Annotated in this window: 47 protein-coding genes, 2 tRNA genes, 1 pseudogene and 1 riboswitch; of the genes and pseudogenes, 26 read left to right on the top strand and 24 right to left on the bottom strand. The window is 38.3% G+C overall.

Going from position 1 to position 49,732, the window contains the following annotated elements; genetic code table 11:
* Positions 1–1,039 precede the first annotated feature (1,039 nt).
* The gene (locus H5090_RS17260; RefSeq protein WP_182696306.1) at positions 1,040–2,233 is read left to right on the top strand and encodes an outer membrane beta-barrel protein; all 1,194 of its coding nucleotides are present in this window, start codon (positions 1,040–1,042) and stop codon (positions 2,231–2,233) included.
* The gene (locus tag H5090_RS17255) at positions 2,233–2,694 is read left to right on the top strand and encodes a hypothetical protein (RefSeq protein ID WP_024597417.1); all 462 of its coding nucleotides are present in this window, start codon (positions 2,233–2,235) and stop codon (positions 2,692–2,694) included. The genes H5090_RS17260 and H5090_RS17255 overlap by 1 nt, the downstream gene beginning before the upstream one ends.
* 40 nt (positions 2,695–2,734) lie before the next feature.
* Here the strand turns inward: H5090_RS17255 and H5090_RS17250 are convergent, their stop codons facing one another.
* Positions 2,735–4,828, bottom strand: a complete 2,094-nt coding sequence (locus H5090_RS17250) for a bifunctional diguanylate cyclase/phosphodiesterase (protein ID WP_182696305.1) — start codon at positions 4,826–4,828, stop codon at positions 2,735–2,737.
* A 259-nt stretch (positions 4,829–5,087) separates the two neighbouring features.
* Between H5090_RS17250 and H5090_RS17245 the strand changes: the two genes are divergently transcribed.
* The 8 genes from H5090_RS17245 to H5090_RS17210 all read left to right on the top strand — a co-directional run bounded on the left by H5090_RS17245 (position 5,088) and on the right by H5090_RS17210 (position 11,112).
* Positions 5,088–6,020, top strand: coding sequence for a CHAD domain-containing protein (locus tag H5090_RS17245; protein WP_182696304.1), 933 nt, complete (start codon positions 5,088–5,090; stop codon positions 6,018–6,020).
* 26 nt (positions 6,021–6,046) lie between these two features.
* Positions 6,047–6,946 carry a DUF350 domain-containing protein gene (locus H5090_RS17240; RefSeq protein WP_182696303.1) on the top strand — a complete coding sequence of 300 codons (900 nt, stop codon included), beginning with the start codon at positions 6,047–6,049 and terminating at the stop codon, positions 6,944–6,946.
* A gap of 3 nt (positions 6,947–6,949) precedes the next feature.
* The gene (locus H5090_RS17235; protein ID WP_024597421.1) at positions 6,950–8,671 is read left to right on the top strand and encodes a polyamine aminopropyltransferase; all 1,722 of its coding nucleotides are present in this window, start codon (positions 6,950–6,952) and stop codon (positions 8,669–8,671) included.
* Between the two features lie 79 nt (positions 8,672–8,750).
* Positions 8,751–9,164, top strand: a complete 414-nt coding sequence (locus H5090_RS17230; RefSeq protein ID WP_004335098.1) for a YjfI family protein — start codon at positions 8,751–8,753, stop codon at positions 9,162–9,164.
* Between the two features lie 24 nt (positions 9,165–9,188).
* Positions 9,189–9,881, top strand: coding sequence for a PspA/IM30 family protein (locus tag H5090_RS17225; protein WP_004335088.1), 693 nt, complete (start codon positions 9,189–9,191; stop codon positions 9,879–9,881).
* A 74-nt stretch (positions 9,882–9,955) separates the two neighbouring features.
* On the top strand, positions 9,956–10,594 hold the full coding sequence (locus H5090_RS17220) for a DUF4178 domain-containing protein (protein ID WP_024597422.1): 639 nt from the start codon (positions 9,956–9,958) through the stop codon (positions 10,592–10,594).
* Entirely contained in the window at positions 10,591–10,911 is a 321-nt protein-coding gene (locus H5090_RS17215; RefSeq protein ID WP_024597423.1) for a hypothetical protein, read from the top strand. The genes H5090_RS17220 and H5090_RS17215 overlap by 4 nt, the downstream gene beginning before the upstream one ends.
* Before the next feature lie 15 nt (positions 10,912–10,926).
* Positions 10,927–11,112 carry a hypothetical protein gene (locus tag H5090_RS17210; RefSeq protein WP_024597424.1) on the top strand — a complete coding sequence of 62 codons (186 nt, stop codon included), beginning with the start codon at positions 10,927–10,929 and terminating at the stop codon, positions 11,110–11,112.
* 29 nt (positions 11,113–11,141) lie between these two features.
* Here H5090_RS17210 and H5090_RS17205 read toward each other — a convergent pair whose 3' ends face one another.
* The 5 genes from H5090_RS17205 to H5090_RS17185 all read right to left on the bottom strand — a co-directional run bounded on the left by H5090_RS17205 (position 11,142) and on the right by H5090_RS17185 (position 14,238).
* On the bottom strand, positions 11,142–11,543 hold the full coding sequence (locus tag H5090_RS17205; RefSeq protein WP_024597425.1) for a hypothetical protein: 402 nt from the start codon (positions 11,541–11,543) through the stop codon (positions 11,142–11,144).
* 10 nt (positions 11,544–11,553) lie between these two features.
* Positions 11,554–12,087 carry a hypothetical protein gene (locus H5090_RS17200; RefSeq protein WP_182696302.1) on the bottom strand — a complete coding sequence of 178 codons (534 nt, stop codon included), beginning with the start codon at positions 12,085–12,087 and terminating at the stop codon, positions 11,554–11,556.
* 109 nt (positions 12,088–12,196) lie between these two features.
* A complete protein-coding gene (locus tag H5090_RS17195; RefSeq protein WP_182696301.1) occupies positions 12,197–13,573 on the bottom strand; it encodes an aspartate ammonia-lyase in 1,377 nt (458 codons plus the stop codon).
* Positions 13,574–13,584: 11 nt separating this feature from the next.
* Positions 13,585–13,950: a hypothetical protein gene (locus H5090_RS17190; RefSeq protein ID WP_223231703.1), complete on the bottom strand. Its 366-nt coding sequence runs from the start codon at positions 13,948–13,950 to the stop codon at positions 13,585–13,587.
* A gap of 102 nt (positions 13,951–14,052) precedes the next feature.
* Positions 14,053–14,238: a hypothetical protein gene (locus tag H5090_RS17185; RefSeq protein ID WP_010554833.1), complete on the bottom strand. Its 186-nt coding sequence runs from the start codon at positions 14,236–14,238 to the stop codon at positions 14,053–14,055.
* A gap of 200 nt (positions 14,239–14,438) precedes the next feature.
* On the opposite strand from H5090_RS17185, the gene H5090_RS17180 reads away from it, so the two are divergent.
* Positions 14,439–15,029: a DUF938 domain-containing protein gene (locus H5090_RS17180; RefSeq protein ID WP_039488722.1), complete on the top strand. Its 591-nt coding sequence runs from the start codon at positions 14,439–14,441 to the stop codon at positions 15,027–15,029.
* Here the strand turns inward: H5090_RS17180 and H5090_RS17175 are convergent.
* The 4 genes from H5090_RS17175 to H5090_RS17160 form a co-directional block, all read right to left on the bottom strand.
* Positions 15,006–16,145: a GNAT family N-acetyltransferase gene (locus H5090_RS17175; protein ID WP_182696300.1), complete on the bottom strand. Its 1,140-nt coding sequence runs from the start codon at positions 16,143–16,145 to the stop codon at positions 15,006–15,008. The two genes, H5090_RS17180 and H5090_RS17175, sit on opposite strands and share 24 nt — an antisense overlap.
* A gap of 6 nt (positions 16,146–16,151) precedes the next feature.
* A complete protein-coding gene (locus tag H5090_RS17170) occupies positions 16,152–17,540 on the bottom strand; it encodes a carboxylesterase (RefSeq protein ID WP_182696299.1) in 1,389 nt (462 codons plus the stop codon).
* Entirely contained in the window at positions 17,530–20,250 is a 2,721-nt protein-coding gene (locus H5090_RS17165; RefSeq protein ID WP_182696298.1) for an ATP-binding protein, read from the bottom strand. The genes H5090_RS17170 and H5090_RS17165 overlap by 11 nt, the downstream gene beginning before the upstream one ends.
* Positions 20,251–20,322: 72 nt before the next feature.
* Positions 20,323–20,778 (bottom strand): Lrp/AsnC family transcriptional regulator, encoded by a 456-nt coding sequence (locus H5090_RS17160; protein ID WP_039488718.1) that lies wholly within the window; start codon positions 20,776–20,778, stop codon positions 20,323–20,325.
* 136 nt (positions 20,779–20,914) lie between these two features.
* Between H5090_RS17160 and H5090_RS17155 the strand changes: the two genes are divergently transcribed.
* On the top strand, positions 20,915–22,084 hold the full coding sequence (locus H5090_RS17155) for a monodechloroaminopyrrolnitrin synthase PrnB family protein (RefSeq protein WP_182696297.1): 1,170 nt from the start codon (positions 20,915–20,917) through the stop codon (positions 22,082–22,084).
* 1 nt (position 22,085) lies between these two features.
* On the top strand, positions 22,086–23,210 hold the full coding sequence (locus H5090_RS17150) for an aminotransferase class V-fold PLP-dependent enzyme (RefSeq protein WP_182696296.1): 1,125 nt from the start codon (positions 22,086–22,088) through the stop codon (positions 23,208–23,210).
* Here the strand turns inward: H5090_RS17150 and H5090_RS17145 are convergent.
* From H5090_RS17145 to H5090_RS17130, 4 genes are all read right to left on the bottom strand, one after another.
* Entirely contained in the window at positions 23,194–23,682 is a 489-nt protein-coding gene (locus H5090_RS17145) for an RNA-binding protein (protein WP_024597153.1), read from the bottom strand. The two genes, H5090_RS17150 and H5090_RS17145, sit on opposite strands and share 17 nt — an antisense overlap.
* 307 nt (positions 23,683–23,989) lie before the next feature.
* A tRNA-Ser gene (locus H5090_RS17140) sits at positions 23,990–24,082 on the bottom strand.
* Positions 24,083–24,133: 51 nt separating this feature from the next.
* Positions 24,134–24,224: transfer RNA gene (locus tag H5090_RS17135), tRNA-Ser, on the bottom strand.
* Between the two features lie 218 nt (positions 24,225–24,442).
* On the bottom strand, positions 24,443–24,583 hold the full coding sequence (locus H5090_RS17130) for a hypothetical protein (protein WP_164487637.1): 141 nt from the start codon (positions 24,581–24,583) through the stop codon (positions 24,443–24,445).
* A gap of 325 nt (positions 24,584–24,908) precedes the next feature.
* Here H5090_RS17130 and H5090_RS17125 point away from each other — a divergent pair, with 325 nt between their 5' ends.
* Positions 24,909–25,778: a diacylglycerol kinase family protein gene (locus H5090_RS17125; protein WP_182696295.1), complete on the top strand. Its 870-nt coding sequence runs from the start codon at positions 24,909–24,911 to the stop codon at positions 25,776–25,778.
* A gap of 37 nt (positions 25,779–25,815) precedes the next feature.
* Here H5090_RS17125 and H5090_RS17120 read toward each other — a convergent pair whose 3' ends face one another.
* Entirely contained in the window at positions 25,816–26,745 is a 930-nt protein-coding gene (locus tag H5090_RS17120) for a DMT family transporter (protein ID WP_182696294.1), read from the bottom strand.
* A gap of 103 nt (positions 26,746–26,848) precedes the next feature.
* Between H5090_RS17120 and H5090_RS17115 the strand changes: the two genes are divergently transcribed.
* Positions 26,849–28,291: a PLP-dependent aminotransferase family protein gene (locus H5090_RS17115; RefSeq protein WP_182196311.1), complete on the top strand. Its 1,443-nt coding sequence runs from the start codon at positions 26,849–26,851 to the stop codon at positions 28,289–28,291.
* Between the two features lie 76 nt (positions 28,292–28,367).
* Here the strand turns inward: H5090_RS17115 and H5090_RS17110 are convergent, their stop codons facing one another.
* Positions 28,368–29,162, bottom strand: a complete 795-nt coding sequence (locus H5090_RS17110; protein WP_182696293.1) for a YggN family protein — start codon at positions 29,160–29,162, stop codon at positions 28,368–28,370.
* A gap of 386 nt (positions 29,163–29,548) precedes the next feature.
* On the opposite strand from H5090_RS17110, the gene H5090_RS17105 reads away from it, so the two are divergent.
* Positions 29,549–29,734 (top strand): PA3496 family putative envelope integrity protein, encoded by a 186-nt coding sequence (locus H5090_RS17105; protein ID WP_007579801.1) that lies wholly within the window; start codon positions 29,549–29,551, stop codon positions 29,732–29,734.
* Between the two features lie 118 nt (positions 29,735–29,852).
* On the opposite strand, the gene H5090_RS17100 is transcribed toward H5090_RS17105, so the two are convergent.
* The 3 genes from H5090_RS17100 to H5090_RS17090 form a co-directional block, all read right to left on the bottom strand.
* Positions 29,853–30,350, bottom strand: coding sequence for a glutathione peroxidase (locus tag H5090_RS17100; RefSeq protein ID WP_182696292.1), 498 nt, complete (start codon positions 30,348–30,350; stop codon positions 29,853–29,855).
* Between the two features lie 73 nt (positions 30,351–30,423).
* Complete coding sequence (locus H5090_RS17095; protein WP_004335020.1) at positions 30,424–30,723, bottom strand: AzlD domain-containing protein; 300 nt, start codon at positions 30,721–30,723, stop codon at positions 30,424–30,426.
* Positions 30,720–31,424, bottom strand: a complete 705-nt coding sequence (locus tag H5090_RS17090) for an AzlC family ABC transporter permease (RefSeq protein WP_182196307.1) — start codon at positions 31,422–31,424, stop codon at positions 30,720–30,722. The genes H5090_RS17095 and H5090_RS17090 overlap by 4 nt, the downstream gene beginning before the upstream one ends.
* 107 nt (positions 31,425–31,531) lie before the next feature.
* On the opposite strand from H5090_RS17090, the gene H5090_RS17085 reads away from it, so the two are divergent.
* From H5090_RS17085 to H5090_RS17070, 4 genes are all read left to right on the top strand, one after another.
* Positions 31,532–32,188 carry a cytochrome b/b6 domain-containing protein gene (locus tag H5090_RS17085; RefSeq protein ID WP_182696291.1) on the top strand — a complete coding sequence of 219 codons (657 nt, stop codon included), beginning with the start codon at positions 31,532–31,534 and terminating at the stop codon, positions 32,186–32,188.
* Between the two features lie 88 nt (positions 32,189–32,276).
* Positions 32,277–32,364, top strand: a riboswitch (cyclic di-GMP riboswitch).
* A gap of 96 nt (positions 32,365–32,460) precedes the next feature.
* Entirely contained in the window at positions 32,461–33,024 is a 564-nt protein-coding gene (locus tag H5090_RS17080) for a chitin-binding protein (RefSeq protein WP_182696290.1), read from the top strand.
* A gap of 137 nt (positions 33,025–33,161) precedes the next feature.
* Complete coding sequence (locus H5090_RS17075) at positions 33,162–35,237, top strand: S9 family peptidase (RefSeq protein ID WP_154903817.1); 2,076 nt, start codon at positions 33,162–33,164, stop codon at positions 35,235–35,237.
* Between the two features lie 60 nt (positions 35,238–35,297).
* Positions 35,298–35,696 (top strand): hypothetical protein, encoded by a 399-nt coding sequence (locus H5090_RS17070; RefSeq protein ID WP_182696289.1) that lies wholly within the window; start codon positions 35,298–35,300, stop codon positions 35,694–35,696.
* Positions 35,697–35,718: 22 nt separating this feature from the next.
* On the opposite strand, the gene H5090_RS17065 is transcribed toward H5090_RS17070, so the two are convergent.
* The gene (locus tag H5090_RS17065; RefSeq protein WP_182696288.1) at positions 35,719–36,471 is read right to left on the bottom strand and encodes a LytTR family DNA-binding domain-containing protein; all 753 of its coding nucleotides are present in this window, start codon (positions 36,469–36,471) and stop codon (positions 35,719–35,721) included.
* A 238-nt stretch (positions 36,472–36,709) separates the two neighbouring features.
* Here H5090_RS17065 and H5090_RS17060 point away from each other — a divergent pair, with 238 nt between their 5' ends.
* Complete coding sequence (locus H5090_RS17060) at positions 36,710–39,652, top strand: TonB-dependent receptor domain-containing protein (protein WP_182696287.1); 2,943 nt, start codon at positions 36,710–36,712, stop codon at positions 39,650–39,652.
* Positions 39,653–39,934: 282 nt separating this feature from the next.
* Here H5090_RS17060 and H5090_RS17055 read toward each other — a convergent pair whose 3' ends face one another.
* Positions 39,935–40,408, bottom strand: a complete 474-nt coding sequence (locus H5090_RS17055) for a Dps family protein (protein ID WP_004334993.1) — start codon at positions 40,406–40,408, stop codon at positions 39,935–39,937.
* Positions 40,409–40,742: 334 nt separating this feature from the next.
* Between H5090_RS17055 and H5090_RS17050 the strand changes: the two genes are divergently transcribed.
* Positions 40,743–40,952, top strand: coding sequence for a hypothetical protein (locus H5090_RS17050; RefSeq protein WP_024597139.1), 210 nt, complete (start codon positions 40,743–40,745; stop codon positions 40,950–40,952).
* On the opposite strand, the gene H5090_RS17045 is transcribed toward H5090_RS17050, so the two are convergent.
* The gene (locus tag H5090_RS17045; protein WP_182696286.1) at positions 40,949–41,554 is read right to left on the bottom strand and encodes an alpha/beta fold hydrolase; all 606 of its coding nucleotides are present in this window, start codon (positions 41,552–41,554) and stop codon (positions 40,949–40,951) included. The genes H5090_RS17050 and H5090_RS17045 overlap by 4 nt on opposite strands.
* Positions 41,555–41,737: 183 nt before the next feature.
* Positions 41,738–42,274 carry a YaeQ family protein gene (locus H5090_RS17040; RefSeq protein WP_165744885.1) on the bottom strand — a complete coding sequence of 179 codons (537 nt, stop codon included), beginning with the start codon at positions 42,272–42,274 and terminating at the stop codon, positions 41,738–41,740.
* Positions 42,275–42,365: 91 nt separating this feature from the next.
* On the opposite strand from H5090_RS17040, the gene ylqF reads away from it, so the two are divergent.
* On the top strand, positions 42,366–43,310 hold the full coding sequence (ylqF, locus tag H5090_RS17035) for a ribosome biogenesis GTPase YlqF (RefSeq protein ID WP_004334981.1): 945 nt from the start codon (positions 42,366–42,368) through the stop codon (positions 43,308–43,310).
* 172 nt (positions 43,311–43,482) lie between these two features.
* Positions 43,483–43,671 carry a sporulation protein Cse60 gene (locus H5090_RS21095; RefSeq protein WP_404936134.1) on the top strand — a complete coding sequence of 63 codons (189 nt, stop codon included), beginning with the start codon at positions 43,483–43,485 and terminating at the stop codon, positions 43,669–43,671.
* A 272-nt stretch (positions 43,672–43,943) separates the two neighbouring features.
* Here the strand turns inward: H5090_RS21095 and H5090_RS17030 are convergent, their stop codons facing one another.
* Positions 43,944–46,922 (bottom strand): DUF3857 domain-containing transglutaminase family protein, encoded by a 2,979-nt coding sequence (locus tag H5090_RS17030; RefSeq protein WP_182696285.1) that lies wholly within the window; start codon positions 46,920–46,922, stop codon positions 43,944–43,946.
* 239 nt (positions 46,923–47,161) lie between these two features.
* On the opposite strand from H5090_RS17030, the pseudogene H5090_RS17025 reads away from it, so the two are divergent.
* Together H5090_RS17025 and fusA are read left to right on the top strand one after the other, a co-directional pair.
* Positions 47,162–47,365, top strand: a pseudogene (locus tag H5090_RS17025) (DUF977 family protein); the annotation flags it as partial.
* 206 nt (positions 47,366–47,571) lie between these two features.
* A complete protein-coding gene (gene fusA / locus H5090_RS17020; protein WP_004334977.1) occupies positions 47,572–49,656 on the top strand; it encodes an elongation factor G in 2,085 nt (694 codons plus the stop codon).
* Positions 49,657–49,732 lie beyond the last annotated feature (76 nt).

Here is a 49,732-nt window from a genome sequence, read left to right as displayed (position 1 = left end):
CGAACTCAGTAGTGAAACGAAACAGCGCCGATGATAGTGTAGCATTTGCTATGTGAAAGTAGGACATTACCAGGCTTCAAATTGTAGAAAGCCCGAATCTAACGATTCGGGCTTTTTTACGTCTGAAGAAAAGTGAAATGTGCGCAATTAATACACACTCACATCAACACCTAGCACGTAGATCGGGCGTAGCGACTCTCGACGTTAAAATCACAACAAAACCCCTCAATAACTCAGTCGGCCAATAGAGTAGCATTTGCTACGTGACTCTCCACCGCTGTGGGCACCACGACATTTCCAAGCTTCAAATTCTAGAAAGCCCGAATCTAACGATTCGGGCTTTTTTACGTCTGCAGAAAAGTGAAATGCGCACAATTAACACACTTTCACATCAACACCTATCACGTAGGTCGGGCGAGCATAGCGACTCCCGCCGTTAAAATCACAACAAAACCCCTCAATATCTCAGTCGGCCAATACAGTAGCATTTGCTACGTGACTCTCCACCGCTGTAGGTATCGTGACATTACGGAGGCTTCACATTGTAGAAAGCCGGGATTTAACGATTCGGGCTTTTTTACGTCTGCAAAAAAGTAAAGTTTGGGTGGGTTTTTCATATATCGGATTATAATTAAATCAATTACGCTTTATCAAACACCTACATTAAACACTCAATCCTAGTGAACGGCATGAATTAAGAATCTGTTTTATCTCCTACTTAGTTGATAAGTATCTATATAAGTATAATTAAGCTCTATCTTAGTAATATTCAAGAGGGGTGAGGTGCTTTTCCATGTAAATAGTATTACCTAGATGCTTAATGTTTTTATAGAACACATATATTGTTCCAACATGTAATTCATTGACTATAATGATTAATCCTAGTTATGACTTTGCTAGCTAAGCTTAGATAGCGGTAAAATGCGCTACTTAAAATAATTAAATAATTGATTATCCGAACTGGTGAATTATTTCCTTGTTAGCATAATTAATCTTCATTGTACTTTGCATAATTCAACAAAGGATTTAATTTTCTCTGATGCGATATAAAATATCTTGGTGCTTACTTTTTACCACTATGCTTACTCATTTTTCAGCTTTTTCTAATGAGTTAGAATTTTCTGGTTATGCTCGAGTTATTGGTGGTTACTTAGACGAAAAAAATGTCGAGTTTAAGGGATATGAAGACAGTATTAAATTTTCTCCATCTAGTTTAATTGGATTCCAAGGCGAGTATCAATTTGATGATAAGTGGTCTGCAACAGCCCAAGTTTTGCTAAGAAGCAATAACACAACAGCTTCTGATAACTCTGGGTTAGAGTGGTTATATTTAACATATAGGCCAACTGACAATATTCAGATAAAACTCGGAAAATTACGCACACCTTTTTTTACTATGAGTGACTTTTCGGATGTTGGTTTTGCGTACCCATGGATCAATCCACCTCAACAAGTCTACGATACTTATTTATTTAAAACATTTAATGGCATAGATGCTGTTTATAAATTTGGTGCAGAAAACTTTGATTTGAGCTTTGAAGGTTACTATGGTGAAGAGTCGGGTGATATAGGGATTGGCGCCTTAAGAACGGGCTTTGAAGTTGATAACCTTTTAGGATTTATTGGTAAGATTAATATTGAAAACTTAGAATTTAGAGTTTCCCGTTATAATGGGAATATCAAGCTTGATATTGATGAGATAAGACAGCTAGAAAATGTGCTTAATAGCCTTAATTTTACAAAAAGCGCCAGCTCGGTAAAAACAAAAGGTAGAGCACATGCAAATCAATTTGGCGTAATTTACGACAATTTAGATTATTTTTTTAGAGGTGAATGGGTCCGCATTAAAACTGATTTAGGGATAGTGCCTATAATTCAAAGCTATTATTTAACTGCCGGTGTTAATCATGCTCCTTTTACTTACCACTTAACATTTGCAGATAGCGACGTAGAAACTCGTTCTGCTGAAAATGAAATTCCGTTAGGTATTAATAGCGACTTAGATCAACTTGCATATGGGTACAATCGTATTTTTGATGAATCTACGCCTGATTCAATTAAGAGTTGGACGGTTGGTGTACGCTGGGATGTGCTGCCAAACCTTGCCTTAAAAGCTGAGTTTTCAACCCTAGAAGGTGACGATGTAAAAGACTCGTTTTTCGTTACTCCTGATGACTCTGATTTTGATAAAAAAACTAATCTTTATCTTATTGGTTTGGATTGGGTGTTTTAATGATATTTTTTAAACCTATTAATAACATTAAAAAAATAATGATGCTCTTTGTAGTCGCTAGTAGCCTATTTGGTTTTAGCATTTCAGTTTATGCAGAAAATACAAACCCCTCGAACGTCATTATTGTAGTAAATACCACAGATAAAAACTTATCTTTTAGTAAGCAACAAATTCGCCATATTTATATGGGCGGAGCTATGAGCAGACAATTTAAAGCAGTTAACCTATTTGTCGGCAATCCGCTTAGAATAAATTTTAACACTAGGATGGTAGGTCTTACTGAATCTAGAATACAAGCTTATTGGGCCCAAATGCGATTCACGGGGCGCAGCAAGCCCCCTGTCGAATTTGAGTCTACAGAAGAGGTTATAGAGTACTTACTAACCGTTGAAGACTCAGTAGCTTACCTTCCAGCAGGAATTACTATACCTAAAGAGCTCACCATAATTGCACTAAATTAAAAGTAAGCCGTTTGCTTAGTAAAAAATCAATTGCACTGAGTTATTTTGAAGTTATTGTTAGTTCTTTAAATAATATTTTCGCTCGTTCAATTGCGTGTGGTAGTTGTGCAATGCACACTGGTTTTGCAAAGTAATAGCCCTGCATTTCATCACTACCATTTGATACTAGGTAGTTAGCTTGGTCGGTTGTTTCAATTCCTTCGCTACATATTTTTAAACCAAGGCGTTGACCTAAATCGAGTATTGCTTGTAATACTGCAGTGTCTTTTGCTGAGCTTGCATATTGATTTACAAACATTCGATCTATTTTTAATGTATCAATTTCAATTTTAGTAAGGTAACTCAATGAAGAGTAACCTGTGCCAAAGTCATCTAATGCAATTGAGCCTCCCATAACTTTTACTTGATTAAAAAATTGATTCGCGTTTTCAAAATTTTCTAAATAGCTTGATTCTGTTATTTCAAACTGAATATTTGAAATATCGACGCTATGTTCAAGTAGTTTACTTTTTACAGTATGAATGAAGTTATGATCTTTTAAGTCATGGCTTGAAAGATTCATGGAGACGAGTACATTATTCCCCATAAGTTGTTTTAGCATTTGCATATCTTTAAATACTTGTGTGATCACCCATTGGGTAATCGCTTTTATTTTACCTGCTTGTTCCGCTATAGGTATAAACTCACTAGGAGAAACAAAACCTAGCTCTTTGCTTTGCCATCTTATTAAGGCTTCTAAGCCCTGAGTTTCGCCTGTATTCGACATTTTAAGTTGATAAAATAACTCAAATTCATTTTGCGCTATTGCGTGAGATATTAAGTTAGCGACTTGCGCTTTTCGTTTGTTATCTTCAAGCATTTTATGGTGGAATATTGTATATGCGCCTTTGCCTTTTTCTTTTGATGTGTACATTGCAATATCGGCATTACTGATAAATGTATTTATATCAAATTCAGCTTCTTTGGCACTTGCAATACCAATACTAATACCCGCTGGTACGTCCCACTCATTTATAGTGAATGGCTCTTTCATACTCTCAATGATATTTTCGGCAATATCTATAACAATAGATTGCTCAGTGATATTAGGTAGCATAATTAAAAACTCATCACCGCCTAAGCGTGCAATTATGTCGTTACTACGCAGATAACTTTTCACTTTTTTAGCCACAGCTTGTAAAAGCATATCTCCGGTTTCATGGCCTAGGGTGTCGTTAACGCCTTTAAAACTATCTACATCAAAGAACATAATCGCAACGTCTTGGTCGTTACTTTTACTACTAGCCAACTCGAGTTTGAGTAGGTCCATAAAAAACATGCGATTAGGTAATCCTGTTAATATATCGTAGTTGGCGAGGCGCTCCATTGAATGCGTTTGTACTAAAAGTTGTGCGGTGTGTTTATGATTGGTTTGAACTTGGGAGTCAATTGTTTGTAGTAATGCATTAATGTCGTTACCAAGTTGAGATACTTCATCATGACCAGTGACTTGGTATTGAAGCTTATAATTTGTTGATTTTTCAACTTTCTGTGTGAACTTCGAGAGCGCTAAAAGTGGGCTTAATAAACGCTGATATATCCAAAATGAAATAATAATGGTGAGTGCAATAATTAAAACAACAAATGGAGCTGCACTATAAAAAAGGCTAATTTTACTTTCATTCAATGGCTTTTTAAAGTCTTGCACAATGAGCAAATATCCAATAGGAAATTGCTCCTCCCCAATTGCCTTTAAGGCCACTAGTCCTTCATTGGTTATTGTAACCGCATAAGGTAAATTTTTTGGTTGAATACTTATAAGTTCAGGCTTAAAGCTCTCAAGCTCTAAATAGTTAGGGTGGACATACGATTGGATTAATTGCCAGTCAGCGTCAAATACATTAACAAACTTGATGTGTTCGTATCGATCAAAACCGAGTAATTCGGTGGTTATAGAGAACAAATCAACTTGCTCAGACATAACACGTAATAAGCTATCGGAAATATTTGAAGACATTGCATCTAAGTTTTGTTTAACAGATTGGCGATATAAATCTTCGTGTTCATTAATTGCGAGGAAAAAAACTAAATTTGCGCTAAATATAATTAAAACCGTTGTTATTATAATAAATTTATATCGAATACTATGAAGCATCAAATCTAACCCTTAACCATCATTTAATTATGTTTTAGTTATTATTGTGTAATCAGGCAATCCATAATTACAAAAAAGTTACTTACTACGCCCTTTGTAGCACTAAAAGCTTAACATTGAGAATGCTTTTAAATTCATATACTAAATATAGCTGTTTATTTAATTTTGTACTGACTTACTTTGTTGCAATTTCATTCTTGGTTTAATAAGTGACCTGTGTAAAACTACCTAAGTTAATTTAGTAAATCAGGTGACATGAATGTCGAATATTAAAGCTTGGAAACTTATAAGCCTGTTTTGTTTGTTCGCAGTGCTTATGGGTTGTCAATCTAAAGAAGAGCAGCTGCAACAAACAATTCAAGAGTCTATTAAAAAAGCAGATACAGAGCTGTCACAGCTTGGTACTGCGCTTGATAATGGGAATGTGCGCAATGCTGTATTACTTAAAGGATATGGCGAGCTCCTTAAAAAACAACAACCAGAGCTTACAAAAGTTGTTGATGTAATTACCCTTGATGCAACGCGTCAAGGTGCACTTTATAGTGGTTTAACACAGCGACTTAAAGATATTAAAGGAACTTACTTAATTCCTCCTTACGAAGATACGTTGCATAGTATTGATTTGTTGCGTGATGCGTCTAAACCTACGCTATTTTCTGATGCGTTAACCGATCCTATTAATATGCTAGCTGATATGTCCAAAGGCACTTTAGCGCGTGTAGGCGCAATTAGTAAGCAAGCTGAAGGTGAGGGTGTTGGTAACCAAATGGTAGGTAACCCTAACTATGGTAACTGGCAAACAAATAGTAATGGTATTAGCTTTTGGCAATGGTACGGCATGTACCGTATTTTAGGCGATGTATTTGACCGTGTTGAATATGGTAGTTGGAGCAAGCGCCGAAAGTATAGTTATTACAATGACTATGGCCGTTCGCGTTATTCAAGCCCTAAACAAATTAAAACCCAAAGCGCGCTAGAAACACGCACGCGCCAAACATATCAACGCCAAGGTAAGCAGTTTACAAGCCCTTATGCGAGTAAAAAAACAGGTGCATCCGGTTTAAGCCGTAGTAGTTATACGCCACCAAAAAGCCGCAGTAGTTATTCTCGTTCTAGCAGTTATAGCAATAGCTCAGGATCGGTGCGTGATAGCGGTAGCAGAACCTCTCGTGGCGTGAGCCGTGGTAAGTAAAAGAATAAAGTTGGAGTTAGAATAATATGTATGAATTTAATGGAATAACTATGTGGTCGCTACAAGCATTGGCGATTGATTTTGCAATTATTGTTTTATTATTTGTAAGCCTTAAATATATAAAAGGCTGGGTTTCAAACTTACACGCAAATGATGAAATAACAGAGCGTGATAACTTTGCTTTTGGTATTAGCTTTGCCGCTGGTTTAGTGGCACTGGCGATTGTATTAACAGGTGTAAGTAGTGGTGCTTTTGCTGCAACACTGCAACAAGAAGCACTGCAAATGTTAGCTTACGGCGCATTAGCAATTGTACTTATTAAGTTGGGTCACTTTTTTCAAGATAAAGTAGCGCTTCGTAAAGTAAGCCTGCACGACGAAATAGTTAAAGGTAACGTTACAGCTTCAATAATTGATTTTGGTCATGTTGTTAGCGTTGCAATAGTTATTCGCTCAGCACTTTTATGGGTGGCTACTGATGGCTGGCATGGCCTTCCAATTGTAATTGCTGCCTTTATTATAGGTAGTGTTGTATTACTACTTGTTAGCCAGTACCGAGTGCAGTTATTTAAGCGTACAAACAAAAGTGGCGACTGCCTACAACAAGCAATTGTTAATGGTAACTTAGCTGTGGGTATTCGTTACGCTGGATTTTTAATAGGTAGTGCATTAGCTATTACAGCTGCAACGGGTGTTGCGCCATACGCTGCTGATAACATTAATGCGAGTTTACTATACTGGGCTATTAGCGCTGTAGTGAGCCTTGTCGCATTTATTATTTTGCACTTAGTGACAATTAAAATAATTTTATCTGGTTGCGATATTTCAGATGAAGTTAATCGTCAAAAAAATGTAGGTGTAGCAGCTATTTCTGCAGCAGTATCATTTGCTGTAGGTATCACTATGGCAACCTTACTAGGCGCATAATCAGTGTCATCAACCAACACTCCCCCAAGTAAGTCTCGCTTACTTGGGCACGATATATTACTAATTACTGTTATGGCCGTGCTTGCTGGGTGCGGCCTTATTTATGAATACTTACTGTCTCATTATGCGGGCCGTGTACTTGGCTCAGTAGAAAGCGCTATTTACGCCATGATCGGTACTATGATTGTAGCAATGGGCTTAGGCGCTTTTTTAGCGCGCTGGTTTAAAGATGCATTTACCGCTTTTGCTTGGCTAGAAAGCATTATTGCTTTGGTTGGCATGGGCTGCATTTTAGCGATAGCGGGTGTAATAGCTGTAAGTTATTCTCTTCCTCATTTATTTTCGAGCATTTTTAACTTACCCCCAGACGTTGTACTTAATGGTTACGTATTTCAAAAGCTACAAGAGTGGTCACGTTTTCTACCTTATGTTTTTGGTTTAATACTGGGTTTATTTATTGGTATGGAAATACCGCTTATAGCGCGCATTCGTCAGCACGTTTATGGCCGTTTTTTAGAAAACAACGCAGGGACTATTTATGGTGCCGATTATATCGGTGCTGGTATTGGTGCAGCCATTTGGGTAAGTATCATGCTCTCAATGCCTATAATGCAAGCTGCAGCGTGGACGGCGTTATTTAATATCATCGCAGGACTCGCTTTTTTATGGCGTTACCATGCCCATGTGCGCTTTGCTAAGGCACTTTTAGTTTGCCATATAGTACTGTTGGCATTGTTTGGCTTTATTTTAGTATTTGGCAGTAGCTGGATGAACAATCTAAGTAATGTTTTATACAAAGATAAAGTAATTTATTCGCAAGCAACTAAATACCAACACGTAGTTTTAACCGAAAGGTTAAGCAAAAACCAACCTCAGCCAATTACCGATTTATATTTAAATGGGCGTTTACAGTTCTCAAGTATTGATGAGCAAATATATCATTCAATGCTGGTTTATCCTGCAATGCTTGCCTCTAACAGACACGACCGTGTATTAATAATTGGTGGTGGTGACGGGCTTGCACTTAGAGATGTTTTAAAATGGCCTGTGAGTGAAGTAACGTTAATAGATTTAGACGCGCAGCTTCTCAATTTATTTGGTCATAAAGACGGTGACTTTACCCCGCCAGAGCACATCAATAAGCGATTACTACAGCTAAACAATAAATCGATGCAAGACTCGCGAGCCAACATAATTGTGGGTGATGCATTTTTAGAAGTAGAAAAGCTACTTGATCAATCTAAGCAGTTCGACACTATCTTAATTGATTTACCGGACCCAAATCACCCTGATCTAAATAAAATGTACAGTGATTACTTTTATAATCATGTACGTCAGTTATTAGCACCCGATGGCGCAATGGCGGTTCAATCAACTTCACCTTACCACGCTAAAAAAGCGTTTTTAAGCATTGCTAAAACAGTTAAAGCCGCAGGGTTTGAGTATGTTGAGCAGTATCAGCAAAACATACCTTCGTTTGGGCAGTGGGGCTGGACTATAGCCACTAAAATGGGTCAGTCGGCTAGTGGCCGTATTAATGATGAGACGGCTATGCCTGTGCCATCAAGATGGATTAGTAAAGAATATTTATTGGCAAGTTTTGTATTTCCTAACCACTACTTTGAACAAGTTAAAAGTATTGAGGTCAATAGGTTAGGATCTGGTCAGCTTTATGATTACTACCGAACTGCATGGCAAATAGAAAGCGAATTGTATAAAAACTAACAAAACATGGTTGACATAATATGTCGACCATGAGAATCTTAACTCAGACATAATATGTCAAACGACAAAAGGCAGAGACATGGAATTAAATGAACTTTCAATAAAATTAGCTTCTTTTGAAACTGAAGGCGCTAACTTTGAGTCTTTCTTGATTGCCAACCCAGGCGAGCAAGATGTTTTACAAGTCATTGTTGATGGAAATGATGAACTTCCAATTTTTGTTACACAAACGCAAGAGCAGTTGTTATGTATTAGCTACTTGTTTGACGAAGATGAAGTTAAGAGTGAATTACGCAACGAGTTAAACGAAACATTACTACGTTTAAACGTGCCAATTCCACTGAGTGCATTTGCTAAAATCGATAACAAATACGCGATTTTTGGTGCACTGTCGGTAAATTCATCATTAGATGACGTTACCCACGAACTAGTGACTTTAGCCGATAACGCTATCGATGCACTAGAAGCCGTGACCTTGTATTTAAACGATTAATAGCCAGTTAGTGGAGTTAAGATTATGAGTATTTTAAAAAAATTATTTACAGCAGTACGTGGCGGCGCTCGTGAAGCAGGCGAAGCAATTGTAGATAAAAATGGCATCCGTATTTTTGAGCAAGAAATTGCAGACGCGCAAAATGCACTTCACCGCGCAAAAAAAAGCCTTACAGAAGTAATGGCTAAAGAAATGCAGACTAAGCGTAAAATTAGCGCTGTAGATGCATCAATCGCTGAACATGAAGCGTATGCAGGCCAAGCTCTTGAAAAGGGCAACGAAGCGTTAGCATTAGAAATTGCAGAAAAAATTGGTGACTTTGAAGCAGAAAAAGCCGAAAACGAGCAAGTATTATCTGGTTTTAGTAACCATATTGTTGCGCTTAAGCAGCAAGTTAAAGATGCTGAAAAATCAATTAAAGAGAATCAGCGCCAGCTTACAATGGTTAAAACCACTGAAAGCGTACAGCAAGCAACAATGGCTGTTAACAGCACGCTTAATACAAACAGCTCGTCTATGACATCGGCTCGTCAATCGCTTGAACGCATTAAACAGCGTCAACAAGATCGTAGCGACCAGCTAGGTGCTGCAAAGCAACTTGAGTCAGACGTAAATGGCGATGACTTAAAAGCAAAAATGGCTGAAGCAGGCATTGGCGACACAAGTCCAAAAAGTGCTGATATTTTAGCTCGCATCAAAGCGAAGCAAAATAGCTAACCATTACGTTTATACTTTAAAAAGGTAACCGAGTTTTGCTCAGTTACCTTTTTTGCTTAGAAGGCAGCCTTCCTATGTTTAATTTTTTCAAATCTAAAAAAGAGCCAGAGCGTCAGCTTAATCATCCGAGCGAGCTAAAAAAAGGCGACATGTTTAGCGTTATCGACTCATTTGCTTATCCGGCATGGTTAAAAGGTGAAACGCTACGTGTTACTGATATTCAGACTTACCAATATCAGCACAGCAGCGATACTGAATTTGTACTTGAGACAAATAGCGGCCAAGTTGTATTTTTACAAATTGAGCAAGATGACGGCGAAGAGTGGGCTAACTTTTCTATTAAAATTCAGCGCAACGAAGTTGAAGAGATATTTGGCCTTGATGAGTTTGCGCGTATTTTTGATGAAGAGTCGTTAACCCACATTACAGTGCAAAATACACCAGAGCGCTTTATGCAGTTTTTAGCTAAAAGTTATCAACAAAGCGAGTCGCCTTATGTGTGTTATTTCCATAATAAAGATTACCGCAACCAAACATTGCCTCGCTATGAGCAAGAAGGTGGTGAACCATGCGAAATGATTTGTTTAGCATCAGATAATGAAGGCTTTGGTTTAAATATCGAAATTTGGGATGGCGGCGAAACCGAAGTATCGCTAACGCTCATGCGTCCAATGTCTGATATTGTAGACTTGTTTCCCGGAGATGCTAAGTGAGTGATGCTAAAGACAAGTGGTTGCGTCAGGAACAAGCTGTACGTGCCACACAAATGGCATTTGATCTAAGCAGTGAAGTTCAAAAGCTGATAAAAAAGCAAGCTATTGACCAAGAGTTAACGCCGTCAGATATGATCCGTAAAATACTTGGCTTAGATGTAAAGTCTAAAAAAACGCGTCAACGTTTATCGTTTAATTTAAATGATGATGAGATTGCGCAACTAGCCAGTCGCTTTGATGTCCCAAGTGATGATAAGCGAGCCGTAAAACAACAAGTAGCTGACTTACTAATTGCTCACACTAAAAAAACTAAGTAGTTGCACTAGATTATTATGAATATTACTCTAATTGCTTATCTACTTATTTTTGCGTTGTTTGGTACTGCGGCGAGTTATTTTGTACGCTTTATTTATGCATATTGGGTGCTTAAAACAATGCCCATGAAGTACATTATAAAAGCGGGTATTTGCGTAGTGCTGGTTGTTGTAATTTCAGCGTTAATTCCGTATTTAGGTTAACGCTGAAATTAGCTTATACGCGACCGTTTTTATTTTATATCAAACGACTGGCATTGGTGATTAATACACAGCGATTGCACTTCAAGTACTGGTGAACAATCGGTTAAGCCTTGTGCTTTATTTTGTATTTTTTCTTGTTTTGTTATTTGTTGAGCAAGCTGTTCTGCTTCTTCTTGAGATGTGTTCAGCGTTGAATAAACAGCATACTTACTCGGTCCGCCGCATGCGCGGGCGCCCACTTCAAGTACTTTGCACTGAAAGCTTGCAGTGCAGCTGTTATTACTCACCATGTTATTCAGATCATAGTTTAAGTCAGATAAGTTTTTACTTTGCTCATTTGACGTCACAGTACTAGCACAACCACTTAGTAGTAAAATGCTGCTAGCAATGCTTAAAATTGATAGTTTAATTGCCGATGGTAAACAACTCATAACGTTATCCTTAAAATGCACTTACCGCTGAACCTTCAAGTTTAACACATTTATTTTCAACACACTGCGTGCTTGGCGTTGTTAAATGCTGACAAATGCTCATCATCCCTTTTTGTGAATTATAACTACTTTCAAGCTTAGTAATTTTGTCGCTAAGGGCTGCTACTTGTTTTTCAGACGCTGATTTTGTTGAATACACAACAAAGCTACTTGGCCCGCCACACGCGCGACTGCCTACTGCACTTATTCTGCATTGAGTGCTGGTATCACATTGCTTATCTGTAATTAGCGTATTTAATTCGGCTTTAGCTGTTTTTATATCGTCTATTGAAACGTTTTTTAAATCAGCTTTTGGTATTTTTTCAGCAACTACGTTCTTTTTAGTATTTTCTTGTAATTGAGTGTTTTCTTTTAGCTTTTGTAGCTCTTGCTTTGGTGCTTCAGCTTCTGAGGTTATTGTTACTTGCTGCGTTTCAGTTGGCGTTTTATCTAAGCATGCAGTTAAACAAAGTGGTAAAAGTATGGCTAACAATGGGGTACGCATAACAAACCTTGATAGTGATGAAATATTCATCACTATCATACACGGTGCATTTTTTACGGCAATAAAAACTATATTATCAAGTAATTAAAGCCGTGAAAAATATCGTTTATTAAAGTCCACCCTGCGTTAGTTTGGTGGGATTAAGTAGCTTTTCGAGTTCACTGCGTGGTAAATCGGTTTCTTGTTCGGCTACATCAATAATAGGGCGGGCTTCCTTATAAGCCTGCTTTGCTATTTTTGCTGCTTTTTCATAACCGATCACCGGATTGAGCGCAGTCACTAAAATTGGATTTTTAGCGAGTGCTTTATCTATATTAGGCTTATTTACTTTAAAGCTGGCAATGGCTTTATCGCCCAATGCTTGTGCGCTATTGGCAAGTAATTCTATGCTTTGCAAAATATTATACGCAATGACTGGCAGCATAACGTTTAGCTCAAAATTACCCGCTTGGCCTGCTACTGTAATGGTCGCGTCGTTACCGATTACTTGTGCGCTTACCATGGCTGCGGCTTCTGGTATTACCGGATTTACCTTGCCAGGCATAATAGACGAGCCCGGTTGAAGTGCTTCTAGCTCTATTTCGCCTAAGCCCGCAAGTGGTCCTGAGTTCATCCAGCGTAGGTCGTTCGCTATTTTCATTTGTGCTACAGCGAGTACTTTTAATTGCCCCGAAAGCGCTACTATGGCGTCTTGTGAGCCGATGTTATAAAAAAAGTTACTACTAGGCGTAAATCTAATGCCTACATTGGCACTCAGGTTTTCTGCAAATTTGGCTGCAAACTTAGGGTCTGCATTTATTCCTGTTCCAACAGCTGTACCGCCTTGTGCCAGTTCGCATACACGCTCTAAGCTATGTCTAATTCCTGCTGCGGCATGGTTAACTTGTGACTGCCATGCACTTAGTGTTTGATCAAATGTAACAGGCATTGCATCCATTAAATGCGTACGGCCCGTTTTAACTATATGGCCTATCTCAGCTTTTTTCTTTTCTAGGCTTTGCGATAAGTTTTCAAGCGAAGGAAGTAATTCATACACTACATTTATTGCGCTACTGAGTGCGATAGCAGTAGGGACTACATCGTTAGAGCTTTGCCCCATGTTTACATCATCATTAGGGTGAATGCTTTCACTGCCTAATCGGCTAGCAAGCGTTGCAATAACTTCGTTGGCATTCATATTTGAGCTTGTGCCCGAACCTGTTTGAAAAATATCAACGGGGAAATGCTCAACATGCTCGCCATCAATAATACTTTGACAAGCTTGCTCAATAGCATTTGCTTTGTCTTTACTTAAATGGCCAAGCTCGCAGTTACTTTGCGCAGCAGCTTGTTTTATATAAGCCAGTGCAGTGATAAATTGCTTTGGCATAGATAAGCCACTAATGGCAAAGTTATTAACTGCTCGTTGTGTTTGCGCCTGATAGAGCGCATCAGTAGGTACTTGTAGCTCGCCCATGCTGTCTGATTCTGTTCTAAAGTTGCTCATAAGTGTGCTCCTTAAAAAGGGTTAAATTCGTGACTAAGAATACGAGCTTCACGCTCAAGTATTAAAAATTGTGCAGTATTGTTATGCACCTTATAAAATCGTTTTAATGCTAATAATGGCTTGTATAGCTGCTCTAAACATTGTTTACGAATAGCATTATGTATAAGAGGGTCGCACATTTTGTTCATAATTTCATGGTGTGTGCGCCTAAGATAAAACTCTTGAAGCAAAGGATTATGTTGTTGCTCAAATTTTTTGGCGACGTTAAGGGCGGTTTCTATGTAATCGGCAACGAGCATGGGGGCATGCAGGCCAGGTCTTAAGCAATGACAAGAGAGTTCTTGATGGTAGCGATGCTGGGCATAATTTGAAGACATAAAAAAAACCGACTCAAGTTAACGATAATAGTTATCATTACATTTAATCGGTTTCAGTGTAAACAGTTATTATAAAAATTATTTGCGATACTAATTTGAGTATTAATTGTAGCCAAGAATAAATATCTGATCTGTTTCATGTTTGGTCATCGCCTGTTGATTATGTTTAGGGTGCGAAAGTAAATCGATTACTGTAGCTCTCATATCAACGGCGTAACTATGATCGTCGGTGGTTTTTTCGGTTATAGCAATGGCTGCGTCTACAGCGGTATAAGGGGGTATATGCATAATTTTATCCTTTGAAATTTAATATAAGTTAAACCCTTTAGTGGGTTAACAATATAAAAGCATATTACGTACCAACCATAATGAGCCAGCTCAACCATATGATAGTTATAGTATTTAAAAATTACCTTTTTTTCATCACGACAAAATAAGCTAAATTTGCTTTACTGTTGTGCATTAATCTACAATTTTGGTGCACAGTAATGACAAAGCCATTTTCACAAGCCTGTGAAAACAATAAAACCCCTATTTTAGAGCAATTAAAGGACGTATTAAAAAATACTAAAACAGTCCTCGAAGTCGGATCAGGAACCGGCCAGCATAGTGTGTTTTTTGCAGAGCAATTACCGCATTTACAATGGCATACAAGTGATCGCGCTATAAACCACGAAGGGATTAATTTATGGCACCGCGAAGCTAATTTAACTAATTTACATGCACCACTTGAGCTTGATTTAAATAATGAATGGCCTGTAGATAAGGTTGACGCTATTTATACTGCAAACACATTTCATATTGTAAGTTGGCAATTAGTTGAACGTTTTTTTGACGGTGTTAAACGTCACTTAAATAGCGACGGTATGTTGTGTATTTATGGGCCATTCAAATACCAAGGTGAATTTACCAGCCCAAGTAATGATGACTTTAGTGCCTTTTTAACAGAGCGCGATCCGTTAAGTGGAATAAGAGATTTTGAAGCAGTTGAACAACTAGCTAAGCAAGCAGGGCTTACGCTTATTAGCGATACTGCCATGCCTGCAAATAATCAGTTACTCGTTTTTAAACGGCAGTAATGAGCTACATTGCTCTTTATATATATCAATATGGCCGCGTTCACGCTTTAAGTAGTCGCTTATTGCATTACTGAAATCGCTATCAACAATATGGTGAGCAGAGTAGGTAAGTACGGGTTCAAATCCGCGTGCTATTTTGTGCTCACCTTGTGCTCCCGAATGAAAGCAGCTGAGTTTATGCTTTATTGCAAACTCAATACCTTGGTAATAGCACAGCTCAAAGTGAAGCGAATCTACTTCTTCACTTGCTCCCCAGTAGCGCCCATAAAGTGTATTCTCACCTACTAAACTAAGTGTTGCAGCAATCACGTTGTCGTCTTTTTTGGCCAGCATAATAACGAGGTTATTAGCCATTAATGCATGTAAAAGCGTAAAAAACTCCATATTTAAATAGCCCAAATGACCAGATCGCTTTAAGTAGGTACGCTGATAAAACTCACAAAACAATTGCATTATCTCGGGCGTAATTTGCGTTCCTTGCAGCCATTCAATATCAATATTTTGTTGCGCTATTTTAGCTCGCTCTTTTTTAAGTGACTTACGTTTTCGTGAGTTAAGTATTTGCAAAAAATCGTCAAAGGTTTCAAAACCTTTATTAAACCACTGAAATTGCACACCCACTCTTAGCATGGCATGTTGCTCAGTTAATGATGTTGCTTGGGCTTGGTCGCAAAAATTAACATGCCACCCCGACCACCTTTGCTCAGCACTGTGTATATTAAGTTGCTCTGTAATGTACTGATACACCGCATTTGGGTTAGCGTGCTCGATAGCAATACGCTTGCCTTCAATAGGGCTAAAGGGAATGCCAGATAGCCACTTGGGATAATATTCTAAACCGTGTTTTTCGTATGCCTCAGCCCATGCCCAGTCAAATACGTACTCGCCGTATGAATGACTTTTTAAATACCCAGGTGCAAGCGCAATGAGCGTATCATCTTCAAAAATAGCGAGGTGATGGGGCTGCCAACCGCTTTTTTGTGTTACGCATTGGCTTTGCTCAAGGGCATATAAAAAAGCATGTTGAGTAAATGGTTCATCACCAAATAAACGTTGCCACTGCGCCTGATCAATCTCATTAATACTGCTAAACCATTGGTGCGAAAACGTTCCCATGACTACTTACCTTGTAGTTGTTCTAAGCTGTTCTACGTTTTTAATAAACGTACTAATTTGCTTTTTAAGCTCGGTAAAATGAGGATTATAAGTTAAGCGTTGTAAAGCCGGATAGTGTTTTAAGTTGGCGCTTGTACGCTCTCCTAGTTGTGGATTTTTTGTTGTTTTACATGTTTTATACAGGGACTCGTCGTTAATAAAGCTGCCACAACTACGATAGGTTGCTTTAATCCCATAATGTGGATTTTGCGGTGAGTTAACAATAGCAATATGCGACATACCATGAATTTTTTTACACTGAGGCGATGTGCATTGCGGGTTATTTACTGTGTAGTCACTAGCAAAGTCTAGCGGTAAAATATCAGTGCTTCCATAAAGTACTAAAGTATCGAGCGGCTTATATTTTACTGAATTATCTTTATGTAATGCACTTAATAATTTTAGCGTGGCACGCGTATCTATCGTGGTATCAATATCGCTAAGTACACTAAAAATAGGTAATTTAAGTGCAGAGCGTTTGTTTAAGCTACTTACGCTTGCAAGTGACATAGCATAGTACGACGCGGCAGCTGCATTTAAAGGAAATGATTCATACTTAGCAAAGTCTACATCGGCGTCTTTATCTATCCAATTAACAAAGGGTATGGCATCAATCCACTTTGCTATCCAGCCGTACTTATTATGTGGCTCGGAGCCTGGCGAATAAAGCATAAGCGCTTTAATTTTGGGTGAAACTGTGTACTTGGTTGCGTAATCAATAAGTAACGCTGCACCGGTAGAGTAACCTGCGAGTATCACCTCATCAAAGTCTTGCACCGAGCGTTTAATACCGTATTTTATTGCCTGTTGCCATTGGCTAACCTCTACATTGAGTAATGCACTTGCGGCGCTTCCATGTCCTGGTAATAAAATAGTACGCACAGTATAGCCTTGTTGATAATACACTTGTGCTAAATCGTGATACGTAAAGGGTGAGTCAGTTAGCCCGTGAACTAATAGTGCAACTTTATTGCTGTTTGGATGCGTAAGCTCAAAAGGGGCAATAATATCTGCAATAGTAGGGTCAGGTTTTCGCGTACCTTGTGTTACTAATTGCTGGTACGTTTGTGTAATAACAGGGCATGGCATATCTGCACGTGGATTGGTTTTATTTATATGTTTATATGCAAAATCTAAGTAATCGTTAAATGGTAAAAGTGCGTGGTAATTAAAGCGCTGGTGGTTGTGCTCTTTTTCAAAGCGTAATAAGCCTTGTTGCTTACTTTTTGTTATAAATTTAAAGTCGCTCGCCTGCGAGATACAGTTTTGAGCGATAGCTGTATGCGAAAAAACACTTAAAACAAAACCAAAAGCGACTCTTAAAACTATTCTTAAAATTAAACCACTATTGTTCATTAACTTCTGCATATTGGACAAGACACTCGGTTAGCTTAATGAGTTCAAGCGGTTTTGCAAGGTGCTGGTTAAATCCAACGGCTTGTGCATGTGCTTTATCCTCTGGCATAACGTCGGCAGTTAAAGCAATAATCGGGAGCTCTTGTTCAGTTTTAAACTGGCGGATCAGTGCCGTTGCTCTATAGCCATCCATTACAGGCATTTGGCAATCCATAAGCACTAAGTCAAAATGCTGCTTTTTAACTATATCAACGGCCAGTTCGCCATTTTCTACTATATACGGCACAATTCCTAACGAGCCAAGCATCGCTTTAATAACCATTTGATTTACTGGGTTATCCTCTGCGACCAAAATATCTAGCGAAGTAATATTAGTATTATCAAATGTAATAACATGTTCTTTTTTAGGTTCTGTTGTTTCTAATCGCATTGAAAATGTAAAAGTAGAGCCTTTATTTACTTCACTTTTAAGTGTTATATCAGCCCCCATTAATTGGCTTAACTCTTTCGCTATGGTTAAGCCAAGGCCTGTACCACCAAACTGCCTTGAGGTAGAACTATCCGCTTGGGTAAATGCGTTAAATAATTTTTTATGTTGGCTTGGTTTTATACCTATGCCGGTATCACTAACGGTTATAACTAGCTGTACTTTATTGGCGGCAGTAAACTCTGTTTCTATGTTTAAAGTAACGCTGCCTTGGCTTGTAAATTTAATCGCGTTGCTACATAAATTAAGTAATATTTGCTCAATTCGCATAGGATCACCAATAAACCAGGTATCAACAGGTAGCTTTGAATTAACTTGCCATTTAATACCTTTGTTAACTGCGCTTTGCTCAAACATGTTGTTTATACGTGTTATTAAAGCACCTAAGTCGAATGCAATAGATTCAATAACTAACTTTTGGGATTCTATTTTTGATATATCAAGAATGTCATTAATTAAGTTTAATAAACTTTTAGATGCTGAGTTTATTTTATCTAAATAGCCAATGAGTGTATTTGCATTGTCTGTTTCTCTAGCAAGTGAAGAAAAACCAATAACGGCGTTTAATGGTGTTCGTATTTCGTGGCTCATATTCGCTAAAAATTGGCTTTTAGCCTGATTAGCTAAATCGGACTGCTTCTTTGCTTGTGCGAGTGAGTGAGTACGCTCTGCAACTTGACGTGTAAGTGCGATTTGTTGCTGATTAAACAGCAGTAAAACCATTAAAATTAAAGAACATACGGCAACTTGAAGTATGAGTAATAATAAAGTTAGTTGACTATTATGTTGTGTTAAAAAGCTTTCTTTAAGGGCTAGTTTTACAATCCATTTTTGCCCTGCAAAGTCCACATCAAACGACATTAAGCGGCTGCCTTTAGCTTGCTGAACATTTTGAGAGTAATTACTATAAAACGGCGGAGTGTTTGTATCTTCGTATATACCAATCGAAAACATATCAGACTGTTCTTTAGAAATTGCCTGCTCAATAATACTACGCACTAAAAATACACCAGTGGCATAGCCTTTAATTGTTTTTTCATCACTATGCTGGGAGTACACAGGGGCAAATAATAAATAGGCTGGTTTAGGTTGTTTGGTTTGCACCAACTGAATTATTTTAGTTCCTACTGGCATGTACTTTATAGCGGGGTTAAGCAGAGAGCTTTTTCGATCAGGGTTTGAAAATACATTAAAGCCAATAGCTTTTTGATTACCATTAAAAGGAGCTATGTATTTTACTATCACAAGGGGATCGCTACTTTCAAGAGGTTCGCCAACTACATCAATATCTAAATGATAAATGTTTGATATTTCTTGGGCAAAGACGTCGCGTTGATCTTGAGGTATTTTTGCGTTCCACGATAAGGCGTTAATAAATGCGTGCTGAGTTAGTAACTGGCTAGCATAAGAATAAAAATCTTGCTGGCTTAGCATGGGAGATGACTGTACCTGACTTGCTAGGCTCTGCACTGCAATAATACTACGATTTGTATATCTATAAAGGCTGTTTTCTATAACATGGACTTCACGTTCAGCAATTTTAATAGTGTTTATACGATTTTCTTGATCGTATAACTGCGTTGTTACCGCGACTGATAAAAATAAAATAGAGCATACTGCAATTGTCGGAAACGCCGATATATTATGTTGATTAGACTTTTGTGGTAATAAAGAAAGTAAAAGCGGAGTCGCAATTAATACTCCTAATGTATCACCAAGCCACCAGTAAGTAACATTCTTCCAATGATTATCAACACTGTAAACCGAGTTGAATTGGCTTAAGGCAAATACGCCAAAGTTAGCCGAAATTAAGCTGACCAATATTGCTATGACAAGGATAAAGTAAATTATATTTTTGCGCTTTTTAAAGCGCAGCGGGTGCCCAAGCCAATACTTTAAAAGAGCTGCGCCGACCATTGCCTGTATAACAACACCAAAGGCGATATACATAGCCTCGTTAAATGAGTTACCGACCAGGACTAGCTCATGAGCTGAACTATCAAAAATATTTAGATTAAATGCAATTGCAGCTACAAATAGAGGCGGGATAAAGCGCCACCACCAAATATAACAGCCAACTAAAGCTATGCCGGCAGGTAACCAAATTGGAATTATTTGCGAGTTAAAAGCAAGTTTAGTGAGTGCTATGCCGACTAAAAAATATGCCAAGGCAAACATGATGTAAAAAATAATGGAATGATTTTTAGAGTTAAAATTTTTCACATAAGGTCCAAGCAATTATTATTGTCGTTTTGAAATATCAGTATAGCTAACAGTAAGTTATTTTGGTTATTTTTATAAAGGTAACTGTTTTTTGCTAAATGACTGCTTTAACACAACTGTTGATTCTATATTTGCGATACAACTTAAGCCACCTAGTTGATGTTTCACAAACGTTTCGTAGCTCTCAAGATCATGTGCAATGATTTTTAATAAATAATCATAGCTTCCTGATATTACACAACACTCTAATACATGTGGTAACTTTTCTACATGTTGCTCAAATTGCTCTGCAGCACTTACCGAGTTTTGGCTTAATCGTACAAACGCATATACCAACACATTAAGGTTAAGTGCTTTAGGATTTATGGCGGCGTGGTAGCCGGTAATAATGTTTTCTTGCTCTAACTTTTTTATACGCCTTAAACAAGGCGTATCCGATAGGTTAATACTGCTGGCCAAATCTGAAACCGACATACGAGCTTGGCTTTGCAGTGCAATGAGTAATTGCTGATCTTTTTTATCTAACATAGTTGTCGGCTTTTATTAATTATTTTTATATTTGTAGTGATTATTGCTAAGTATTGCAGTTTTTACTAATTTTTTTGGCGTTTTACCCTCATTGAACTCTGTTAGCATTTAACTATAAAAATAATAGAGCACAACAATGAACACACATACCGCTATTTTCGATCACTGGATACGAACTGAGTTTGTCACTTTAAATAGTGAATTAGAGCAGCTTTATTGGCAGCAAACCGATAAAGCAAATGTAGAAGGGGTAGGCGAGGCCTTAAAGCAACAATTAGAAAAAGAAGGCAACGTATTAATTAGCAATTTATTAGCCGAGGGAAACACAGATCAAGGCTTTGATAGCGCTTTTGACTTACTCGGTAACGTAGGATTATTTATGGCAGCGTGTAGGCGCCATGAAATTACTGAGCCAAGCAGAGAAACCACTTCACCGCTAATAGAAGCCTCAGCGCTTGCTATGCATATAGGCGCATCTATTGGCGTAACCCCTCGTTTTGCTACCGCCCACTTAACTACTCATAACAAAGCACTTAACGGTATTTATAAACGATTTACCAATTTACCTGATGAAAAGCTGTTTCTTGATTATAACACTCAAGGCATTTTGGCCTACAAACGGGCAAGTGATGCATTATTAAAAATATTGCCGTTAGGTATTTCACATCCCTTGTGTGGTGAGTTATTAAAAGTAGCTAAACAAGCGCTTATAGATGTAATTGAGTCAAACAATGCACTTTATTCTGAGCTCGATACAGATCGCTTTTTTAACTGCGTTCGCCCTTATTATAAACCGTACCGTGTAGGTAAAGAGGTTTACAGAGGGGCAAATGCTGGTGACTTTGCAGGTATTAACGTGATTGATATGCTGTTAGGGCTGTGTAGTGCAAACGAGCCTAGTTACTCGCAAATGCTGGTGGATAAGTTTTTATATATGATGCCAGAGGATCAACAAATCCTGCTAGAAGCCATGCGTATGCAAAGCTTTATGGATGACTTTTTACAAGCAGAGCAATATAAAAATACAGATTGGTTTAAAAGCCACGCAACGTTATTTATCCAAGTGTGTAAATTACATGGCGACACCGCAGTCGGTCATCATAATCAACTGGTTGAAAAGTTTATTGCTCAGCCTTCAAAAAATATGCAACAGCAGCATATGAGCAAGGTAACAGCAAGTGGTCCGCCGCTTAATGTGTTACTTGATTCGCTCGAAAAATTAAGAGATAGGCGAGCCAGTGCCAAACGCGACGATATAAAAACACGTTTTGACGATCTAAATACACTTAAAGAATGGGTTAAATAGCATGCTTAAAAATGATTTTTGTATGGCTGATGGCTGTTATTTACTAAACCACTCGGTAGGGCGTCCTCTTAAAAATACGCAGCAATATTTAGCACAGCACTACTTTTTACCGTGGGAGAGCTCAAATAAAGAACCTTGGCAACAATGGCTGCCCGCAGTTGAGCAATTTACTACCGCGCTTGGTAAGTTATTTAATGCGCCTAGTTCGCAGTTTTGTCCTCAGGTTAATTTATCAAGTGGCTTAACAAAATTGCTTATGTCGCATCCACGGCTACAGCAAAAAAATTGTAAAGTGCTTATGGCGCAAAGTGATTTTCCGAGTATGGGTTTTGCAATGCAAAAAGCGTTGCCAAAGTGCGCGCAAATCATATTTATACCTGAGCACGAAAACCTAACTGATATTAGTGTTTGGCAGCGTTATATAACCGCCGACATCGATTTAGTTTTTATAAGTCATGTATATTCAAATACAGGTGTACAGGCGCCTGTGTACGATATTGTAGCTATAAGTAAATTTACCAATAGTTTATCAATAGTTGATGTTGCTCAGTCAGCGGGTGTTATACCGCTTGATTTAAGCGTGCTCGATGCGGACTTTATGATTGGCTCGAGCGTTAAATGGTTATGTGGTGGCCCAGGTGCAGCTTATTTATGGGTTAACAAAAATCAAATAGAGTATTGTGAGCCTAAAGATGTGAGTTGGTTTTCGCATCAAAATCCATTTGAGTTCGATATTAATAATTTTGAATATAACAGCAGTGCGCTTAAGTTTTGGGGTGGCACCCCTTCTGTAGCGCCTTATATTATTGCCGCAAATAGTATTACCTACTTTGCAGAGCTAACAGCTCACAAGGTAAGGGTGCATAACTTAGCGATGCTTACGCTTATTCATGAGCAACTAAGCGAATATGTTGTATCACCTATGAGTGGTGATAAATGCAGCGGGACTGTTATTTTGTTTTTTAACAAGCAGCAAGACCATGTACTTACAGAGCTTAATAAAGCGAAAGTCAGTGTAGATGCTCGCAAATTTGGAATACGAGTATCGCCACATATTTATAATACTCAAGAAGACGTTGCGCAATTTATTTCTATAGTAAAACGAGCGCTTAAGGGTTTTGGCTAAGCTGCTGCTTTCTTTGCTTTAATGACTCTATTTTTTGCTGCGTTTGACTAATTGATGCGTCGTAGGCTTGTTTTAATGAATTTGTTTTAGTTGCGATAGCATCAGCAATAGACGAAGCGCCTAAACGATTGGCCTTATCTTGGGTCATATAATCTATTTGTTGTTTTTTAGCTGCGTATTCTTTTTGGCTTTGTTCAATAGATAGCTCAAGGCGCTTTATTTCACGCTCTATTTGCTGAACTTCTAAGTAGTCATCAACAGAGGTATCGGTAATACCTTTACCGGGCGTAGAGCTTTTATATGCTTCAATTACATTTATATCTTTTAGAGTAATAACTTGTGCATCTTTAGCGCAAGGCGTTTGGCTAAAAGTAGGAACGCCCTTAATTACACACTTATACACTGTTGTACTTTGTGCCAAGGTAAAAAATGGTGCTGCCGCGCAAAATGATAGCAATATGAACCGGATCATAGCTAAACCTAAAAGTGGCTAAAGTTGTGTTAATAATGCCCTAAGTTATTACTAGGCACAATTTGTTTAGTTTTTATAAATTTTAGGCACAAAAAACCACAATCAAGTGGTTTAAATTACGTATGGTCCAGAGGGAGGGATAGACTTGCTTACATCCATGTAATCAATCGCTACGCGACGCTTGCAGCGGCCTAAAATATTCCAGACATTTTGTCGAACCATGTCGAGGGTTCTCACCCTCCCAATTTAGTATCGGTGTTAAATTTTAGGCACAAAAAAACCACAATTAAGTGGTTTAAATTAAGTATGGTGGAGAGGGAGGGATTCGAACCCTCGATAGAGCTACAAACTCTATACTCCCTTAGCAGGGGAGCTCCTTCGGCCACTCGGACACCTCTCCAACGCATAACCGGTTGTATTGATGGAATAAAAAAAGCCACCAATTAAAATATGGTGGAGAGATAGGGATTTGAACCCTAGATGGGCTATAAACCCATGCCGGTTTTCAAGACCGGTGCATTCGACCACTCTGCCATCTCTCCGTGACGCAGAATAATACTTAGGTGATACCGCTGTGTAAATAGCAAAATGACTGTTTGCCTAAAAAATATACGTAAATGAGGTTTTTTTTGTAAATAAGGGGAAATTAAGGCAATTTTTAATAAAATAAATAGGTTGCAGCAAACAATGGGAGCTAAATAAGTGACTTCATTTAGTGGTTGAGTGTTCGCTGCACCGAAAAATAATCATGGTTGGGTGATTATTTATATTGAGCTGCACCGCTAAGTGCTAGTCTTTTACCAATCGTGTTAAGTTTAGCTAACATTCTTGCTTTACGGTTAGTTGGTTTAACGGCTACTTGCGCTACTGCTGTTTGATTTAATGTATTAATTGGTTTCATTATTTTGCTCCGGTCGTATCTGTTGAAATCGCGTGCATTTTGCACGTTGTTTGATTAAAAATACAACGATAAAAATTGAGTCTGAGGGATTAGTTAAACTAATCTGAATTGATTTTATTAATATGCGATTCAGTAAGTTGCATTACTGTTTTTGCATAGCTATTTATATAACGGTTGGTTTTAACCCCTTTGATGTTGGGGTTTTTGGTTTTTTAATTTATTTTTATGCATTTTATACAATGTTTTTTGATTATTTATTCAGATTAAAAAAATTTAATTAAACGTTTGTTATCTCACTCTAAAATACATTGCTGGAAACAAAAGCTTGTCACTACTTATAATTATTAAACCAAGTATCAAAAAACAGAGCCAAAAATCATTGGCATGGCTTAAAAATATCTGTAAAAAACGCAGCTTTTCTTATTGTATATTTACTACAACGGGAAGCTTTGACGATGACTGCGCTCAAATAAGGTTGTTACTGAGTAAATTTCCCAAAGTAGTTGCACTAGGTGGCGATGGTACATTGAACTTGGCGGTCAATGCGCTAATAGGGAGCAGTTGTTCGTTAGCATTATTACCTTGCGGTACAGGTAACGATTTCTCCAGAGGGTTTAATTGCAAAGAAGATGATTGGCGAAAGGCATTATTTAATACACCGACAGCAATTGATATAGGAAAAATTAATAGCCGCTATTTTATTAATATTGCAGGGGTAGGATTTGATGCTCATGTGATTAAAACTATTAACGATAAAGCTAATTTTTCATCTTTTGATTACAGTTGGACGAGCATTAAAGAGCTATTTTATTATCAAGCTCAGCAGTTACAAGGTACGTTTAATAACGATGCTCGGCAGTATCAAAATTTAATTACTGTATTTGCTAATCATAAGTACTTTGGTGGCGGGCTAAAAATAGCGCCAAAAGCAGATTTAACTGATGGCCAGCTTGAGTGTTATCAAATGCGATCGGGTGGGCTTTTTTATAATGTAATAAGCTTTATTAAGTTATTTTTTAAGCGTCATGAGTATATAAAAAACCTTACCTATAGTCGCTTAAATACAGCTTCCATAAAAACTGAAGGGTTATTGATTGAAGCAGATGGTGAGCTGATAGGTAAAACTCCTGCAGTTGTTAGTGTGTATGGACAGGCCTTACTTTTTCATATGCCAATAAAAAAGCGCCTACAGTAAAGTAGGCGCTTTTGCGTTAGTTGCGTTAATAACGCGTCTAACTGGGGACGGAGCCACTTTTAGCTATTGCTCTATTAGCTAAAAAGGCGTTAATTCGTTTTGTTGGGGTAAGCACAATGGCGTTACCTAATAGCACTAAGCTAAACCCTGCAAAGGTATTTGCGTGCCATTCAAAGCCTTCAAAAAAGCTACTCAGTGTTACTGCCACTAATGGGAATAAAACAATAACGTAGCTGGCTTTTTCAGGGCCTATATTTTTTAGTAGTGCAAAGTAACAACCAAAAGCGATTACTGTGCCAAATATTGATAAATAAAGTAATGATAACCAGTAGCTAGTTGGGGCGTTTAAACTAAATTGCACATCGTTCATTAATACATATAAAGCTAAGCCTATAGCACTATATAACATGCCCCATGCATTGCCCTGCAATACGCCAATTTGCTTACGAGAATTACGAACGCTTATCATGTTGCCCAATGAAGCCACAAAGGTGCCACCAAGGGCAAGTAGTAACCCGACCAATGCACCGTTACTTAAGTCGAACTGCTGTAACTGTGGCCAAAACAGACACGTAATACCTAATACAGCGAGTGCGGCACCGGTATAAATTCGTTTTGAGATAGGTTTACCAAAAAATAGTCGAGTGTTAACTATGTTCATAACCAGCAATAGTGAAAAGGCGATAGAGGTCATAGCGGAGGTTAAGTAATTTTGTGCCCAGTAAAGCATTAAGTAATTTAAGGCAAAATTACAAATAGCCAACAAAGCAAAAAAGCCATGATCGATTAATGAAAAGCGCATATCCGGTTTTTTGTACGCTACATATAACCACATTAAAAGTGCTGCAATAGCAAAGCGATAAAATAACGATAGCTCTACCGCAATATCACCTAGCTGAAATTCGATGGCTAACCAAGTAGAACCCCAAATTAAAACGGTTGTAATGTATAGCGCTGCACTTTTCATGGTTACTCTCCAAAGCCCGATTGAATGGCTATTTTAAGACCTGTCTGTATACTTACCATATACAGAAAAGTAAAAATGTAACCTATACAGATTTGGATGCGTGATGATAAGACAAAAAAATAGCCAGGGGCATGAGTTTCTATATCAGCAAGTTATTCAGTTGATCAGAGATATGAGCGCCCAGCAGGTTTTACTTCCTGGCGAAAAACTTCCATCACTGCGTAAAATGGCAGATAACTTAAACATTAGTATTCCGACAGTGAAGCAAGCTTATCAAACACTTGAAGATCAGGGGTTAGTAGAGGCACGTGAAAAATCAGGGTATTTTTTAAAAGTCGTTAGCATGGCGCATAATTTACCTAAGCGAGTTAAATTAAGTCGCGAACCTGTTGTGGTAAATAAACAAGCCTTAATAGAGCAGGTATACAGTGCGATTCATCAAGCTAATGTAGTTCCTTTTGGTATCGCTAATCCAATTGCTGCTGCACCCACCGATAAAGCACTCGCCAGAAACATGCGCCGTGTAATGACAATTGCGGGCAGTAAAGCTATTAACTATGGACCAACAGATGGGTTTGTACCGCTGAAAAAGCAATTGGTGCATCGCTATTTAGATTTTGGTATTGGCATAAATATGGACGAGCTTGTGATCACCAATGGTGCGCAAGAAGCCATGGCTATTGCACTTAAGTGTGTGACAAAGCCAGGCGATGTAGTTGCCATTGAGACGCCTTGCTATCACGGGATTATCGAGTTAATAGAAAGCCTAGGGCTTAAAGCGCTCGAAATACCACTGTGCCCAGATAATGGTATTTGGTTAAGTGATTTGGAACGCGCTTTAAATGAGCATGATATAAAAGCGTGTTTATTCTCGACTGCAATTAGTAACCCTGTGGGCAGCTTTATGCCTGATACAAACAGACAGCAGCTGGTGGAGCTACTTGAAAGTCATGACGTAGTGCTTATTGAAGATGACGTATATGGCGATTTATATTTTACGGCAAAACGAGGCACACCTGCTTTAGCGTACTCTAAAAAAGGATTAGTGATTAGTTGCTCATCTTTTTCTAAAACGGCAGCGCCGAGCTATCGTGTAGGTTGGTTAGTTGCGGGTAAATTTGCAACGCAAGCAAGGCGATATAAAAGAGCACTAAGTTGCTCTGCTTCGTTAATAAACCAATGGACGTTATCTGAGTTTATTGCCAGTGGTGAGTACGACCGAAATTTAAAAGTACTTAGGCAACGCCTGCGCGATAACAAAGAGCGTATGCGATGGTGCTTACAACAAGCTATGCCAAAAAACACACGTATAAGCGATCCAAAAGGAGGCTGCGTTATGTGGCTAGATTTAGGAGGCGAGTACGATAGCCAAACATTGTTTTTACTTGCGCTTGAGGTTGGTATTAGTATTACCCCTGGGCTTGTTTTTTCGGCCTCTAATAAATATAAAAGCTGCGTAAGATTAAGTTATGGTGTGCAATGGAACGCGCAAATTGAGCAAGCAATAGTTACATTGGGTAAGCTTACTTTATTAGCTAAAAAATAAGTCAACGAAATACAAAAAAGCAGCATTTAAGTAAACTTAAGTGCTGCCAAAGGGATGTTAAATAACATTTGCTGTACTAATTTTGTTTAAAGCTGAATAACTGGTAACCTTCAAGCTCAGGCACTTGCATTACTAATTGCTCTTCTTGTTTTGCAATATCAGCAAAGTTTCCACATAAAGAGTTGGCACGTTCTTCTAGTGCGCTTGCATGTAGCTCTACTTTTTCTTCTATTTGTGCACCCATATTTTCCATACGTTGTTCAAAGGCATCCATATCACCGCCTGAACCAAGTAACTCAGAACCTAAAGCTACTAAAATACTGCCCATTGATTGCATTACTGCTGATTCAACCGCTGTTTCTATCTGCTGCTCAAATTGTTGTTCAAAGTTTTCGCCAAATTGATTAAAACTTTGTTGGCCCATCACAAATGTACCTTGCTGGTAAAATGTGTTTTCTACTTCGATTTTAATGTCATCCATAAGCTCAGACATATTATCAAGACCGTCAATATTAAATGCATTGCCTACTTCTTCTAATGCTACTCCGGCAATTTTAACACCCTCAAGCGCTATATTAGCTACTTCAGGTAATTGAGTGCGTAAGCTATCAGAGTACTTAGTTAGCGCGTCGCGCTGCGAATTATTCAGCGCTACAAGTTCGCCATTTACGGTTAAGTCACCATGGCTATTAAACTGCATGGTTTTATTGTTGGCGGTAAAAATTTCCAATTCGTTTGGCTTAATGCGCACATCATTTTTAAATTCGACGTTACATTCATCATTACTAAATGAAATTGCAGAATCGTTATCGTTATGAGCCATAGCGGCTGGTGAACAAATTAATGCGCTAACTAATAGTAATTTTTTCATGTTTGTTCTCTACTTTTGTTGATGACGATTAATTAATAACAAGTTTGATGCCAGTTTTATTTTTTAATATAAAACATATGGTTAACTGTTTTTGTTTGTTTTTTAGTAAATGAAATCAATTAATAAATAACTATTTTTTAGTCAAATTGGCTAACTAATAAAAATTAATAAATTTTATTTATCGATACGATAAAAAACTCTCACTTTCCTCAATTCAAATTTAGCGCTATTTATTCACATTACTGACATGAAGACTATTTACAGTAGTCACGTGGCTTTATTTTGATGTTAATTTGCACAGCATTTTGACGTTAAACATTTTAATTTTACCGACTATTGCGATAATAAAATCCTTGGTTGGTCTCAAACACTTTATGGAGTGGGTTGTGGGTAAGACATTTAGTTACGATGCGCTAGATGACGATTTTGTTGAAGACGAGTACGAAATGCTCGGCCGTAATCAACACGATAAGAACAAGCAAAAGGTTAAAAAGAAGTTGGAAGACTACCTTGAGCAAAAACGCTTGCGTAAAAATCTAGGCGAAGACGATTTAAGCGATTACACCGATTAAATTTCACTAGTATAAATAAAATACCAATTAATATTGAGAGTTTAAATGTGCAGTTATGCGTATGTTTAAGTTTCAATAGTATTGGCAATAAAGAGGCCTAGCGCCTCTTTATTACTTTTTAAAGCGTGCTTTTAGCCTGTGCCAAAGCTTTTTGAATTGTAAGTTCTAGCTTTTGGGGTTTAGTAAAAGGTGCATAACGTTTAATTGGCGTGCCATCTGCGGCAATTAAAAATTTAGTAAAATTCCACTTTATTTTACGTGTTAAAAAACCAGGTAAAGCCGATTTTAAAAAACGAAAGACTGGGTGAGCATGCTTACCGTTTACATCTACTTTGGCCGCCATTAAAAAACTCACACCAAAGTTAATTAAACATCCTTGCTCTATTTGTGTAGCGTCGCCGGGTTCTTGCTGACCAAATTGATTACACGGAAACCCTAAAATAACTAAACCTTGGCTGGCATATTTATTATGCAAAGCTTGCAGCGACTCGTATTGGTAGGTAAATCCACATTTACTTGCGGTATTAACAATAAGCACAACTTTACCTTCAAAATCACTAAAGTTAATAGGTTGACCCTGCAAGCTTGTTGCGCTTAATTGATGGAATTTGTGCATATTGGCGTCTTTTTTATTATTGTTATCGGTATTTTAACCTGAGTACAGTATTTCATAAAGTACAAAGAGTGCTCTAATTTAATATTAAAAATAGCCCCATACCGGCAAGTGTTGTGTAATAAATATTATGTGTTTTATAGGCAACAATGATGGCGACTATTGCTGCGCTTAAATAAGGGTTTTGCCAGTTTAAGTTAATGCCATCTTCATTTAAAAATACGATAGGCACCCAAATTGCTGTAAGCACCGCAGGTGCGCTAAAGCTTAAAAATTGCTGCATTTTAGGACCTACTTTAAACGGTAAAGCGCGGTGTAAAAATAAATAACGCGTAAAAAATGTAATGCACGCCATGAGTAAAATAGTTGTCATCATAGCGTTGCTTCCTTTTTAGCGGTTAGCCTTGCTGTGCTGTAACCTGCGGCCATTGCCAGCAGCGCTGAGCAAACAAGCCACAACTCAAATCCTGTACTTTTTAAAAGCGTTGCGCTAACACCAGCTACAATTACCGTAACGAGTGAGGCCAAATTTTTGATTCCCGGAATAACCAACGCGATAAACGTCGCGGCAATTGCAAAGTCGAGCCCTAAATTAGTTAGGTCGGGCAGCATTGTGCCCGCTACAATGCCAATTAACGTCCAAATATTCCATGCAATATAAAAGCTAAAACCAGCGCTTAATGCGTATATTAAGCGTGTTTTTGTTCTATATGCTCTTCGATGATGAGAAAACGCAAACAGCTCGTCGGTTAAAACAAAACTTACTGGTAAGCGCCAACGCATAGGTTGATCAATCACCTTATGACGCACGGCTAACCCGTATAAAAAATGCCGAGAGCTAATAATAAATGTTGTGAATAAAATTGTGAGCAATGGTGTGTTGCCCGCCATAAGTTCAATCGCAACAAGCTGTGCAGAGCCTGCAAATACTAATAACGACATTGCTTGGGTTTCAAAGGCGCTAAAACCATTTTGAATCGCTAAAGAGCCGCATAAAATACCCCAAGGAACAACGGCTAAACACAGTGGTAGCATATCTAAAAAGCCTTTTAAAATAGCTTTTTTAACTGGTTGCATGATATTTACTCTCACGGCTTGTAGAATGGCTCATAAGGATACCTTAATATTATGATGTTAAAGTAGTTAACAAATTAAATAATACTGTTTTTTTAAGGATAGGCACAATGACGACGTTAAAAGTGTGGGATGGGTTTATTAGATGCTTTCATTGGTTTTTGGTTGTAAGTATTGCAGTGCTTTATTTTAGTATTGAAGAGGGCATGATTGAGCTTCATTTTGTTGCTGGCTTTTTTACTTTAGCACTTATAGTAACACGTTTAATTTGGGGTGTTATTGGTAGTAAAACCGCGAGATTAAGTGGGTTACTGCATTCTCCTAGAGCTATTTTAAAGGCATTAAAATCACCAAGCGAATCGTTAGGCCATTCAGCACCCGGTAGCTGTATGGTGATAGTGTTTTTTATATTGATCATAACGCAACTTGTAAGTGGCTTAATGAGCAGTGATGGTATTTTAACTGACGGGCCGCTTGCTCAATATGTGTCTAGCGATACGATTGATTTTGCCAATTGGCTACATGAGCTGAATTTTGACATTTTACTTTATGCTATTGGCTTGCACGTATTGGCTATTATCATTTATAGAATAAAAGGCAAACCGCTAGTTAAGGCGATGATCACAGGCTCAAAAGAGTTAAAAGCGGATGACTCTGAGGCTAAAGTAACTAAAGCGTCTTGGCCTGCGTGGTTAATATTTATATCTTTATTGGTGTTGCTGGTATTTACGTGGGCGAAAGAGCCTTTAACTTATTTGTTTAGTTAAAAACACATTAAACCAACCTTAAAGGGTTGGTTTTTGTTTTTGGTTACATTCTTTTGTTTGATTGTTATGCGGGGTCGAATTATAATCGCCGCATTGCTGGCAAACTAGCCGAAAGGTTAGGACGCAAAGTTTCCGGTCTAAGGCTTTTTAAAAGCTATGGTAGCGGGACTATTGCATAACGTGTTGTTATGTATCACTTGCCCTCAGTGTATTTTTTGTGTATCCATAGTCTATGGATAAGATTTTGTAACTCTTAAGGTGTTGCCGTGTTTATGCATACGTCGTTGGCCTGTGGAAAGTGGTCAACAATAGGTTGCTTAAATCATCATACCCAATTATTTATTGGTGATGTGGTGAGTGTAACCTTTTACGACATGCAAGGAGAGCTGGTTAGTTTATCATTTGATTACAAGATCACCTCGCTTGAGCAAGGTGATCCTCACGCATGGCCACGTTTAGTTGCCGAGCATATTAATGTGCATGTTCCTCTGGTTAGCGCAGGTAAAATGACCGAACAGGGTTTAATTGTAGCCTATAGAAATAATGAAATTTTTGCTTTGCAAAGCAGTGGTATATGTAAAGCACACGTCGACTTTCATTGTATTGCAAAATGCGATGAGCGTGTTGTTAAGAACCTTGATACTTATGATTACGTGTACCCTGAAAATTGTGAAAACTATAATGCGGGTACAAAGGTATTGCAGCCAAAAAATGGGCATGTATATCAATGCAGGCCTTGGCCATTTAATGAGTTTTGCCGCACGAATGACGATAATAAGTCTATGTTCGAACCCGGTGTAGGGCAAAGCTGGGCTATGGCTTGGCAGCAAATATAAAGCTTAAATTATCTTCCCAAAGGTATAGCGGTTTTAGTAATGAAGCGTTTACCGTTTTAGCCCATCCAACTATTGGATGGGCTTTTTTATTTTTATGATAAACTGCAAATCACATTATTTTTTTAATTGGTTTTGTTGTGTCTCGTCCTGTCTACTCTTTAAGTTTATTACCTAATTTCCCGATTGCTAAACAGCAAGCCCATACATTAAGTACTCATAATAAGATACGTACCGATAATTACTATTGGATGCGTGATGACGATCGCCAGGATGAGCAAGTACTTGCGCATTTACATGCTGAAAATGCGTACTGCGATGAGCAGTTAGCTGCTATGAAGCCACTACAAAATACACTTTTTGAAGAGTTAAAAGCACGCATTGTAAAAGATGATAATTCGGTACCCGTTAAAGACGGGAAATACTGGTATCACTCAGAAGTTCGTGGTGATGATGAATACTCGCGTCACTATAGAAGTACGAGCATAAAGGCCGATAATAAAGAGCTTTTACTCGATGTTAATGTATTAGCTGAAGGATTTGAGTTTTTTGAGCTGGGCGAAGTCGCACTAAGCCCATGCGAGCAGCTTATGGCTTACTCTGAAGATACTGAAGGTCGTCGTATTTATAATGTTCGCTTTAAAAGCTTAGCGACCGGTGAAATGCTTCCTGATGTGCTTGAAAATACAGAAGGACAAGTTGTTTGGGCTAACGACAATAAAACTGTTTTTTATGTAAAAAAAGATTTAAAAACGCTATTAGGATACCAAGTATTTAGGCATGAGCTTGGCAGCGAGCAAAGCCAAGACGTAATGGTCTACGAAGAGCAAGACAGCAGCTTTTTTATGGGACTTGGTAAAAGCCGCGATGAAAGCTTAATTATTATTGATTTAGCATCGACAGAGACCAACGATACATGGGTGCTTGATGCTAATAAGCCCACTGGCGAATTTAAAGCATTAATGCCGCGTGAAGATGGCCACGAGTTTGACGTAGATAAGCTAGGTGACACATTTTATATTGTGACTAACTGGCAAGCTAAAAACTTTAGATTAATGACGGCAACAAACGAAACAATTGCTGATAAAACACAATGGGTTGAGCATACAGCTCACAGAGAGAATGTACTGCTTGAAGGTGTAGAGTTATTTAATGACTTTTTAGTATTGAGTGAACGCGAGCAAGGGCAAGCTCGATTTGTAGTTGTTAATAGGCAAGGGGATCGTATGGCACTTGAGTTTGCCGATCCTTGTTATTATGCTGCAATAGCAATGAACCCAGAGCCAGACACAGGCACTGCGCGTATTTATTACTCAAGTTTAACAACACCAGGTTCTTTATATGATGTTGATTTAGCAACTGGCGAAAAAACACTACTTAAACAGCAAAAAGTACTCGGTAGTTTTAATGCCGATGACTATCAGTCTGAGCGATTAATGGTAACTGCTCGCGACGGAGTTAAAGTACCCGTATCAGTTGTTTATCGAAAAGACAGCTTTAAAAAAGATGGCTCAAATCCGTTATTTCAATACGGTTATGGTGCGTATGGCTATACGATTGATCCAAGTTTTTCAAGTTCATCGCTGAGCTTGCTCGATCGTGGTTTTGTTTATGTAATAGCACATGTTCGAGGCTCTGAAATGCTAGGCCGCGAGTGGTACGAGCAAGGTAAAAAAGAGCATAAACAAAATAGCTTTAGTGACTTTATTGATGTGACAAAAGCGCTTGTTGCACAAGGCTATTGTGATAGCAGCAAGGTGTTTGCCTCAGGCGGCAGTGCTGGTGGTTTATTAATGGGGGCGGTTGTAAACCAAGCACCAGAGTTATATTGCGGTGTTGGCTGTCATGTACCATTTTTAGACGTATTAACCACGATGCTTGATGAAAGTATTCCGCTCACAACAAATGAATATGATGAATGGGGTAATCCAAATGAGCCTCAGTTTTATGATGTAATTGAAGCTTACTCGCCGTATGACAATATTCGCGCCCAAAACTATCCGAACATACTCGTTACTACCGGTCTTCATGACTCACAAGTGCAGTATTGGGAGCCTATGAAGTGGGTTGCAAAAATGCGTGAACTTAAGACTGATAGTAATATTTTAGTATTTAAAACCGATATGGATGCAGGGCACGGCGGTGCATCAGGTCGCTTTAAAAGTTTAGAGGAAAAAGCACTCGAAATGGCCTTTTTTATTGCTTTATTAAATTAACTGCAAAATCGGAAAATTGTATTATCCTATATATAGAAGTTGATATATGTAAGGCGATATATGTTTGGTGCACATGGTGAATTTCAAATTTGTTCACAGCCCCCTCAGATGTATTTAGAATTGAAAGGGAGCTTTATTAATGAAGGCATTACGCTGTTAACTAATGGAGTTGTTCAGGAGTTGAGCACTCACCCTGAAAATACGATTAAGTTTGTGGTTGTTAATTTAAAAGAGTTTGAGCTGTTAACTTTGGATGGCCTCGATTCATTAGAGGCCTATTTTGCCGGTGTAAAAGAACGAGGCTATCAACGAGTTGATTATATAAACATTAATATCATAGCTAAAAATATGTTTGAAAAAGTATGGAAAAATAGCGATGTAGAAGTTAATTTTTATAAAGATACCGACAGCTATTTATTAGTGCACCCAAATGACAGTTATATAAAACAGAACTGGTAACTAACATGAGTATTATAAACCGCTATTGAAGAGGGCTTATAATACTCTCTAAACAACCTTTATAGCGCCGTGAAAGGTTTAAACACATATCGTTTTTCAGCCTTACTCTATAATCGCCACTGTCAGTAGGCATCAGTTCGCAAATAGCTTGTCTTCTTACCAGCGTTGAGCGATGAATGCGAACAAACCCTTCTGGTTCTAGTTGTTGTTCAATATTTTTCATGGTTTCGCGATGTAGTACCGGCGTATTACCTTGGGTAAAATGCAGCTCTACATAGTTGCCCGCGCCATTTATCCAAATAATATCATTGATATCAATTAGCCTTACCTTACCGACATCTTTAACCACAATGTGTGATGATGGCTTTTCAGCTTGTGTGCTTTGCTGGTATTGGCGTTCGGCCGCACTTGCAATCGGGCAAAGGTGAATCAGCTTATCAAAGCACTTATCAATACGTGATGCAGTTGAATCTAATATTAAAAAATCAACAGCGCCAACTTCAAAGGCAAAACTCGCAAAATGTCCCGATTGGGCAATAATGACTAACTTCAGCTTTTTAGCAAGCTCTGTTAAATGCACTATTTGCATAGGGTCAGCTAGGTTGGTTAGTTCGTAAAACAGTACATTGTATTGATCAGTGTCTATTTGATCTAATCTATTTGTTTGAAGAAAAGATTGAGATTCAAAGTGCCGGTGATCTTGCACGCGCTTTGTTAAAAATGTTGCAAACTTAGTGTTACTAACAAAAGTTAATGCATGAAAAGAAGCGATCATTATTTTATATCTCTTGCTGTATATAATAATAAAGACCGTGCTTAGCGGAAAAACTGTTATGAAAAGTACAATATATTTATAAAATAATTGTGACGTACTAATTCATCCCATAAAACCAGCTATTCGTACCAAAGACTACGCCTCATAAATAATGCCCGTAGAGTGTTTAAATAAATCCCCTTACTGTAATCCGCGAAGTAACCATTTAGTTACAAAAATAACAATTCAGGGGAATTATATGACATTAACTAACAAAGGTAGCGCGCGATTATTTAAAAAATCGTCGTTAACAGTTGCGCTAAGCAGCGCAATACTTGCAAGCTTTTCATTTCAAGGTGTTGCAGCAGAAGATGACGAAATAACTAAAATAGAACGCGTACAAGTTACAGGTTCTCGAATTCGTTCAGCTGAGGCAATGTCATCGGCTCCTATTCAAGTTGTAGATAGTGCTGCTATCGATGCATCAGGGTCGTTAAATATTCAAGACTTATTATTAGAGAACCCTGCATTTGGTACACCAGCTATTAGCCGTACTAACTCAAACTTTAATACCGCAAGTGCGGGTGTTGCTACTGTTGATTTACGTAATTTAGGCTCTAACCGCACATTGGTTTTAGTGAATGGTCGTCGTTATGTATCAGGTGTACCAGGTAGCTCTGCTGTCGATTTAAATACTATTCCGAGTCAATTCATCGAACGTGTTGAAATTATGACAGGTGGTGCTTCATCTGTTTATGGTTCTGACGCTGTTGCTGGTGTAGTTAACTTTGTACTAAAAGATGATTTTGAAGGTATTGAATTCGAAGGCCAATATGGTGAATCAAGCGAAGGCGATGATGAATCACGTCAATTCAACTTTACCTCGGGCTTATCAAGCTCAGATGGGAAAGGGCACGCGATGTTCCATCTTGGGTATTCTGATCAAGGTGCTGTTTTTTCACGTGACCGTGACCGCTCGGCAGTAGACCAATTTTCAGGTATCTTCTTTGAAGATGATCCAGTAGCAAACCCAAGTTCTGTATTTGATGCTGTAAGCCCATTTTTATCTTCATTTCCGCCACAGGGTCGCTTTAGCGCTGGGGATGAAACATTTACGTTTAATGATGCAAACACCCTACAAAACTCGTTTAGTACTAACGGTGGCGATGGCGTAGCTGCAAATGGTTTTAACCGAAGTGGCGTACGTACGATAGCGATACCTACAGAACGTTACTTATTTGCCTCAAATGGTAGCTACGAGCTAAGCGACAAGCATAGCTTTTTTTATGAAGGTACTTACGCTGCAACAACAACCGTTTCTGAATTAGAGCCATTCCCTTTTGCCTCTGACGACATCTATGCAAATGGCCAAGTACCAATTGAATTTAATGTAAACGGTGAAATATTGCGTAACGCATTTGTACCTGATGATATATATAACGCAGCAACCGACACCGACGGTGATGGTATGCGTGATATCTTTTTTGCAAAGCGCTTAAGTGATATCGGTAACCGTGGAGCACGAGCTGAGCGTGATACATTCCGTTTAGCACTAGGCTTTCAAGGTGAAATAGCAGATGGTTGGTTCTACGATACTTACTATGTATACGGTAAAACAAAAGAGCAGCAAGTTTCTGGTGGTTTAGTTAACGTACAAAGCTTTCGTCAAGGTTTAGAGGCTGTTATCGATAGCCAAGATTTAGATGGCGATGGTATTACTGATGAGGCTATTTGTATCGATGCGACAGCACGTGGCTTTAACTGTGCGCCGGTAGACATTTACGGTTTCAATTCGCTATCGCAAGGTGCTATTGATTTTGTAAGTGCACCTAGCTCACTTTCAACATCGGTTGAGCAAGAAATCATTGGTGGTAATATTTCAGGTGATTTATTTGATTTACCGGCAGGTACGGTAGGTATCGCTGCTGGTTTTGAATACCGCGAAGAGTTCTCACGTAGTGAATTTGATGCTCTACAGCAAGCTGGCCTTAATGCGGGTAATGCAATTCCAGCAACAGAAGGCTCGTTTGATGTAACTGAATATTATGTAGAAGCAAACATCCCCGTGCTTGATTCTGTAACAATGAATGCAGCAGTTCGTTTGTCTGACTACTCAACAGTAGGCAATACTGAAAGTTGGAACGTGGGTATAGACTGGGAAGTAATGGATAGCTTACGTTTACGTGCTACCCGTGCACGTTCAACACGTGCTCCAAATATCGATGAACTATTTTCTCCACCTTCACAAACTTTCCCAAGTGGTTTAAACGATCCATGTTTAGGTGTTACTAATAGTGGCGGTGGTGCTGCAGGTGATGCTTGTCGTACAGATGTTGGTGTTACAACTAATATCGCTTCAAATGGCGAGTTCACGCTTAACCAGTCTGACTTACAAGGTATTAGTGGTTTTAACCGTGGCAACCAAGATTTAAAAGAAGAAGTTGGTGACTCTGTAACAGTAGGTTTAGTATTTACACCAGAAAATCTAATATCAGGCCTAGACATTACGCTTGATTACTTTGATATCGAAATTACAGATGCAATCGTATCAACACCTCGTCAGTTTATTCTTGACCAATGTTATGGTGGTGGCGATACAAGCTTTTGTGACTTTGTAACTCGTCGTAGTGCGCCATCAGGTAATAATAGTGCTGGTTCACTAGAGTTTATTGACAGTGGTGTATCTAACAGTGGTGGTTTAGGTACAGAAGGTGTTGATTTAACACTAACGTACTCTACTGATATTGGCCCAGGTGCGTTTAGAACTCGCCTTGCTTATACTTACCTAATTGATGGTTATAGCATCCCACTTCCAGGCGCTGATAAAGATGAGTTTGCTGGAGAAATTGGTGCATCAGAGCATAAAGCTAACTGGAACTTTGGTTATAAACTTAACGACTTTGATTTTAACTGGAGCTTAACTTACATTGGCGCTGCAGACTTTGATGATCAATTCTTAAGTGGTTTTGGTATTGCTCCAGGTGGAGTAGGGATTGGTTCAGTGACATATCATGATGTTCAAGCAAGTTACCATATCAGCGATTCAACAGAGCTTTACGCTGGTGCGAGTAACTTATTTGATAAAGAGCCACCACGCATTTTATCGGGTGTGAGCGGTTCAAGTACTGGTACTGAAACAGATGCAGGTACGTATGACCCAATTGGTCAATCATTCTACATAGGTTTTAGAAGTAAATTCTAACCAACAATAACGACACTAATATAGTTACTTAATTCGTAACGTTCACAAAGCCTCAGTATTGCTGGGGCTTTTTCATGGGGAAAAATAATGTAGTAGTAATGCTTATACATTGTTTATCCCAATATATGAGCATTACACCCACTTAAACCCAAAACAACGCCACTGGTAACAGGGGCGTTGTTTAGTATTGGGAGGAGGCTAATATAGTAACCGAATCGCTTGATTATTTAACGATTTATCCCTATTTGTGGCCCTCTTCATTGAGGGCTTTTTTTTGCTGGTTTAGTCTAAGTAAGCCTTTAGCATCCAAACCAGTTTCTCTTGCTCTGAAATGTAATCGCTCATTAGTGAGGCTGTACCTTCATCGTCTGCATCACCAGCTTGGCTTAAAATATCACGCTGCATGTGAATTAATGTACTGTAACCAGCAAGTAGGTTTTCTACGGCTGTAACACCATCACTAATACCTTTAGCTTCTTTAATTTTACTTACTTCAAGGTAATCAGAAAATGCATGTAGTGGTGCGCCATCTAACGTTAAAATACGTTCTGCAACTTCATCTACTTTTAGAAGTAGCAAGTTATAAATTTCTTCAAACTTAACGTGTAGTTCAAAAAAGTTACGGCCTTTAATATTCCAGTGAAAACCACGCGCATTCATGTATTGAATCTGGTAGCTACTCAATAATGTATTGAGTGACTTTATGATGTCTTCGCTTTTTGCGCTGTTTAGACCAATTGCGTTTACATGTGACATAACTTGCTCCTGAATAACCGTTTGTTTGTGAACTTGTGATAAGTATTACTAATTTCGATAAATTAGTAAAATCGTTTAAATGTATCTAGTTAATAGTTTTAACCTATTAGCTGTTTTTGATACCTGTATTCACTTTAGACTATTAATAGAAATGGGACTGATTAATAAAAATACTACCCCTCAAAAATAAATAAAACCCAGAAGTATATAAATCATGATCTAAAACAAACTTTATTCAAGGTAATAACTTAGCTATTTTTTTATTGATGTAGGTCAAAAATCATCCACCCTAACGGCGCATAATAATGTTGTCGAAATAATTAGGAGAGATAACATGCATGCAAAAACAGCGAAACAAAATAAAGCAGAGTTAATCGTGGTAGGAATTGCAGTCATCGCATTTGTGCTTGGGCTAGTCGCGCACTTAGCAGGAGCAAGCTTTGCGAACTCAGATTTTTTTGGTTACATTGCGGCGCCCATTCCGCTGATACTGGCTGTGATATTTTTAATTAGTTATAAAATAGCAGCCAATGCTGAGGATTAATCTTTCTCGTTTAAGCACTTTAAAATGTAATCGAGTACTTGGCGCGAGTAAATCATACTGGTATGGCTTAAATGAAACACTTTATGTTCGGCCATACCTTTAAGTTTGGTTTCATCTAGTAATACAGTGCCATCTGACTGGCTACCTTTGACTATTAAAGGCATAAGCCCAATAGGTAAATCCCCTGCGATACTATAAAGCTTAGCTTTAAAAGGCCAATTAGCATTTTTAGTAAGCAAAAATTCAACACTATTTTTTAAAAATGATTCAAACCCTTTTTGCTTCATTTTTTGCGCTATATGGCTGCCTTTATGTGGAGTACCCAGTGTAATTACCTTCGTAATATTCTGGCTAGCAGGAGAGTTTGCCTCTAGGTAAGCACGTGCAATCAGCCCTCCCATTGAGTGGCATACAAGCGCTGCAGGTTCGTTAGAAATACACTCATCAATTTGTGCAAATATGGTATCGCGGTGAGGGTCGAGCGTATTATAGGTAATGTTTAATACCGTCATACCCGATTCTTCAAGTCGTGAACAAAGTGGGCGCATAACAAAGCCAGACATATACAAGCCATGTAAAACAATAACGTGTTTAACTTTCATATGCTCCCTAATACCAATTTTATTAAAAACATGATCATCCTAGCGTATTAAATAATCCGCTACCTGCGTTAAAAATTATTTATATAAAACAGCTATATGTCATAATTTTCGCCTTGTTATCGACTTATTTATTTGTCGCTATAATACATAACTAATTTAATGCAATTGGTATAACTACCGTAATTACATTAACTTTAGCGGTTTTATTTCAATATTGGTTTTATCGGTATTTACCCATACTTCACCATCTTGAATGGTAATGGCGAGCTTAATTCCACGATCAACCAAAGCAGCAAGTGCTTGTGTTGCTGCGTAATCAAGGCTAAAAATACTTAGATTTTTAAATTCATACAATTTAGGTTGATGTTTTTGCCACCAAATTGCTTGATTGTTTTCACCATAAGTATACAGCACCACTTTTTTAGATTTATTACAGGCTTTTTTAAGGCGTTTCTCATCTGGTAAGCCAAGTTCAACCCATAGTTCTATTTCTTCACTATAGCTTACATGCCAAAGTTCAGGCTCATCATCAGCACTTAACCCTTTAGTAAATTCTAAACCATCACAGCTATTTAGCGCAAAAGCGAGTAAGCGAATCATCAACCTTTGGTCGGTTTCTGATGGGTGTTGAGCCAAGGTTAAATTAAAATCTTGATAAACGTGGCGGTCCATATCGCTAAGCGATAACTGCACTTTCATAATGGTGGATTTAAGAGCCATAACAACTAATCTGAAAAAATTTGCGCCAGTATAGCGCAATTAAATGAATTGCCAGTTAAAATAGCGGTTAATTATACGTTAGGAGTTAAAAATGGCTATCCAGTGGTTCCCTGGGCACATGAATAAAGCCCGCAATGAAATTAAAGAAATAATGCCACAAATGGATGTGATCATTGAAGTGCTTGATGCGCGCATTCCCTACAGTAGTGAAAACCCGATGGTGGCAACCTTGCGTGAAGGTAAGCCGGTCATCAAAATTTTGAACAAAGCTGATTTAGCTGATCCTAAAATGACTCAAATCTGGAAAGATTATTTTGAGCAAGAAAACGGTGTTAAAGCGATTTCTTTTGGGCATGATAAAGCAGCTGAAGTACACCGTATTAATGAGCTTTGTAAAAAGCTAGTGCCGCATAAAGTGGGTGCAGATAAGCAAATTAAAGCCATGATCATGGGTATTCCTAACGTGGGTAAATCTACGTTAATTAATGTATTGGCTGGGCGTATAGTTGCAAAAACAGGTAATGAGCCTGCTGTTACTAAAGCGCAACAACGCATTAAGCTTGAAGACGGTATTATGCTTTACGATACGCCAGGTATGTTGTGGCCAAAAGTAGAAAACGAAAACTCAGGTTATCGCTTAGGCGCTACCGGTGCCATTCGTGATACAGCACTTGAGTATGAAGAAGTAGCAAGTTACACAGCTGAGTACCTATTGCGTGCATACCCAGAGTTATTAAAAGCGCGTTATAAAATAGATGAATTACCACAAAGTGATTGGGAATTTGTTGAAATGGCGGGGAAAAAACGTGGCTGTATTCGTGGTGGTAACCAAATAGACACATACAAAATGTCTGAAATACTAATCAACGAATTACGCGACGGTATCATTGGCCGTATTACTATGGAAACTCCGCAAATGCGTGAGGAAGAAGAAGTAATGGTTGCTGGTTTACGCGCTGCAGCAGAAGCTAAAAAGGCAGCTAAAGAAGAAGAGAAAAAACAACGCCGAGCACGCGCACGTAAAAACCGTCGTTAATTGATTTAGTTTAATTTAACCAACTAAATTACAGACATAAAAAAAGCCCGTAAGGGCTTTTTTAGTTTCATATCTACCGTCACCGATATGAGCAATGTAGCAAGTAAAATAGTAGGGCGGTTACTCATCATCAACATCAAGGGGCGTTGCGGTTCATAACAAGTAACCATAGCTGTTTACGTGCGCCACACGTTGTTTCAGGGTCGAGAAACAAATCAATTCATTCCTTAACAAGTGGTATGCAATCCGTCTTGTTGATATTGATTATCAGTTAGATCTAACAGTCTGTCAACACCTAAATGCAAATAATTCTTATTATTGTGGAGCTTGTTTTTTATTCATATATAAATCGGCTAGTTAGCACTGCCATTTCATAAAAATGCTTATCTTGGTTAAACAATTAAGAATAGGTTTTTGATACTTATTAAATAATTTGATATGGATTTTTAGTATAAAAGCATTGATCTTTCAAAGTTAAAATAAATTCAAGCTAGGAATGATGTTATCGCCTTCCAAGACAGCGACTGCTTTGATATCAAATCAAATAGTCTCTTGTAAAATCTTAGCCCTCAAAGATTAACAGCCTTTAATTAGTGGCTAAAAATATTCGTACTAATTGGATATTTTAAGCCACTAACGCACTTTATTTGCTGTTATACGTAAATTAATCTGCTCCACTAGTACTTTATCCTGCTTGTTTAGACGCCCTACAATGAGTAAGAAGTCACTACCGTCAGTTTTTATTACTTTTATACTTGTGTTATCAAGCTTGGTTTTACCGTACGAGGCTTCTATTTTTTCTATATCTTTAAAGTGACTAAGATCTGATTCAAGCTTACCGTCATCGTTTTTGTAGTAACTAAAAACATAGTTCTCGGTTATTCCGTTACCGTCTTCTCGGTAATCAAATACTGCATCGCTATAAAAATAAAGTATTTCTTCGTTTTCAGGTGTTAGGCGATTACGTTTTAAAAAGTGTACTTGGTAAGGCCATAAACTATCGCCTTTTATAATTGCAGCATTGGGTAAAATATTTACTTCTTGAAGTACGCCTAAAAATAATAGAGGTGCAAACGCAAGCGAGATTAAATACTGTCTAATTCGCCAGTATGAGTTGTAATGTAGGGCTTCTTTACTTATATCGGTTTGCTCAATGTAACTAACTAGGGGCAACCATAAAAATGGCATTATACAAATCACTATGGTTGCGTATTCGTCCATACGATAAGCAAAGGCGCTGGCAAGTACCATTAGCCAGAGTGTTAAGGCAGTCCAGTTAGGCATTACTATATTTTTGTTTAACTGTTGTTGGCTGTGCTGTGCAAGTGCGAGATACAAAGGGTAATACCATAAAAATGCAAATATACCTCGAGCAATAGGCATAATACTTGAGTTATCGCGCTCTTTAATGGCCTTAAAGTTACGATAACTCCAGTAGTTAACAAATATGCCTAAACTTAAAATACTGTAAATAATAAACTTACTTACAGATACAGCATAAAATGGACTATCTTCAAATTTAACTTTTTTTGCTGACTCTAATCGCCAATCGGCGAAGAAGAATATGAGCACTAAAATATAGCCAGCCAACACATATTTAAGCCAGCTATAACCAAAGCTATCTAGCACATCAGCTGTTGTTTGAGGCGTTTCGCTCGCCTTTGCATATTTTAGAATAGGGTAATGGGTTGCTGATATTAACTTTTTACGCTGTGCTAAATAATCATCTATTTGATCCGCTTTAATATGATCTTGTTTTGCGTAATAGTTATAGCTCAGTGTTAAAACATTATCATTAAATTCAGTAGTTGTTTTTAGATTGAAGTAGTCGTTGTCAATTTCTTCTTGATCGCTATCAAATCCCCAACCTTTTTCTGCAAAATGTAGTTTTATTGTGGTGTTAATTATATTGGGGTAGTCAAAGTAAAGTGGGTCGGTACGATTTACCTGCTTTGGTTCGTAAACGCTATTTTGTATTTCACTCGCATAAAAACTAGCTTCGTAGCCTTCGTCTGTTTTTTCCCAAAATTCACTAATTAAATACGATTCTTTGGTTATTAGATTACCCGTTTTTTCTTGCTCACTAATTGCCATTGCTTCATTGATTGATAAGCCATTTAAAAAACCTTGGTAATACTCAAAGTAAGATTTAGCAACGCTATTTAGACCACTGCTGGCTATATTGTTTCTTCGGTTAATTGCTTCAAATTCAGCATAAGTATACTGGGTTTCAAAACGTGATGGCTCAGATACTTTTTCAGCAATAAAAAAGTTATCCTCTACAGATACATTTGTATGTACAGGCTTTTGCGCCATTGAAGTTAAAGCGCTTTCACCTTTATCAATAACTAGGGCATAGCCATAATCAGGCTGTGCTAAATATTCGAGAGTACCTCGTTGGTAGCTAACCGTAGGGTCGAGCCAGTAGCGCTCTCCGTTTTGCTTTAGCGTAACAATTACGTGATTAAATACACTTGCTGAAGGTGGAAGTTCTTTTAAACGCTTGGTTTCCTCTGTATCAACTAGCGCAGGGAAAGCCTCTATACCCATCGCTTTTAATAACGAAATAAGCAGTACCGTTTTATCTTTACAATCGCCGTATCGTAGCGAAAGCGTTTCTGAAGCTGACGTTGGTTGATGCGAGTTAGTGCCCATTTCAAGCCCTAAATATCGAACTTCGTCTTGGCTAAAGCGCAGTGCTGCGGCAATTTTATCTGATGTTTTTGTGTGTGTTGCTTTTATGTTTTCAGCTACATCCAAAATGCTATTTGGGGTTTCTATGGCTGATTGATAAAGTGGATATGCCCAGTTAACTACCTGACCCCAATCGTCAAACTCAGAAAAGTAAACTTGTGTATATGGGTCATACCACGTTGGGGTTTGAGAATTCTGCTCCAGTAAAGGTTCTTCAAAAAGAGTTATAGAATAATCTTTGCCATATTTATTAAGCGTTTCTTGAATATCGGCTGCGCCGTTTATTGTATTTATATGTAGAGGTGTTTGTTTACCCCAAAGTACACGCATATTTTGTTGCACTACGGGTACCGACCAGTTCAGCGTGCGTCTTGTACTAAATTTATTAGCATATATAGGGTTGCTACCTGTCACTGTGTAGCTGTAGTCAAGTATGTCGCCACTGCGCATATCATCAATAATAATATTGAGTGACAGGCTACCGTTATAAATACGATCTGCTAATTCAGATTCACTTTGTATAACCGTCATTCTCGCGCTACCAAGCTTATCAATGCGCTCGCTATTTCTAATAATTGTTAAGCTGTTTAATGTTAGCGACTCGTAACTTGGATCAAAATCAAGATTAAGCTGGCTTATATAATCAACACCACTTTGATTTAAAGCTTTCATAACTAGGCGGGTATAGCGTTGTTGCTTTTGTTTATTTGGAACATAAGTTTGGTTATCGAGTAACAAATACAGTGTACCGTCACGCACTTTGGTTATGTCGGAATGCTTGGGTTGCTCAATTATATGTGTATTAACCCAATTAGCTGGTTTATCTATTTTATATTGCTGCGCAAAAATATTATGAGAGAAAATTAATAAGGTAAGTGCAATTAGCCAAGCACTGAGTCGAAGGAAGTTCCATTTCATTGTGGGGTCTTATAGTTGTTTTTATAAATACTATTGAAGGAATAATGTACCAAGTTTAGGCTTTTTTGACAATGAGATGTTAATAGAATCCATCGACATATTTATAATTATGATAATGAATAAGTTCAGCTCAATTTAGCTTATTATTTATAGGCATGGGTTATAAATACAATGAAAGCATAAAGGTATTTAATTATCTCTAAAAATGGCTTTGCTGTTTGTCTTATTGCTCGGCACACATTTTACTTTGCAAAATACATGATGCTTTTGTAGAGCACGCAACCACTGCATTTACTGCTCAGCAAATGGGCGATTTGGTCGGTGTGAGTCGCTCTACAGCACGCCGTTACTTAGAGTATTTGCTTGAATCAGGTAAGTTAACAGCGGATCAAAGTTATGGCAGTATTGGCCGTTCTGAACGTTGCTATAAAATAGCGAAGTAACTTGGTGTATCTGAAACTTAAGTATTAAACGCTATTAATTTCAATGTCTTGCGTTTTTTTTGTTATGTTTGATATTTAATAGATTCTGACGATAAAAAAAATATGTTGAATTGATTGCATTTTAAGCGGCTTGTATGGTGATGTTCGCATTAAGTGATGTTATACTCCTGCCGAATAATTTATCGACTTTATTAAGAGTAAAATTAATGGCAGATTTATCGAAGTACAGAAACATTGGTATTTTCGCGCACGTTGATGCGGGTAAAACCACGACTACTGAGCGTATTCTAAAGCTTACTGGTCAAATCCATAAAACAGGTGAGGTTCATGATGGTGAATCTACTACTGACTTCATGGAACAAGAAGCTGAGCGCGGTATTACTATCCAGTCTGCGGCTGTAAGCTGTTTCTGGAAAGATCACCGTTTTAACGTTATCGATACTCCTGGACACGTTGACTTCACAGTTGAAGTATACCGTTCACTTAAAGTATTAGATGGCGGTGTTGGTGTATTCTGTGGTTCTGGTGGTGTTGAACCACAATCAGAAACTAACTGGCGCTATGCTAACGAATCAGAAGTTGCACGTATTATCTTTGTAAATAAATTAGACCGTATGGGTGCTGATTTTTACCGTGTAACTGAGCAAGTACGTAAAGTACTTGGCGCAACTCCACTAATCATGACTTTACCAATCGGTATCGAAGATGAGTTTGTTGGTGTTGTAGATGTTTTAACTAAAAAAGCGTACGTATGGGATGACACTGGTCTTCCAGAAAACTACGAAATCACTGACGTTCCTGCAGACATGGTAGAAAAAACTGATGAATACCATGAAATGCTTATCGAAACTGCTGTAGAGCAAGACGATGACCTTATGGAAGCGTACATGGAAGGTGAAGTACCTTCTATCGAAGATATCAAGCGTTGTATCCGTAAAGGTACTCGTGACCTTGCTTTCTTCCCTACGTTCTGTGGTTCTGCTTTCAAAAACAAAGGCATGCAACTAATCCTTGATGCTGTTGTTGACTACTTACCTGCTCCAACAGAAGTTGATCCTCAACCTCTTATGGATGAAGAAGGTAACGAAAATGGCGAATTCGCAATCGTATCTGCTGACGAACCTTTCAAGGCGCTAGCATTTAAGATAATGGATGACCGTTTTGGTGCATTAACTTTCGTACGTATCTACTCAGGTAAGCTTAATAAGGGTGACACTATCCTTAATGCGTTTACTGGTAAAACTGAGCGTGTTGGCCGTATGGTTGAGATGCAAGCAGATGACCGTAACGAATTAACTAGCGCACAAGCTGGTGACATCATTGCTATCGTAGGCATGAAAAATGTGCAAACTGGTCACACTCTATGTGATCCTAAGCACCCAGTAACACTTGAGCCAATGGTATTCCCAACTCCAGTAATCTCGATTGCTGTACAGCCTAAAGATAAAGGCGGTAATGAGAAAATGGGTGTTGCTATCGGTAAAATGGTTGCAGAAGATCCATCTTTCCAAGTTGAGACTGATGAAGATTCAGGCGAAACTATCCTTAAAGGTATGGGTGAGCTTCACTTAGATATCAAAGTTGATATCCTTAAGCGTACTTACGGTGTAGACCTTATCGTTGGTCAACCACAGGTTGCTTACCGTGAAACTATCACTCGTGAAATCGAAGATAGCTACACGCATAAGAAACAATCTGGTGGTTCTGGTCAGTTCGGTAAAATCGACTACCGCATCAAGCCAGGCGAAGTTGCTTCAGGCTTCACGTTTAAATCATCAGTTGTTGGTGGTAACGTACCTAAAGAATTCTGGCCTGCAGTTGAGAAAGGCTTTAAGTCAATGATGGGCGAAGGTGTTCTAGCTGGCTTCCCAGTATTAGACGTTGAAGTTGAACTTTTTGACGGTGGTTTCCATGCCGTGGATTCATCAGCAATCGCGTTCGAAATCGCTGCTAAAGGTGCTTTCCGCCAATCGATCCCTAAAGCGGGCGCACAACTTCTTGAGCCAATCATGAAAGTTGACGTGTTCACTCCAGAAGATCACGTTGGTGATGTAATCGGTGACCTTAACCGTCGTCGTGGTATGCTAAGCGACCAAGAAGCTGGTTTAACTGGCGTTCGCATCAAAGCTGACGTTCCGTTATCAGAAATGTTCGGTTACATTGGTTCACTACGTACAATGACATCTGGTCGTGGTCAGTTCTCTATGGAGTTCTCACACTACGCACCATGTCCACAAAACGTAGCTGACACAGTAATCGCTGCAGAAAAAGAGAAAAAAGCTGCTAAGTAATTAGCTCTTTAACTCTTTAAAAAACCCGCACATGTTGCGGGTTTTTTATTACCTATAATTTGGTTTTATTTTTTAT

The sequence above is a fragment of the Pseudoalteromonas sp. SR43-5 genome (assembly GCF_014163835.1).
Lineage (GTDB): Bacteria > Pseudomonadota > Gammaproteobacteria > Enterobacterales > Alteromonadaceae > Pseudoalteromonas > Pseudoalteromonas distincta.
Note: the sequence above shows the minus strand (reverse complement) of the source record. Positions and strands in the feature narration are given on the sequence as shown.

What these genes read in the sequence shown, in the direction of transcription:
- H5090_RS17255 (WP_024597417.1), top strand. Translation starts at nt 2,233, where the DNA reads ATGATATTTTTTAAACCTATTAATAACATTAAAAAAATAATGATGCTC.
- H5090_RS17230 (WP_004335098.1), top strand. Translation starts at nt 8,751, where the DNA reads ATGGAATTAAATGAACTTTCAATAAAATTAGCTTCTTTTGAAACTGAA.
- H5090_RS17150 (WP_182696296.1), top strand. Translation starts at nt 22,086, where the DNA reads ATGCTTAAAAATGATTTTTGTATGGCTGATGGCTGTTATTTACTAAAC.
- H5090_RS17145 (WP_024597153.1), bottom strand. Translation starts at nt 23,682, where the DNA reads ATGATCCGGTTCATATTGCTATCATTTTGCGCGGCAGCACCATTTTTT.
- fusA (WP_004334977.1), top strand. Translation starts at nt 47,572, where the DNA reads ATGGCAGATTTATCGAAGTACAGAAACATTGGTATTTTCGCGCACGTT.
- H5090_RS17050 (WP_024597139.1), top strand. Translation starts at nt 40,743, where the DNA reads ATGCATGCAAAAACAGCGAAACAAAATAAAGCAGAGTTAATCGTGGTA.
- H5090_RS17240 (WP_182696303.1), top strand. Translation starts at nt 6,047, where the DNA reads ATGTATGAATTTAATGGAATAACTATGTGGTCGCTACAAGCATTGGCG.
- H5090_RS17225 (WP_004335088.1), top strand. Translation starts at nt 9,189, where the DNA reads ATGAGTATTTTAAAAAAATTATTTACAGCAGTACGTGGCGGCGCTCGT.
- H5090_RS17115 (WP_182196311.1), top strand. Translation starts at nt 26,849, where the DNA reads ATGATAAGACAAAAAAATAGCCAGGGGCATGAGTTTCTATATCAGCAA.
- H5090_RS17260 (WP_182696306.1), top strand. Translation starts at nt 1,040, where the DNA reads ATGCGATATAAAATATCTTGGTGCTTACTTTTTACCACTATGCTTACT.
- H5090_RS17040 (WP_165744885.1), bottom strand. Translation starts at nt 42,274, where the DNA reads ATGGCTCTTAAATCCACCATTATGAAAGTGCAGTTATCGCTTAGCGAT.
- H5090_RS17170 (WP_182696299.1), bottom strand. Translation starts at nt 17,540, where the DNA reads ATGAACAATAGTGGTTTAATTTTAAGAATAGTTTTAAGAGTCGCTTTT.
- ylqF (WP_004334981.1), top strand. Translation starts at nt 42,366, where the DNA reads ATGGCTATCCAGTGGTTCCCTGGGCACATGAATAAAGCCCGCAATGAA.
- H5090_RS17130 (WP_164487637.1), bottom strand. Translation starts at nt 24,583, where the DNA reads ATGAAACCAATTAATACATTAAATCAAACAGCAGTAGCGCAAGTAGCC.
- H5090_RS17205 (WP_024597425.1), bottom strand. Translation starts at nt 11,543, where the DNA reads ATGAGTTGTTTACCATCGGCAATTAAACTATCAATTTTAAGCATTGCT.
- H5090_RS17060 (WP_182696287.1), top strand. Translation starts at nt 36,710, where the DNA reads ATGACATTAACTAACAAAGGTAGCGCGCGATTATTTAAAAAATCGTCG.
- H5090_RS17180 (WP_039488722.1), top strand. Translation starts at nt 14,439, where the DNA reads ATGACAAAGCCATTTTCACAAGCCTGTGAAAACAATAAAACCCCTATT.
- H5090_RS17120 (WP_182696294.1), bottom strand. Translation starts at nt 26,745, where the DNA reads ATGAAAAGTGCAGCGCTATACATTACAACCGTTTTAATTTGGGGTTCT.
- H5090_RS17190 (WP_223231703.1), bottom strand. Translation starts at nt 13,950, where the DNA reads ATGTCTTCAAATTATGCCCAGCATCGCTACCATCAAGAACTCTCTTGT.
- H5090_RS17080 (WP_182696290.1), top strand. Translation starts at nt 32,461, where the DNA reads ATGCATACGTCGTTGGCCTGTGGAAAGTGGTCAACAATAGGTTGCTTA.
- H5090_RS17100 (WP_182696292.1), bottom strand. Translation starts at nt 30,350, where the DNA reads ATGCACAAATTCCATCAATTAAGCGCAACAAGCTTGCAGGGTCAACCT.
- H5090_RS17175 (WP_182696300.1), bottom strand. Translation starts at nt 16,145, where the DNA reads ATGGGAACGTTTTCGCACCAATGGTTTAGCAGTATTAATGAGATTGAT.
- H5090_RS17250 (WP_182696305.1), bottom strand. Translation starts at nt 4,828, where the DNA reads ATGCTTCATAGTATTCGATATAAATTTATTATAATAACAACGGTTTTA.
- H5090_RS17095 (WP_004335020.1), bottom strand. Translation starts at nt 30,723, where the DNA reads ATGATGACAACTATTTTACTCATGGCGTGCATTACATTTTTTACGCGT.
- H5090_RS17085 (WP_182696291.1), top strand. Translation starts at nt 31,532, where the DNA reads ATGACGACGTTAAAAGTGTGGGATGGGTTTATTAGATGCTTTCATTGG.
- H5090_RS17065 (WP_182696288.1), bottom strand. Translation starts at nt 36,471, where the DNA reads ATGATCGCTTCTTTTCATGCATTAACTTTTGTTAGTAACACTAAGTTT.
- H5090_RS17160 (WP_039488718.1), bottom strand. Translation starts at nt 20,778, where the DNA reads ATGTTAGATAAAAAAGATCAGCAATTACTCATTGCACTGCAAAGCCAA.
- H5090_RS17245 (WP_182696304.1), top strand. Translation starts at nt 5,088, where the DNA reads ATGTCGAATATTAAAGCTTGGAAACTTATAAGCCTGTTTTGTTTGTTC.
- H5090_RS17220 (WP_024597422.1), top strand. Translation starts at nt 9,956, where the DNA reads ATGTTTAATTTTTTCAAATCTAAAAAAGAGCCAGAGCGTCAGCTTAAT.
- H5090_RS17070 (WP_182696289.1), top strand. Translation starts at nt 35,298, where the DNA reads ATGTTTGGTGCACATGGTGAATTTCAAATTTGTTCACAGCCCCCTCAG.
- H5090_RS17110 (WP_182696293.1), bottom strand. Translation starts at nt 29,162, where the DNA reads ATGAAAAAATTACTATTAGTTAGCGCATTAATTTGTTCACCAGCCGCT.
- H5090_RS17200 (WP_182696302.1), bottom strand. Translation starts at nt 12,087, where the DNA reads ATGCGTACCCCATTGTTAGCCATACTTTTACCACTTTGTTTAACTGCA.
- H5090_RS17090 (WP_182196307.1), bottom strand. Translation starts at nt 31,424, where the DNA reads ATGCAACCAGTTAAAAAAGCTATTTTAAAAGGCTTTTTAGATATGCTA.
- H5090_RS17055 (WP_004334993.1), bottom strand. Translation starts at nt 40,408, where the DNA reads ATGTCACATGTAAACGCAATTGGTCTAAACAGCGCAAAAAGCGAAGAC.
- H5090_RS17210 (WP_024597424.1), top strand. Translation starts at nt 10,927, where the DNA reads ATGAATATTACTCTAATTGCTTATCTACTTATTTTTGCGTTGTTTGGT.
- H5090_RS17185 (WP_010554833.1), bottom strand. Translation starts at nt 14,238, where the DNA reads ATGCATATACCCCCTTATACCGCTGTAGACGCAGCCATTGCTATAACC.
- H5090_RS17155 (WP_182696297.1), top strand. Translation starts at nt 20,915, where the DNA reads ATGAACACACATACCGCTATTTTCGATCACTGGATACGAACTGAGTTT.
- H5090_RS17030 (WP_182696285.1), bottom strand. Translation starts at nt 46,922, where the DNA reads ATGAAATGGAACTTCCTTCGACTCAGTGCTTGGCTAATTGCACTTACC.
- H5090_RS17195 (WP_182696301.1), bottom strand. Translation starts at nt 13,573, where the DNA reads ATGAGCAACTTTAGAACAGAATCAGACAGCATGGGCGAGCTACAAGTA.
- H5090_RS17045 (WP_182696286.1), bottom strand. Translation starts at nt 41,554, where the DNA reads ATGAAAGTTAAACACGTTATTGTTTTACATGGCTTGTATATGTCTGGC.